The organism is Stutzerimonas sp. FeSN7, assembly GCF_030263795.1.
GTDB classification, from domain to species: Bacteria; Pseudomonadota; Gammaproteobacteria; order Pseudomonadales; family Pseudomonadaceae; genus Stutzerimonas; species Stutzerimonas stutzeri.
In genome coordinates this window covers 3,598,523-3,654,901 of record NZ_JARPMN010000001.1, presented here as the reverse complement: position 1 = coordinate 3,654,901, position 56,379 = coordinate 3,598,523, and the positions used below count along the sequence as shown (strand labels likewise).

Annotated in this window: 51 protein-coding genes and 1 pseudogene (2 of these 52 only partly in view); 27 read left to right on the top strand and 25 right to left on the bottom strand. The window is 63.7% G+C overall.

The features are described from left to right. Nucleotides 1-906 carry the 5' portion of a polyprenyl synthetase family protein gene (locus tag P5703_RS17405; protein WP_049339020.1) on the bottom strand. Its footprint begins 63 nt before the window's first position, so only the first 906 of its 969 coding nucleotides appear in the window; it begins with the start codon at nt 904-906; its stop codon lies beyond the left edge, outside the window. A 241-nt stretch (nt 907-1,147) separates the two neighbouring features. On the opposite strand from P5703_RS17405, the gene rplU reads away from it, so the two are divergent. From rplU to P5703_RS17380, 5 genes are all read left to right on the top strand, one after another. Next, nucleotides 1,148-1,459 carry a 50S ribosomal protein L21 gene (gene rplU / locus P5703_RS17400; protein ID WP_013981863.1) on the top strand — a complete coding sequence of 104 codons (312 nt, stop codon included), beginning with the start codon at nt 1,148-1,150 and terminating at the stop codon, nt 1,457-1,459. 35 nt (nt 1,460-1,494) lie between these two features. Further along, entirely contained in the window at nt 1,495-1,752 is a 258-nt protein-coding gene (gene rpmA / locus P5703_RS17395; RefSeq protein ID WP_011912146.1) for a 50S ribosomal protein L27, read from the top strand. 157 nt (nt 1,753-1,909) lie between these two features. After that, nucleotides 1,910-3,127, top strand: coding sequence for an Obg family GTPase CgtA (cgtA, locus tag P5703_RS17390; RefSeq protein WP_020306563.1), 1,218 nt, complete (start codon nt 1,910-1,912; stop codon nt 3,125-3,127). A 106-nt stretch (nt 3,128-3,233) separates the two neighbouring features. Then, nucleotides 3,234-4,352 (top strand): glutamate 5-kinase, encoded by a 1,119-nt coding sequence (gene proB, locus P5703_RS17385; protein WP_019406341.1) that lies wholly within the window; start codon nt 3,234-3,236, stop codon nt 4,350-4,352. An 8-nt stretch (nt 4,353-4,360) separates the two neighbouring features. Continuing rightward, nucleotides 4,361-4,825: a CreA family protein gene (locus tag P5703_RS17380; protein WP_014595902.1), complete on the top strand. Its 465-nt coding sequence runs from the start codon at nt 4,361-4,363 to the stop codon at nt 4,823-4,825. 90 nt (nt 4,826-4,915) lie between these two features. Here the strand turns inward: P5703_RS17380 and rpsT are convergent, their stop codons facing one another. After that, nucleotides 4,916-5,194 (bottom strand): 30S ribosomal protein S20, encoded by a 279-nt coding sequence (rpsT, locus tag P5703_RS17375; protein WP_003288018.1) that lies wholly within the window; start codon nt 5,192-5,194, stop codon nt 4,916-4,918. 221 nt (nt 5,195-5,415) lie between these two features. Here rpsT and murJ point away from each other — a divergent pair, with 221 nt between their 5' ends. The 6 genes from murJ to ispH all read left to right on the top strand — a co-directional run bounded on the left by murJ (nt 5,416) and on the right by ispH (nt 12,862). Further along, entirely contained in the window at nt 5,416-6,963 is a 1,548-nt protein-coding gene (gene murJ / locus P5703_RS17370) for a murein biosynthesis integral membrane protein MurJ (protein ID WP_053527278.1), read from the top strand. Between the two features lie 84 nt (nt 6,964-7,047). Then, complete coding sequence (gene ribF / locus P5703_RS17365) at nt 7,048-7,998, top strand: bifunctional riboflavin kinase/FAD synthetase (protein ID WP_053527277.1); 951 nt, start codon at nt 7,048-7,050, stop codon at nt 7,996-7,998. Nucleotide 7,999: 1 nt separating this feature from the next. Further along, complete coding sequence (gene ileS, locus P5703_RS17360) at nt 8,000-10,831, top strand: isoleucine--tRNA ligase (RefSeq protein ID WP_279642926.1); 2,832 nt, start codon at nt 8,000-8,002, stop codon at nt 10,829-10,831. A 39-nt stretch (nt 10,832-10,870) separates the two neighbouring features. Then, a complete protein-coding gene (gene lspA / locus P5703_RS17355) occupies nt 10,871-11,368 on the top strand; it encodes a signal peptidase II (RefSeq protein ID WP_020306556.1) in 498 nt (165 codons plus the stop codon). After that, complete coding sequence (gene fkpB, locus P5703_RS17350) at nt 11,365-11,802, top strand: FKBP-type peptidyl-prolyl cis-trans isomerase (protein ID WP_020306555.1); 438 nt, start codon at nt 11,365-11,367, stop codon at nt 11,800-11,802. Before lspA ends, fkpB begins: the two co-directional genes overlap by 4 nt. A gap of 115 nt (nt 11,803-11,917) precedes the next feature. After that, on the top strand, nt 11,918-12,862 hold the full coding sequence (gene ispH / locus P5703_RS17345; RefSeq protein WP_020306554.1) for a 4-hydroxy-3-methylbut-2-enyl diphosphate reductase: 945 nt from the start codon (nt 11,918-11,920) through the stop codon (nt 12,860-12,862). 112 nt (nt 12,863-12,974) lie between these two features. Here the strand turns inward: ispH and P5703_RS17340 are convergent, their stop codons facing one another. The 7 genes from P5703_RS17340 to P5703_RS17310 form a co-directional block, all read right to left on the bottom strand. Further along, nucleotides 12,975-13,403, bottom strand: a complete 429-nt coding sequence (locus P5703_RS17340; protein WP_020306553.1) for a type IV pilin protein — start codon at nt 13,401-13,403, stop codon at nt 12,975-12,977. Nucleotide 13,404: 1 nt separating this feature from the next. Beyond that, nucleotides 13,405-17,181, bottom strand: a complete 3,777-nt coding sequence (locus tag P5703_RS17335) for a pilus assembly protein (protein WP_239330116.1) — start codon at nt 17,179-17,181, stop codon at nt 13,405-13,407. An 11-nt stretch (nt 17,182-17,192) separates the two neighbouring features. Next, nucleotides 17,193-17,873, bottom strand: coding sequence for a pilus assembly PilX family protein (locus P5703_RS17330; protein ID WP_125920524.1), 681 nt, complete (start codon nt 17,871-17,873; stop codon nt 17,193-17,195). Further along, entirely contained in the window at nt 17,870-18,724 is an 855-nt protein-coding gene (locus P5703_RS17325) for a PilW family protein (RefSeq protein ID WP_125920525.1), read from the bottom strand. Before P5703_RS17325 ends, P5703_RS17330 begins: the two co-directional genes overlap by 4 nt. Next, the gene (pilV, locus tag P5703_RS17320) at nt 18,721-19,284 is read right to left on the bottom strand and encodes a type IV pilus modification protein PilV (protein WP_125920526.1); all 564 of its coding nucleotides are present in this window, start codon (nt 19,282-19,284) and stop codon (nt 18,721-18,723) included. Before pilV ends, P5703_RS17325 begins: the two co-directional genes overlap by 4 nt. An 8-nt stretch (nt 19,285-19,292) precedes the next feature. Beyond that, nucleotides 19,293-19,772: a GspH/FimT family pseudopilin gene (locus tag P5703_RS17315; RefSeq protein ID WP_125920527.1), complete on the bottom strand. Its 480-nt coding sequence runs from the start codon at nt 19,770-19,772 to the stop codon at nt 19,293-19,295. Nucleotides 19,773-19,957: 185 nt separating this feature from the next. Next, complete coding sequence (locus P5703_RS17310; protein ID WP_125920528.1) at nt 19,958-20,461, bottom strand: GspH/FimT family pseudopilin; 504 nt, start codon at nt 20,459-20,461, stop codon at nt 19,958-19,960. A 179-nt stretch (nt 20,462-20,640) separates the two neighbouring features. On the opposite strand from P5703_RS17310, the gene thiO reads away from it, so the two are divergent. The 3 genes from thiO to speA all read left to right on the top strand — a co-directional run bounded on the left by thiO (nt 20,641) and on the right by speA (nt 24,290). After that, complete coding sequence (gene thiO / locus P5703_RS17305) at nt 20,641-21,741, top strand: glycine oxidase ThiO (RefSeq protein ID WP_125919648.1); 1,101 nt, start codon at nt 20,641-20,643, stop codon at nt 21,739-21,741. A gap of 141 nt (nt 21,742-21,882) precedes the next feature. Next, on the top strand, nt 21,883-22,254 hold the full coding sequence (locus P5703_RS17300) for a translation initiation factor Sui1 (protein ID WP_285588385.1): 372 nt from the start codon (nt 21,883-21,885) through the stop codon (nt 22,252-22,254). Between the two features lie 122 nt (nt 22,255-22,376). Continuing rightward, nucleotides 22,377-24,290, top strand: a complete 1,914-nt coding sequence (gene speA, locus P5703_RS17295) for an arginine decarboxylase (protein ID WP_285588382.1) — start codon at nt 22,377-22,379, stop codon at nt 24,288-24,290. A gap of 13 nt (nt 24,291-24,303) precedes the next feature. On the opposite strand, the gene P5703_RS17290 is transcribed toward speA, so the two are convergent. The 3 genes from P5703_RS17290 to P5703_RS17280 all read right to left on the bottom strand — a co-directional run bounded on the left by P5703_RS17290 (nt 24,304) and on the right by P5703_RS17280 (nt 26,528). Continuing rightward, entirely contained in the window at nt 24,304-24,762 is a 459-nt protein-coding gene (locus tag P5703_RS17290; RefSeq protein ID WP_011912167.1) for a DUF2214 family protein, read from the bottom strand. A gap of 2 nt (nt 24,763-24,764) precedes the next feature. Further along, nucleotides 24,765-26,138, bottom strand: a complete 1,374-nt coding sequence (locus P5703_RS17285) for an MATE family efflux transporter (RefSeq protein ID WP_019406352.1) — start codon at nt 26,136-26,138, stop codon at nt 24,765-24,767. A 96-nt stretch (nt 26,139-26,234) separates the two neighbouring features. Then, on the bottom strand, nt 26,235-26,528 hold the full coding sequence (locus P5703_RS17280) for a hypothetical protein (protein ID WP_169917504.1): 294 nt from the start codon (nt 26,526-26,528) through the stop codon (nt 26,235-26,237). A gap of 224 nt (nt 26,529-26,752) precedes the next feature. On the opposite strand from P5703_RS17280, the pseudogene P5703_RS17275 reads away from it, so the two are divergent. Continuing rightward, a pseudogene (locus tag P5703_RS17275) lies at nt 26,753-27,674 on the top strand (SdiA-regulated domain-containing protein). A gap of 5 nt (nt 27,675-27,679) precedes the next feature. On the opposite strand, the gene P5703_RS17270 reads toward P5703_RS17275, so the two are convergent. The 6 genes from P5703_RS17270 to cra form a co-directional block, all read right to left on the bottom strand. Further along, a complete protein-coding gene (locus P5703_RS17270) occupies nt 27,680-28,129 on the bottom strand; it encodes a DMT family transporter (protein WP_013981882.1) in 450 nt (149 codons plus the stop codon). Nucleotides 28,130-28,214: 85 nt separating this feature from the next. Continuing rightward, a complete protein-coding gene (locus tag P5703_RS17265; RefSeq protein WP_011912172.1) occupies nt 28,215-28,772 on the bottom strand; it encodes a DUF4136 domain-containing protein in 558 nt (185 codons plus the stop codon). A gap of 73 nt (nt 28,773-28,845) precedes the next feature. Continuing rightward, nucleotides 28,846-29,454: a DUF4136 domain-containing protein gene (locus tag P5703_RS17260; RefSeq protein WP_285588367.1), complete on the bottom strand. Its 609-nt coding sequence runs from the start codon at nt 29,452-29,454 to the stop codon at nt 28,846-28,848. 18 nt (nt 29,455-29,472) lie between these two features. Then, entirely contained in the window at nt 29,473-30,222 is a 750-nt protein-coding gene (locus P5703_RS17255) for a methyltransferase domain-containing protein (protein WP_061374040.1), read from the bottom strand. Beyond that, nucleotides 30,219-30,524, bottom strand: a complete 306-nt coding sequence (locus tag P5703_RS17250) for a nucleotide pyrophosphohydrolase (protein WP_125883180.1) — start codon at nt 30,522-30,524, stop codon at nt 30,219-30,221. The genes P5703_RS17255 and P5703_RS17250 overlap by 4 nt, the downstream gene beginning before the upstream one ends. A gap of 66 nt (nt 30,525-30,590) precedes the next feature. Beyond that, nucleotides 30,591-31,580: a catabolite repressor/activator gene (gene cra, locus P5703_RS17245; protein ID WP_019406356.1), complete on the bottom strand. Its 990-nt coding sequence runs from the start codon at nt 31,578-31,580 to the stop codon at nt 30,591-30,593. A gap of 178 nt (nt 31,581-31,758) precedes the next feature. Between cra and ptsP the strand changes: the two genes are divergently transcribed. From ptsP to P5703_RS17225, 4 genes are all read left to right on the top strand, one after another. Beyond that, nucleotides 31,759-34,641: a phosphoenolpyruvate--protein phosphotransferase gene (ptsP, locus tag P5703_RS17240; RefSeq protein WP_285588361.1), complete on the top strand. Its 2,883-nt coding sequence runs from the start codon at nt 31,759-31,761 to the stop codon at nt 34,639-34,641. Then, entirely contained in the window at nt 34,641-35,576 is a 936-nt protein-coding gene (gene pfkB / locus P5703_RS17235; protein ID WP_011912177.1) for a 1-phosphofructokinase, read from the top strand. Before ptsP ends, pfkB begins: the two co-directional genes overlap by 1 nt. A 17-nt stretch (nt 35,577-35,593) precedes the next feature. Further along, entirely contained in the window at nt 35,594-37,333 is a 1,740-nt protein-coding gene (locus tag P5703_RS17230; protein WP_218650753.1) for a PTS fructose-like transporter subunit IIB, read from the top strand. Between the two features lie 121 nt (nt 37,334-37,454). Then, nucleotides 37,455-39,845, top strand: a complete 2,391-nt coding sequence (locus P5703_RS17225) for a membrane-bound PQQ-dependent dehydrogenase, glucose/quinate/shikimate family (protein ID WP_279641280.1) — start codon at nt 37,455-37,457, stop codon at nt 39,843-39,845. A gap of 433 nt (nt 39,846-40,278) precedes the next feature. On the opposite strand, the gene P5703_RS17220 is transcribed toward P5703_RS17225, so the two are convergent. Further along, nucleotides 40,279-40,686 (bottom strand): endonuclease domain-containing protein, encoded by a 408-nt coding sequence (locus P5703_RS17220; RefSeq protein ID WP_125912616.1) that lies wholly within the window; start codon nt 40,684-40,686, stop codon nt 40,279-40,281. Between the two features lie 77 nt (nt 40,687-40,763). Then, nucleotides 40,764-42,347 (bottom strand): peptide chain release factor 3, encoded by a 1,584-nt coding sequence (locus P5703_RS17215; RefSeq protein ID WP_013981893.1) that lies wholly within the window; start codon nt 42,345-42,347, stop codon nt 40,764-40,766. A gap of 405 nt (nt 42,348-42,752) precedes the next feature. Between P5703_RS17215 and P5703_RS17210 the strand changes: the two genes are divergently transcribed. Both P5703_RS17210 and P5703_RS17205 read left to right on the top strand, forming a co-directional pair. Further along, nucleotides 42,753-43,916 (top strand): type III PLP-dependent enzyme, encoded by a 1,164-nt coding sequence (locus tag P5703_RS17210; RefSeq protein ID WP_011912182.1) that lies wholly within the window; start codon nt 42,753-42,755, stop codon nt 43,914-43,916. A gap of 287 nt (nt 43,917-44,203) precedes the next feature. Next, a complete protein-coding gene (locus P5703_RS17205; protein ID WP_228481831.1) occupies nt 44,204-46,306 on the top strand; it encodes a TonB-dependent receptor in 2,103 nt (700 codons plus the stop codon). A 90-nt stretch (nt 46,307-46,396) separates the two neighbouring features. On the opposite strand, the gene P5703_RS17200 is transcribed toward P5703_RS17205, so the two are convergent. After that, nucleotides 46,397-47,101: an SIMPL domain-containing protein gene (locus P5703_RS17200; protein ID WP_169917509.1), complete on the bottom strand. Its 705-nt coding sequence runs from the start codon at nt 47,099-47,101 to the stop codon at nt 46,397-46,399. Between the two features lie 153 nt (nt 47,102-47,254). On the opposite strand from P5703_RS17200, the gene P5703_RS17195 reads away from it, so the two are divergent. The 6 genes from P5703_RS17195 to P5703_RS17170 all read left to right on the top strand — a co-directional run bounded on the left by P5703_RS17195 (nt 47,255) and on the right by P5703_RS17170 (nt 52,122). Continuing rightward, entirely contained in the window at nt 47,255-48,508 is a 1,254-nt protein-coding gene (locus tag P5703_RS17195) for an ATP-binding protein (RefSeq protein WP_285588340.1), read from the top strand. A gap of 33 nt (nt 48,509-48,541) precedes the next feature. Beyond that, nucleotides 48,542-49,102 (top strand): response regulator transcription factor, encoded by a 561-nt coding sequence (locus tag P5703_RS17190; RefSeq protein WP_011912192.1) that lies wholly within the window; start codon nt 48,542-48,544, stop codon nt 49,100-49,102. Nucleotides 49,103-49,229: 127 nt separating this feature from the next. Next, nucleotides 49,230-50,171: an AEC family transporter gene (locus P5703_RS17185; protein WP_013981904.1), complete on the top strand. Its 942-nt coding sequence runs from the start codon at nt 49,230-49,232 to the stop codon at nt 50,169-50,171. Between the two features lie 197 nt (nt 50,172-50,368). Continuing rightward, complete coding sequence (locus tag P5703_RS17180; protein WP_014595933.1) at nt 50,369-51,343, top strand: M23 family metallopeptidase; 975 nt, start codon at nt 50,369-50,371, stop codon at nt 51,341-51,343. Continuing rightward, entirely contained in the window at nt 51,324-51,680 is a 357-nt protein-coding gene (locus P5703_RS17175; RefSeq protein ID WP_011912195.1) for a hypothetical protein, read from the top strand. The genes P5703_RS17180 and P5703_RS17175 overlap by 20 nt, the downstream gene beginning before the upstream one ends. Before the next feature lie 16 nt (nt 51,681-51,696). Further along, entirely contained in the window at nt 51,697-52,122 is a 426-nt protein-coding gene (locus tag P5703_RS17170; RefSeq protein WP_014595935.1) for a bactofilin family protein, read from the top strand. A gap of 39 nt (nt 52,123-52,161) precedes the next feature. Here the strand turns inward: P5703_RS17170 and P5703_RS17165 are convergent, their stop codons facing one another. From P5703_RS17165 to gatB, 4 genes are all read right to left on the bottom strand, one after another. Beyond that, entirely contained in the window at nt 52,162-53,247 is a 1,086-nt protein-coding gene (locus P5703_RS17165) for a calcium/sodium antiporter (RefSeq protein ID WP_013981908.1), read from the bottom strand. A gap of 34 nt (nt 53,248-53,281) precedes the next feature. Then, entirely contained in the window at nt 53,282-54,367 is a 1,086-nt protein-coding gene (locus P5703_RS17160) for a calcium/sodium antiporter (protein ID WP_011912198.1), read from the bottom strand. A 70-nt stretch (nt 54,368-54,437) separates the two neighbouring features. Further along, complete coding sequence (locus P5703_RS17155; protein ID WP_013981909.1) at nt 54,438-54,839, bottom strand: septal ring lytic transglycosylase RlpA family protein; 402 nt, start codon at nt 54,837-54,839, stop codon at nt 54,438-54,440. Between the two features lie 138 nt (nt 54,840-54,977). Further along, a protein-coding gene (gatB, locus tag P5703_RS17150) for an Asp-tRNA(Asn)/Glu-tRNA(Gln) amidotransferase subunit GatB (RefSeq protein WP_011912200.1) crosses the window boundary here: on the bottom strand, nt 54,978-56,379 show its 3' portion. 44 nt of this gene lie beyond the right edge of the window; 1,402 of the gene's 1,446 nt are visible here — the last part of the coding sequence; its start codon lies beyond the right edge, outside the window; its stop codon occupies nt 54,978-54,980.

Here is a 56,379-nt window from a genome sequence, read left to right as displayed (position 1 = left end):
CGGAACGACTTCGAGGCAGGCGATGGCACGTTCGGCATAGTCGCGGGCGAGCCTGGCGGTGTAGTCCAGGGCTCCCGAGGCTTCGACCGCAGCGCGGATGCTCTCCAGATCTTCCAACCCGCCTTTCTGGATGGCCTTGCGCACCAGGGCGGCCTGTTCGGCAGTGCCTTCGCGCATGGTGTAGATCAGCGGCAGCGTGGGTTTGCCTTCGGCGAGGTCGTCGCCGACGTTCTTGCCGAGGGTTTCGGCATCGCCCTGGTAGTCGAGCAGATCATCCACCAGCTGGAATGCGATGCCGAGGTGGTCGCCGAAGGTACGCAGCGCCTCGCGCTGCTGCTCGCTGGCGCCGGCCAGGGTGGCGGCACTGTGCGTCGAGGCCTCGAAGAGCATCGCGGTCTTGCCACGGATGACTTCCATGTAGATCTCTTCGGTGGTGCTGGCGTCGCGAACCTTCGACAACTGCAGCACTTCGCCTTCGGCGATGACCCGGGTCGCTTGGGAAATGATGCGCATGACGGGCATCGAATCCAGCTCGACCATCATCTCGAACGAGCGCGCATATAGAAAGTCGCCAACCAGCACGCTGGGCGCGTTGCCCCATAGCGCATTGGCGGTGGAGCGGCCACGACGCATGCCGGACATATCGACGACGTCGTCATGCAGCAGCGTGGAGGTGTGGAGGAATTCGATGATGGCGGCGAGCAGGCGCAATTGCTCACCCTGATGGCCCAGCGCGCTGCCGCTCAGCAGCACCAGCAGCGGGCGCAGGCGTTTGCCGCCGGCCGAAGTGATGTAATCCCCGATCTTTTCCACCAGAGGAACGCGCGAAGTCAGCTGCTTGCGGATGATGCCGTCGACAGCGGCAAAATCGTCCGCCACAACTTGATAGAAAGGCTGGGGTTGCATCGGGGACTCCTCGCAGATTGCGCGGCATGCTAGGGGGCGGGTCTGGCACTGTCAAGGCAACGCCCTTTGGCTATTGCGCGGGGTGTGGTGCATGCGTACAATCGCGGACCCTGAACTTCCCCCTGGGCATTTCCCTGCCTTACGCAATTGCACGGGCGTCACCTTCCGGCCCCATGCAGCCATGCCAGCCACTAATCATTCTTTCAAAGCGCTGGGTGAGCAGGATCAACGGAGATACAAGATGTACGCAGTTATCGTAACCGGCGGCAAGCAATACAAGGTTGCCGAAGGCGAATACCTCAAGATTGAAAAACTCGAAGTTCCGACTGGCGAAGCTGTCACCTTTGACCGCGTTCTGCTGATCGGCAACGGCGACGATGTGAAGATCGGCGCTCCGGTGGTCGATGGCGCCAAAGTCACCGCTGAAGTGGTTGCCCAGGGCCGCCACGACAAAGTGACCATCATCAAGTTCCGCCGTCGTAAGCACCACATGAAGCGTCAGGGCCACCGTCAGTGGTTCACTGAGGTCAAAATCACCGGTATTCAGGGCTAATCGGGCCTGAATCCCCATATAGGAGTATTGAACTCATGGCACACAAAAAAGCTGGCGGTTCTACCCGCAACGGTCGCGACTCAGAAGCCAAACGACTTGGCGTGAAGATGTACGGCGGCCAGGCCATCAAGGCCGGCAACATCATCGTGCGTCAGCGCGGCACCCAGTTCCACGCCGGTTATGGCGTTGGCATGGGCAAGGACCACACCCTCTTCGCCAAGGTCGAAGGTGTGGTCAAGTTCGAAGTGAAGGGTGCTTTTGGCCGTCGCTACGTGAGCGTCGTCGCAGCCTAACTGCGGCGTTGCTGGAAAAGCCCTGTCATGCGACGGGGCTTTTTTGTTTCTGTATCCTGTGAGGCTCTTGCCGAGAACCGCTTGGCGATCGTCCGGTTTTTCGCAAGATCCTTACGTTCTTGTTTCTTAAGCCCGTCCTGCGACGGGAGGCGTTCCCATGAAATTCGTCGATGAAGTATCGATTTTTGTAAAGGCCGGCGACGGCGGTAACGGCATGATGAGCTTCCGTCGCGAGAAGTTCATCGAAAAGGGTGGCCCTAACGGCGGTGATGGTGGTGACGGCGGCTCGGTGTATCTCGAGGCTGACGAGAACCTCAATACGCTGGTGGACTATCGCTATACCCGGCGCTTCCAAGCGCAGAACGGGCAGAAGGGCGGCAGCACCGATTGCACTGGCGCCAAAGGCGAAGACCTTATCCTACCGGTGCCGGTAGGTACCACGGTCATCGATGCAGCGACCCAGGAAATCATGGGCGACCTGACCAAGGCCGGTCAGCGACTGCTGGTGGCGCAGGGTGGCTGGCACGGGCTCGGCAATACGCGTTTCAAGTCCAGCACCAACCGCGCGCCGCGGCAGACAACGCCAGGCAAGCCGGGCGATGCGCGCGACCTCAAGCTGGAGCTGAAGGTGCTGGCAGACGTCGGTCTGCTCGGATTGCCGAATGCCGGCAAGAGTACCTTCATTCGCTCGGTGTCGGCGGCCAAGCCGAAGGTGGCTGAATATCCGTTCACCACGCTGGTGCCGAACCTCGGCGTGGTCAGCGTGGGTCGCTACAAGAGCTTCGTGATTGCCGATATTCCGGGGCTGATCGAGGGTGCCTCGGAAGGTGCCGGGCTCGGCATTCGCTTCCTCAAGCATCTGGCGCGTACCCGTCTGCTGCTGCATCTGGTCGATATGGCGCCGCTGGACGGCAGTGACCCTGCCGATGCTGCTGAGGTGATCCTGCACGAGCTGGAGAAGTTCAGTCCGGCGTTGACGCAGCGTGATCGCTGGCTGGTGCTGAACAAGGCCGATCAGCTGCTTGAAGAAGAGCGCGAAGAGCGCGTCCGGCAGGTGGTCGAGCGGCTGGACTGGAAAGGACCGGTGTTCGTCATCTCCGCGCTGGAGAGCGAGGGTACCGAGGCGCTCAGTCAGGCGATCATGCGTTACCTGGACGAGCGCGCCGTGCGTATCGCCGAGGAGCCGGAGTATGCCGAGGCGCTTGCCGAGCTGGATCGGCAGATCGAGGACGAGGCGCGGGCTCGGCTGCAGGAGCTCGATGATCAGCGGGCGCTGCGTCGTGCTGGCGTCAAGTCGGTCGAGGAGGCGGATGATGACGACTTCGACGACGATGATGATGACGAGGGCGGTGCCGAGATCATCTACGTTCGCTGAGGCGAGCGTCGGGCCGCTGTGAGGCCTGGTTCAGGCGGGTGGTCGGCGGGCTGGCTCGTGCGCAGCCCGATCCGGAAGTGTTTTGGCCGAATGGAAGGCGGGAACGATGCGGGACAAGGTGAGCGGCGCGCGGCGCTGGGTGGTGAAGATTGGCAGTGCGCTGCTGACCGCAGACGGTCGAGGGCTCGATCAGGCGGCGATGGCTGTCTGGGTCGACCAGATGGTGGCGCTGCGAGCGGCGGGCGTCGAGCTGGTGCTGGTCTCGTCCGGTGCGGTGGCTGCCGGCATGAGTCGTCTCGGCTGGGCTTCGCGCCCCAAGGCGGTGCACGAACTTCAGGCTGCCGCTGCGGTGGGCCAGATGGGGTTGATTCGTGCCTGGGAGTCGAGCTTTGCGCGCTGCGATCAGCAGACCGCGCAGATTCTGGTCACCCATGACGATCTGTCCGATCGCAAGCGCTACCTCAATGCGCGCAGCACGTTGCGCACGCTCATCGATCTCGGCGTGGTGCCGGTCATCAACGAGAACGACACGGTGGTCACCGACGAGATCCGCTTCGGTGACAACGATACCCTGGCCGCACTGGTTGCCAACCTGGTCGAGGCCGACCTGCTGGTGATCCTCACCGATCGCGATGGCATGTTCGATGCCGATCCGCGTCATAACCCCGAAGCCAATCTGATCAGCGAGGCGCGTGCCGACGACCCAGCGCTGGATGCGGTCGCAGGCGGCACCGGTGGCGCCCTGGGTCGCGGCGGCATGCAGACGAAGCTCAGGGCGGCGCGCCTCGCCGCGCGTTCCGGTGCGCACACGGTGATCGTCGGTGGGCGCATCGAGCAGGTGCTGTCGCGCCTCAAGGCGGGCGAGCGGCTGGGTACCCTGCTGGCGCCTGAATGCAATCGGCATGCGGCGCGCAAGCAATGGCTGGCCGGGCATCTGCAGACGCGTGGCACGCTGACCCTGGATGAAGGGGCGGTGCTGGCCTTGCGTCAGGGCAACCGCAGCCTGCTGCCGGTCGGCGTGCGTGCGGTGCAGGGCGCGTTCCGCCGTGGCGAGATGGTGGTCTGCGTCGGTCCGCAGGGCGCCGAGGTGGCGCGCGGGCTGGTGAATTACAGTGCGGCTGAGGCGCAGCGCATTCTCGGGCGGTCATCCGACGAGATCGAAAAGCTGCTGGGCTATGTCGATGAGCCCGAGTTGATCCATCGCGACAACATGATTCTGGTCTGAGCTGTTCCATGCGCTTGGCGATTGCGGCACTGATGGTGGGATTGGCCCTGCCGGGCCTGGCGGCTGCCGAGGAGATCGGCGCGGTCGACACGGTGTTCAAGTGGCTCGGGCCGAATCACAAGATCGTCGTCGAGGCATTCGATGATCCCATGGTCGATGGCGTAACCTGCTATCTGTCGCGGGCCAAGACTGGTGGAATCAAAGGTGGTCTGGGGCTGGCGGAGGATCGCGCGGAGGCCTCCATCGCCTGTCGTCAGGTCGGCCCGATTCGCATCAAGGGCAAGCTCAAGGATGGCGATGTGGTGTTCAAGGAGCGCACGTCGCTGGTGTTCAAGACCATGCAGGTGGTGCGTTTCTTCGACGAGTCGCGCAATGCGCTGGTCTATCTGGTGTACAGCGACCGGGTCATCGAGGGTAGTCCGCAGAATGCGGTGACGGCGATTCCGATTCTGCCCTGGCCGGTGACGCAATAATTGCAGTCGTCTGGATCCGTCGGGGTGAGGCAGAAAAAGCAGACACAAAAAAACCGGCGCTAGGCCGGTTTTTTTTACAAGAACCTGCAGTTAGGCTGCAGCAGCTTCGCCGAGGGCCTTGATGTGGCCGTTCAGGCGGCTCTTGTGACGAGCGGCTTTGTTCTTGTGGATGATGCCTTTGTCGGCCATGCGGTCGATGACCGGCACGGCGGCGGTGTAGGCTGCGCGGGCCTTGTCCAGGTCCTTGGCGTCGATGGCCTTGACCACATTCTTGATGTAGGTGCGAACCATGGAGCGCAAGCTGGCGTTGTGGCTGCGACGCTTCTCAGCCTGAATTGCGCGTTTTTTGGCGGAAGGGCTGTTGGCCACCGTCGAACTCCTCGAAAACGTGGGGATTGCAAAGCAAATAAGGCCGCGAATCATGCCGATGCGAAGGGCGCTTGTCAAGCCTGGTCGAATGGCTTGAGAAGCTGGCCGGACAGATGGGCTGAGGCTAAACTCGCCGCCTCATTTCGTGTCGTAACTGGCCATCGATCAGGCCGGCGCAGGGCGCCCGGTCGATCACTCTCGCTGCAACTCTAGGAAGACAAATGTCCGAAAAAATCGGCAAGGGCGGATTGTTGCGCTCCAGCGCCGTGGTCAGTGTCATGACCCTGCTGTCGCGCGTGCTGGGCATGGTACGCGATATGGTGGTCGCCAGCTACTTCGGCTCCGGTGCGGCGGCGGATGCGTTCTTCATCGCGTTCAAGATCCCCAACTTCCTCCGCCGGTTGTTCGCCGAGGGGGCCTTCGCCCAGGCCTTCGTGCCGGTGTTGTCGGAGTACCGCACCAAGCGCACGCTGGCGGACGTCAAGCAGCTGGTGGATCGTACGGCTGGCATGCTGGGGCTCATTCTGGCGGGGCTGACCGCGCTGGGCGTGCTGTTCGCGCCCTATGTGGTGATGGTCTTCGCGCCGGGCTTTCACGACGATCCGGCGAAAATGCAGCTGGCCGGCGAGTTGCTGCGCATCACCTTTCCCTATCTGATGCTGATCTCGCTGACGGCCTTCACCTCCGGGGTGCTGAACAGCTATGGCTATTTCGCGGTGCCCGGTTTCACGCCTGTGCTGCTCAACGTCTGCATGATCATGTCGGCGGTGTTCCTGACCCCCTATTTCGATCAGCCGATCATGGCGCTGGCCTGGGGCGTGTTCATCGCCGGGTTTGCCCAGCTGGCGTTCCAGCTGCCGTATGTCGCCAAGCTGGGGCTGCTGCCCAGGCCACGAGTCAAGCGGGGTGACGAGGGGGTGCGGCGCATCATGCTGCTGATGGTGCCGGCGCTGTTCGGGGTTTCGGTAAGCCAGATCAATCTGCTGCTGGATACCGTGCTAGCGTCCTTCCTGCAAACCGGCAGCGTCTCATGGCTCTATTACGCCGACCGGCTGTCCGAATTGCCGCTGGGTGCGTTCGGCATCGCCATCGGCACGGTAATTCTACCGAGCCTGTCGCGCCAGCATGCCGGCGAGGATCCCAAGGCGTTCTCGGCGACTCTGGACTGGGCGCTGCGCATGGTGCTGCTGGTGGGCGTACCGGCGGCACTGGCGCTGGGCATTCTCGCCGAGCCGATGATCGCCAGCCTGTTCTACTACGGGGCCATGAGCGAGGAGGCGGTAGTGCAGTCGGCGCGGGCGCTGCAGGCGTACTCGCTGGGCGTGCTGGCGTTCATGCTTATCAAGGTGCTGGCGCCGGGCTTCTTCGCGCGTCAGGACCTGAAGACGCCGGTGCGTGTCGCCGTGATCTGCATGGTGGCGAACATGGTGATGAACCTGATTCTGATCTGGCCGCTGCAGCACGTCGGCCTGGCGCTGGCGACTTCGCTGTCATCCATGCTCAACGCCGTGCTGCTGTTCTGGGGGCTGTACAAGATCGGCGTCTATCGGCCGGCACCCGGCTGGTGGCTGTTCGGCCTGCGCCTGGCAGCGGCCTGTGCGGCGATGGTGGCGGTGGTCTGGTGGCTGAACGTGCCGGCCCAGGAGTGGTTCCAGTGGGGTTGGCAGCAGCGCGCGCTGCAGCTGGGCCTGTTGGTCTGCGCCGGCCTGGCGGCATTTGTCGCTGGGCTGTTGCTGATGGGGTTGCGACCGCGACATTTGCGGCATTGATCGCCACTGTCCGGCCGATGCAAACCTGTCCGCTGACCATGTCACATGCGTATAATCGGCCACTTTTCAAGCAAGAAGTGCGGTATGCAGCTGGTTCGAGGTCTTCACAACCTGCGCCCCCGACATCGGGGCTGCGTCGCCACCATCGGCAATTTCGACGGCGTGCACCGGGGGCATCAGGCCATCCTGGCGCGCTTGCGCGAACGTGCGGCCGAGCTGGGGCTGCCGAGCTGCGTGGTGATCTTCGAGCCGCAACCGCGTGAGTTCTTCTCGCCGGACAAGGCGCCGGCGCGGCTCACCCGCTTGCGTGAAAAGCTGCAGCTGTTGAGCGAGCAGGGCGTCGATCTGGTGCTGTGCCTGGCGTTCAATCGCCGCCTGCGAGAGCTGAGTGCCGCGGAGTTCGTCCACGCCACGCTGGTTGAAGGCCTCGGCGTGCGGCATCTTGAAGTGGGCGACGATTTCCGTTTCGGCTGTGACCGCGCCGGCGACTTCGACTTCCTGCTCAAGGCTGGCGCCGCCGAAGGCTTCAGTGTCGAGGCGGCCACCACCATCGAGGTGGATGGCGAGCGTGTCAGCAGCACGCGGCTGCGCCAGGTACTGGCCGACGGTGACCTGGGTTGTGCCGAGGCATTGCTCGGCAGGCCCTTCGCGATCACCGGGCGGGTCATGCATGGGCAGAAACTCGGTCGCCAGCTGGGCGCGCCGACTGCCAACGTGCAGCTCAAGCGTCGCAACACGCCGCTCAGCGGCGTGTTCGTCGTGACACTCGAGGTAGAGGGCAATGTGTTCGCCGGCGTGGCCAACATCGGCATGCGGCCTACGGTCGAAAGCGACGGCCAGCCCCATCTGGAGGTCCATCTGCTCGATTACCAGGGTGACCTGTATGGCCGTCTGGTGCAGGTGACCTTTCATCGCAAGCTGCGCGACGAGCAGCGCTTTGCCTCGCTTGAGGCGCTCAAGACGGCGATCGATGCGGACATCGCCGCTGCCCGTGATTACTGGCGGGCTTCATCCCTTATGACGAGTCAGGACTGAAATGACCGATTACAAAGCGACCCTCAATCTGCCGTCCACGGCATTTCCGATGAAGGCCGGTCTGCCACAGCGCGAGCCGGAGATTCTGCAGCGCTGGAACAGCATCGACCTGTACCGGAAGCTGCGGCAGATCGGCGAGGGACGCCCGAAGTTCATCCTGCATGATGGCCCGCCGTACGCCAACGGCAACATCCACATCGGCCATGCGGTGAACAAGGTCATCAAGGACATGATCGTCCGCTCGCGTACCCTCGCCGGGTTCGACGCACCTTACGTGCCGGGCTGGGACTGCCACGGTCTGCCAATCGAGCACAAGGTCGAGACCACCTTCGGCAAGAACCAGCCAGCGGATCTGACCCGCGAGCGGTGCCGCGCCTACGCCGCCGAGCAGATCGAAGGGCAGAAGGGCGACTTCATTCGTCTCGGCGTTCTGGGTGACTGGGACAACCCCTACAAGACCATGGACTTCGCCAATGAGGCCGGTGAAATCCGGGCGCTGGCCAAGATGGTCGAGGGTGGCTTTGTCTTCAAGGGGCTGAAGCCGGTCAACTGGTGCTTCGACTGCGGTTCGGCGCTGGCAGAGGCCGAGGTGGAGTATCAGGACAAGAAATCCGATGCCATCGACGTCGCCTTCGATGTCGAGGACGCCGACAAGCTGGCCGCCGCGTTCGGCCTGGCCAGTCTGGCCAAGCGCGCCAGCATCGTCATCTGGACCACCACGCCCTGGACCATTCCGGCCAACCAGGCGCTGAACGTGCATCCCGAGTTCGTCTATGCGCTGGTCGACACCGGCGAGCGTCTGCTGGTGCTGGCCGAAGAACTGGTCGAGTCCTGTCTGCAGCGCTATGGCCTGGCCGGTGAAATCATTGCCCGTTGCGAGGGCAAGGCGCTGGAGCTGATCCGCTTCCGCCATCCGTTCTACGAGCGCTTTGCCCCGGTCTACCTGGCCGACTATGTGGAAACCGGCGCTGGCACCGGTATCGTCCATTCGGCGCCCGCATACGGCGAGGACGACTTCCGCTCCTGCAAGCACTACGGGATGGAGAATGACGACATTCTCGGCCCGGTGCAGAGCAACGGCGTCTATGTCTCGGATCTGCCGTTCTTTGGCGGCCAGTTCATCTGGAAGGCTAATCCGGCGATCGTCGAAAAGCTCGCCGAGGTGGGTGCGCTGCTCAAGCACGAGTCGATCCAGCACAGCTACATGCATTGCTGGCGGCACAAGACACCGCTGATCTACCGCGCCACGGCACAGTGGTTCGTCGGCATGGACAAGGTTGCCCATGACGGCAGTTCGCTGCGTCGTCGTGCACTGGACGCCATCGAGCAGACCGAGTTCGTCCCGGCCTGGGGGCAGGCGCGTTTGCACGGCATGATCGCTGGGCGTCCTGACTGGTGCATCTCGCGCCAGCGCAACTGGGGCGTGCCGATCCCGTTCTTTCTGCACAAGGAAAGCGGCGAGCTGCACCCACGCACCGTCGAGCTCATGGAACAGGTCGCCCAGCGCGTCGAGCGCGAGGGCATCGAAGCCTGGTTCAAACTCGACCCGGTCGATCTGCTTGGCGACGAGGCGGCGCAATACGAGAAGACCAACGACACCCTCGATGTCTGGTTCGACTCCGGTACCACCCACTGGCACGTGATGCGCGGCTCGCATCCCATGGGCCACGAGCAGGGGCCGCGTGCCGATCTCTATCTGGAAGGCTCCGACCAGCATCGCGGCTGGTTCCATTCCTCGCTGCTGACCGGCGCCGCCATCGATGGCCACGCGCCGTACCGCGGCTTGCTCACCCATGGCTTCACCGTGGATGAGAACGGCCGCAAGATGTCCAAGTCCCTCGGCAACGTGATCGCTCCACAGGAAATCACCGACAGTATGGGCGCCGATATCCTGCGTCTGTGGGTTTCGGCCACCGACTATTCCGGCGAGATGGCGGTTTCCAAGCAGATCCTGCAGCGCAGCGCCGATGCCTACCGGCGTATCCGCAACACCGCGCGCTTCCTGCTCTCGAATCTCGACGGCTTCGACCCGGCGCAGCACATGGCGCCGAACGATCAGCTGATCGCGCTGGACCGCTGGGCCATCGACCGTGCGCTGTTGCTGCAGCGCGAGATCGAAGAGGCCTACACGACCTACAAGTTCTGGAATGTCTATCAGAAAGTGCACAACTTCTGCGTGCAGGAGCTGGGCGGCTTCTATCTGGATATCATCAAGGACCGTCAGTACACCACGGGCGCCGACAGTCTACCGCGGCGTTCCTGCCAGACTGCGCTGTACCACATCGCTGAGGCACTGGTGCGCTGGATCGCGCCGATCCTGGCATTCACCGCCGAAGAGATCTGGCAGTACCTGCCGGGCGAGCGCAACGAGTCAGTGATGCTCAATACCTGGTACGAAGGGCTTGCCGAACTGCCGGAAGGCTTCGAGCTGGGCCGCCCGTTCTGGGACAAGGTCATGGCGGTCAAGGCGGCGGTGAACAAGGAGCTGGAAAACCAGCGTAATGCCAAGGTCATCGGCGGCAACCTGCAGGCCGAAGTCACCCTGTATGCCGAGGACGCCCTGGTTACCGAACTGGCCAAGCTGGGCAACGAGCTGCGCTTCGTGCTGATCACTTCGGCCGTCGCGGTCGCGCCGCTGGCGCAGGCGCCTGCCGCGGCGGTGGAGAGCGAGTTGGCCGGCCTCAAGCTGTTGGTGAAGAAGACCGAGCACGCCAAGTGCGGTCGCTGCTGGCACCACCTGCCGGATGTCGGTAGCCACGCCGAGCACCCGGAAATCTGCGGGCGCTGCGTGGAAAACATCGAAGGTGCCGGCGAGGTGCGTCACTATGCGTGACGGCCTCGCCATCGGCGCAAGCGGCACTGGAGCCAGGCGATGAGCGCACGCTTCGGCAAGCTCACCTGGCTATGGCTCAGCGTGCTGGTGATCGCCTTCGATCAGGTGAGCAAGCACTGGTTCGAGGCCAATTTCAGCCTGTACCAGAAGGTCGAGGTCATTCCCGGCTACTTCGCCTGGACGCTGGCCTACAACACCGGCGCGGCCTTCAGCTTCCTCGCCGATCACAGCGGCTGGCAGCGCTGGCTGTTCGCGCTGATCGCCATTGGCGTGAGCGCCGTGCTGGTGGTCTGGCTCAAGCGGCTGAAGGCCGACGAGACCTGGCTGGCCGTGGCGCTGGCGCTGGTGCTGGGCGGCGCGCTGGGCAATCTCTACGACCGCATCGTGCTGGGCCATGTGGTCGACTTCATCCTGGTGCATTGGCAGAACCGCTGGTATTTCCCGGCGTTCAACATCGCCGACAGCGCCATCACCGTCGGCGCCGTGATGCTGGCGCTGGACATGTTCAAGAGCGACAAAACCGGAGAATCCGCATGACTGAACAGCGCATTGGGCCGGACAAGGAAGTCACCCTGCATTTCGCGCTTAGCCTGGAAAACGGCGATGTGGTCGACAGCACCTTCGACAAGAAGCCGGCGACCTTCAAGGTCGGCGACGGCAACCTGCTGCCGGGTTTCGAGCAGCAACTGTACGGGCTCAAGGCGGGCGACAAGCGCACCCTGCAGGTCGCACCGGAGCAGGGCTTCGGCCAGCCCAACCCACAGAACGTACAGGTCATGCCGCGTAGCCAGTTCGAAGGCATGGAGCTATCCGAAGGCCTGCTGGTGATCTTCAACGATGCCGCCAAGACTGAGCTGCCGGGTGTGGTCAAGACCTTCAACGACCGACAAGTCACCGTGGATTTCAATCATCCGCTGGCAGGCAAGGTCCTGGCCTTCGAAGTCGAGATCATCGACGTTAAAGCGCTCTGATTGTAGGGTGGATCACGCTTCACCGATCCACCGCAGGCCGCCATGGTTGAGGTAAGAAGCGCCTCCACCCTAACTGTCATCCAACCCGCGTGCCACGCGCATCGAGAGACACGCCATGCAAATCAAACTCGCCAACCCCCGGGGCTTCTGTGCCGGCGTCGATCGTGCCATCGAGATCGTCAACCGCGCCCTGGAAGTCTTCGGTCCGCCGATCTATGTGCGTCACGAAGTGGTGCACAACAAGTTCGTGGTGGAAGACCTGCGCGAGCGCGGCGCGATCTTCGTCGATGAGCTGGACCAGGTGCCGGATGGCTTCATCGTTATCTTCAGCGCCCACGGTGTGTCCCAGGCAGTACGGATGGAAGCGGACAAACGCGGCCTGAAGGTGTTCGACGCGACCTGTCCGCTGGTGACCAAGGTTCATCTGGAAGTCACCAAGTACAGCCGCGAAGGCCGCGAGTGCATCCTGATCGGCCATCATGGACACCCGGAAGTCGAAGGCACCATGGGGCAGTACGATACCGCCAATGGCGGCTCGATCTACCTGGTCGAGGACGAGGATGACGTCGCCCAGTTGCAGGTGCGCAATCCCGAGTCGCTGGCCTTCGTGACTCAGACCACGCTGTCCATGGACGACACCAGCCGCGTGATCGACGCCCTGCGCACGCGCTTCCCCAGCATTGGCGGCCCGCGCAAGGACGACATCTGCTACGCCACCCAGAACCGCCAGGACGCGGTCAAGCAACTGGCCGGCGAGTGCGACGTGGTGCTGGTGGTCGGCAGTCCCAACAGCTCCAACTCCAACCGCCTGCGTGAACTGGCCGAGCGCATGGACACCCCCGCCTACTTGATCGACGGCGCCGAAGACCTCAAGCGCGAGTGGTTCGCCGAAGACTCTCGCATCGGCATCACCGCCGGCGCCTCGGCCCCTGAAGTGCTGGTGCGTGGAGTGATCGATCAGTTGCGCGAGTGGGGCGCCAAAGGAATGGATGAACTGGAAGGGCGGCCGGAGAACGTGACGTTTTCGATGCCGAAGGAGCTGCGGGTGAGGCAGGTATAATTGCCCGATTCAGCAGCCACGGTTGCATATGCGTTGATCGTATTGCTGGCTTTTCGGCCATCAAACGAAGAAGCCCGGCATTGCTGCCGGGCTTCTTCGCTTCATTTATCGGTTATTTCCAACACTGTTCCACAGTTTTTCCGCTGCCGGTACGGCCTTTGACGCCGAGCGCATTTAGCGTGAGATTGCCACAGGTAGCGTCGCCAAAATGCTGCGTCGCGGTGAGCGTGTAGCCGCCATCGTTTGCGCTAGTTCCCACAGTCAATGTGTATTTCCGGGTATCCGACGTGACAGTGGTACCGCTGGTTCCTCGCATTCCCAGCTTCGCGATATCTGCCGCGGTGGTTACATAGCTGTTGTTCTGCGCAAAGAATCGCTCCTGACTCGCTGCAGCATCCTGAAGTAACGCCTGTCCCTCGCTCCGGTTGCTGCGTTGTATGTACTCCATATAGTTGGGGTAGGCGATCGCGGCGAGAATCCCGAGGATGCCTACCACGATCATCAGTTCGATCAGGGTAAAGCCTTGGTTCGTATTCTTCATACTAATTACCGCCTACTATTCGCCAGGTTTGGCGACCAATACTTGCCGGATCGGGAAAGACTTTCTCGCAGTCCAGACCGGTACAGGCTTCGTATGTGCCGTCCGGGTTTTGGGTAATGGTAATGCCGCCTTCGCCGTCCTGTTTGATACCGCTCACGATTGATACTGCGCCCGTGTCGCTTACCTGGCGCAAATCGAACGCATGGAATAGTGTCTTTCCACCGGTGAAGGGGTTGAGGGCATAGGTCCAATTGCTAGCACCATCCGCGCATGGATCGTCATTGGGTACCAGGGTCTGGAAGAATAACGTCTGACCAAGGGTCGATATCTTTTCGATCACCATTTCGCCTTCGAAGTTATTTGCGCCTACTGTGAGATCGAGGTGCCACCCGGGATGGGTGATGGTGACGTTGCCGTCCTTGTCAGTGGCTGTCCATTCCACCGGATTGTTCGAAATAACGCGCGCCGGGTTGGTCCCGCCCTGGGTATAGGTACCAGTCACTTCTTGGGTGATCTTCTGCTCAACCAGATCTTTCCGCCCAATCGTGATTTCGCTGGTTGGCTCTGCGCGGGTCTTGGTATCCCAGATGCCATAGACGCTTTGCGCATGGGTCTTGACTCCTTCCTTGTCCTCGGTCTCGAAAAACTTGCCGGTACCGAACACCACCAGATTGCCTATGCGGCTCGGATGGCGGATCAAGGTGGGCGCGGCGGTGATAGGCTGAGCAGCGGCGTTGTCAGCGTTGCCTGCTTTGGCCTGGAACATGGGTTTACCGCCGTAGCCCACTTTGAAGCTCTCTGCGGAGACAGTGCCTAGCGTCTCTCGCGACAGGGGCGCGGATTGATCGGGATTGCCGTCACCATCGTTGTCCGAATTGTTCGTAGGCAGCAGGTCGAAGCGCCACAGGTTTCCCTGCAGATCGCCAGCGTACGCGTAATCGGCAATACCGTCGGCGTTGTAGTCGGCCAATACCGGGCTGGACAAGCCATTGGCGCCCTGATCACCGGAAACTTCCAGGCTTCTGATCAGTTCGCCGGTCGCGGCGTCGATGATATAAAGCGCAGCTTTGCCGTCAATGGCGCCGTTTTCATAGCCGTTCCCGGTAACCACTGCCCAGCGGCCATTATGCAGGCGCGCTATGGTGGGGTTCGGGAAACTGTAGCCCGGCTTGACGCTGTTTTCGTCCATATCGGACGCGTCGAATTCCCACAGCAATGCTTCACTGCCGGGAATGGTTACGTCCAAGGCAAAGAGCGATTTCCCGCCGGCGCGAAGAGTGCCCACCAGAATGGTGCGCCATTGATTACCGTCGTAGATGTCGGCGACCGTCGGGGAGCCGTCGACATAAAACTCGTGGCTGTAGTTTTTGCCGGTCAGCTTGTGGAGTTTCGGGAATACCGCTGTGGGCACAAAAGCAAACTCCTCGACGCCGGTTTCGGCATTGAAGCCATGCAGCATGCCGTCATTGCCGCCCACATAGACGCGGGTTTTACGTGGGGTCGCCTGGTCGCCGGTTCCATTAATCCTCTGAATAAAGTTGCTATAGGAGCCTGCTTCAACGGTCCCATTGGCGTTCAGGTGCCCCTCCAGTCGGTTGGCGAAACCTTCCAGGTAGCGTGGGCCAGCCACAACGGCTGGGCTTGAACCATAGAAATCGCCGAGGACACTCACCCGCTCGCGAAAGTCCGTGCTGCCGCCGCCTTCTTCGCTCCGGTCGCCGCGTAGGTAACTTAGTCGGTCCCTCCAGCGGTCGTCAGAGCGGTCATCCTTCGCTTCTGGGTTCCTGTTCAACAGGTTTGCAAGCGTACCGTTGGTAGCCGAGTTGCCTGCGTTGGACGCCTCGAAATCCATCAGCTTGCTAGTACTGGCGCCATTAGGGTTGGCTATCTTGATGTTTCGTGATCCGGCAGTCGGCAAGCGATCACGCGCACTCCAGTCCTGGGAATGCACCAGTTCGAATGCGCCGTCGTCGTTCTGAATATACTTCTTGGAGAAGCGCTTCAGATCGCCTGACCAGGCTTCATCGCTGGCGTACGAAGTCTGGTAGGAAACACTATTGATAGTGTCACCGATAACGAGACCAGAGCTGATCGCGGGTCGTGCAGCACTGGACTTTCGCTCGGCAATACGCGTCAGAATGTCGGCAAAGGCCTGCACCATGGCGTCGGGACTGTCGACGCTGAAGAACTCGCCGCGGGAATTGAGTGCCGTATGCCATAGGTCATAAACGTTGTTGTCCGAGCTGTCGGAAGCCGCAGGCCAGTTTGTGCCACTCATCAGGTTTGAATAACCCCTTCCGGAGAAGGTATTGCCTTCCCATGGTAGGTTGGGATTCGTCATCGCCTGGGTCAGTCCAAGCCCCATGGTGAAGTTGACCATATGCTGCCAGGTGGCGGGGTTGTTCCGCGGGTCCCAATAGGCTGCTTCTTCATTGCCGTCGTGGCTGAAGGGCATGTACGGCTTGAGCTGGTTAGCATTGCCGTTCCGTCCAGGACGCAGGTCCGTCGCCCAATAATGCATGGCCAGATCCGCCAGGGTATTCGGCGTGCTGTCGGCATACGGTCGGATGGTGTTGGTGTAGGTTTTGCCGTCGGGCAGCGTAATGCTCTTGTTGTCGTGGTTGAAGGTGCCGCTGGGGGTACCGTTATTGCCGTTCCACATACCGTCGGTCATGAGAACGTGGTAGCTGGGACGGCAGGCGTAGACATTTGCCTCGACGTTCTGCTTTTTCTTCTGCGGATCAGTTTCGTTGGGATATTTTTCCCAAGCAGTGTCCTGCTGTAAAAATTTCCCGGCCTTGTCCAGCGCTTGCCGCAATGGAGTGGACTGGTCGAATTTGACCATCCGCAGCCAGTCGATGAAATTCTTTTTCTGAGCGTTACTGTATTCGCGGAGGTAGTTGTTGTTGCAGTTGCTTCCACCGTTCAGCTCGCTACAGGTGCCAAGGCTTTGCCATGTCAGACGAGTCGCAGGGGAGAGATCGCTGAATGCCAGGTTGGCCGCGCTAATGGTTGCTAGCGCACGGGTACGGTAGAACGAGTACCACACTGCGAAATTTTGCTTTTCAGCATTGGTCGATGGCTGTTTCAGCTCATAACAGTCTTCGTTTGTCTTGATATTTGTCTCGGTTTTGCAGTTTTCGGTATTTTTTAGCGCATAGTAATACGCATGCACGCCCGACTGCGTCTGGTCGGAATATTTAGTGCACTGATTCTGCCAGTTGTACGAGGTGCAGGACTTGAAGTCGCTGGCCGGGTTCTCTGCGAGGTTGTATATGTAGCCGGTGGGGTTGGCGTAGTTTACGCGGTCGCTGTATTTGTAACTCTGCTTTGCATCGGTTTCATAGTTCCACGAGACCTTATAGTTGTTGCTCAGGTTAACGGTATCGTTTCTTTCAGGATAAAAGCCGTTCTGATGGGCCGCGGTAAAGGATGTGGTGTATCGAGTTAGATTGCCGTCCTTGTCCGTTTTGAAGGGCAGGATGTAGGCAATGTCCGGGTTGTAATACATCGGGTTGGTATGGTGCGACTTGCCTCTGCGTGTATTCCGCAGATTGCCGCTGCCACTGTTTTCACGGCCCGCGCTGTCTGGCACAAACGCCCAGCGCATACTGCCTGAGTTATCCAGCGTAAAAATAAGGTTGGGTGCGACGCCAACTGTCAGGCTGATGGGTGCTTGCGATACCGCGGCCTGTGCATTGGCTGCGGTCAGCGCAGCAATACCGAACAGGGCGCTCGACAACATCTGGATGGAGCTGTTGAGCAGTCTTCCTTTCATTTCTTCAACTCTCAGTTATTCAGGCCGACGTAGATGTTGGCAGTTGTCGATTGCACGGCCAGTGTGTCCGCTGCCTGGCCATTTACGAGATAGAAATAAGTTCCTTTGCCTTCCATCACGGAGCCGTACTCGGGGTTCAGCGAAGACTCGTCTTCTGAAGCGGCGATCAAATAAGAATTCCAGTAAGCACGGGGATCGCTTTGGGTTTCGTCGTTCGGATCGAGGCCACGATAGGGCATCCACGCCACGAACGTACTGGCTCCTGCTGCAACGGTCGCGGCGCCATCGGCTTGCAGGGCATCCATCGGGTTCAGCATGAAACGCTTCAGCCGGTCGCTTGAGGTCTCCTCGTCGGAGTCGGGCGCAATGACGTCCGTCCAAACCTGGATATTCAACAGGCATGGCTTGTTGGCGCCATTCAGGTTAAGCGTGTTGTTCTTCTGGCAGTTCACGCGATTAGGCTCGAGCTTGTCGCGAAGATAGCCGGGGCCAAAGAAACGAAACTCGCCTTCCTTGAGTGCTGCATCGGCCGCCGTTTGCAGCCGCAGGTTTTCCGCCCGGTTACCGGTAATCCGGGATTCGAGCACCACACCGCGCATGCTGGACACGGCGAGGACGGTAAGGATGAGCAGCATGACCAGGGCGACCAGCAAGGTCGCGCCCTGTTGCCGCTTGTGATTGAGCGAAGTCATGGCATCAGGTTCCTTAATGTCTGGGTACTGCTGGCGATCTGGTAGATGCGGTTCTGGTCTCCGGCCTCGAGACGCGCCTTGGCGGTCGCGTCCGCTTTTTCCAGCCAGGACGAGAGCACCGCTGATTCGCCCTCACGTTGCTGGGTGCGGCTTGCGAGCAGGATCGAGTAGCGCACGGCGCGGATCGGGCCGGTGTCCTCGTTGGAGGTCCAGGAACCCGCCTCGACGAAACGCTCACTGCCGTCGACCAGCTTTTTCTCATGCATCGCCTTGGTCCCTATCCCGTACTCGATACGGAAGTCAGCGATGCCTGCAAGCAGCTCCGATGGAGCGGAGCTGCCGTCGATGTTCTTGCATGTCAGCGTGCCTTCATGCAGGTCATTGCCAGGCGTATAGGTCAACGCCACGGTAACCAGACTGGCGGTGGGCGCTGGCTGGAACGGTTTGCTGTCGTCGAATGATGGTGTTGCATCTCCCTGGCAATCCATTTCGCCGCTTACCATGGGTTGGTAGCGCAGGCACAGGCCAAGGCCTGTTGAGGTAGCCGTCACGGCGCTGCCCTTGGTGAACGCCTTGCAGGCGCCCTTGGCCGTTTTGGCTGGAAAGGCATCATCGAACCCTTGGTCCGGTGCCCGGCGATAAGCGGCCTTGCCTAGCAAATCATTGAGAACAAGGGTCACGAATCGACTGGCTTCCGAATTCGTGGACTGGCTTTGCTGGAAGAGGTGGTTGCGCTGGTTGTCCAGATAGATTTGCGAGATGCCCAGTAGCAGGAAGCTGCTGATTGCCAGCGCTACGAGCAGTTCGATCATGGAGATGCCCTTCTGGCGGGCTGTGCAGGCAGTTCTCATAGCTCCACCCGGGTTCTATAGATACAGGTTGTAGGATCGGGCGCGCGGGTGTCGGCACAGGCGCCATCCTTGACGGTCCAGGCCAGCTGAATCTCGAGCATCGAGCCCTTGTCGTCACATACGGGGGCGTTCGTGTTACTAGGCGTGGAGCTACGGCAGATATGGAATGCCGACTGGAGGAGACCCTCCGCTCCAGGTAGCGAGGCTTCCGCCCGTTCGATCCAGCAGTCGCGCATCTCTTTTGCGGTGTTCGGATTTGCTACGCAGGCAGCAGGGTTTGAATCGAAATCGCTGCCTTGTTTCTTATAAAACAGTGAGCTGCCCTTTATTCCGCTGTACACCGGATCGACTGGAGGCGCTTTTTCAAAGATTTCGCCCGGATTGGCACGCATGATCTCGACCAGGTCGCTGGCCAGCATGATTGCCGTGTTTCGCTGTACAGAGTCCTGGGTGTACTGAATGCTGCGCCCCTGCATGGCGACCATGCCGAGGATGCCGATGGTGGTCAGCACCAGCGTGACCATCACCTCAATCAGGCTGAAGCCTTGGCTGTGTCTCATATCGATCCTCATCGAGTGCAACTGGTCAGAGCGCTTCCATCAGCGTTCTTGCCGCGTGGATGAATCGTTGGAGAGCCGCTCGGGCGGACCGCGACGACGTATGCTTTTTCAAATTCATCGTTGCGGCAGATGGTGACCAAGGCAGCGGTCGCCGTGCCATTCGGGCGGTAAATAATGGAGGTGACGTCCGCGTCCATCTGCGCGAGAGCAGGGTTGTGATTCAGCTCCCGCAAGGACTCGCCACCGACGCGTACCACCCAAGGTCCGGTATCGCTCACGATGATTTCTGCTGTGGTTCTGCGGGTAACCGCTTCCCCGCGCGCATAGAGCAGCGTGGCGACCAGGTCATCAGCCTGCCCCTGCAGCTGGGTTTTCTGAATAAATGCGGTAAAATTCGGCACCGCGATGCCCGCGACTATCGTCAGCAGGGCAAGGGTGATCAACAGCTCAATCAGGGTGAATCCATGCATGTCGCTGCGGCGTGACATGGTGCGCTCCGTTTAAATTCTTGAGCAGATAATGGTGCGGCTCTGAAGCTTTGTCCTTTTTGCCAAGATAACCGGTGCGTTTATAACGACGACCGGCTGTCGGCGCGATTATTAGGCTTATTGCTTCGTCTCGGCGTGACTGGGGCCATGCTTTGACGAAGCTGAAGCACACCTGTCGTTTCGGTTCAGGAGCTGCAAAGCGACGCCTTGCTTGCATTGTCGGCAGCGGTGCCGAGTTTGAGCCTGCCCTGCCGGCTGAGTATCAGTTGCCAGGCGACTCGCTGCTTGTGGCACTGGTAGAACCGGCCGTTGTTGCGGGTGGTGCCGTTCTCGATAAAGAGGACGCGTTGATCACCGAAGCCACTCCAGCGCAGCTCATCAGCGAGCGGTATTTGAGTGGCGTTAAGAATTTGCTGGTTGCCTTCGACGAGTGTCAGCCATCCGCGGCTCCAGTCCCGACTGCAGGTAGCGGAATCGCTGGTACCGCAAAGTGCGATCGCGCGGCGTCGCATGACGGCTTCGGTTCGGGCTTTCTGAATAGCGTCCTGAACCTGCGTGAGCAATGCTTGCTGCCGGTTGTAGGCGATGAGGTTGTCCAGAGCCGGTACGGCAATCGAGCAGACGATTGCAATCAGCGAGATGGTGATCAGCAATTCAACAAGCGTAAAGCCTTGATCCTTGTTCGGCATGGTGCGGTTCCTTTGCACTTATCATGTGTCGCCATCCTGACGAATGAGCCTTTCGTTCTGCTGCGGTGACTGTTGGGCCTGTAATGAACGAAAGATTGGTTGTAGAGCAACGAGTCGACAAGTCAATACTGAATGCATGGATATGTGATCCAGCTGGCGAGGGGAATGTGGCGAGAGAGATGACGGTAGTGGTGGGCGGCGGAGTGATAGGCCTGCTGACGGCTTACAAGCTGGCTGCTGCAGGCACGTCGGTGACGTTGGTAGAGGCGTCCGGAACAGGCACCGAAGCCTCCTGGGCCGGTGGCGGGATCGTTTCGCCGCTTTATCCGTGGCGCTACAGCCCAGCGGTTACTGCGCTCGCGCATTGGTCGCAGGATTTCTATCCGCAGCTTGGCGAGCGGTTGCTGGCGGAGACCGGGGTAGATCCGGAGGTGCATGTCACCGGTCTTTACTGGCTGGATCTGCATGACGAGGCGGAGGCGCTGAGTTGGGCTGAGCGTTATGGCCGGCCTCTCACTTCGGTGTCGATGGAGACCGTGCACCAGGCAGTGCCTTCGCTGGGTGAGGGTTACGAGCGTGCCGTCTACATGGAGGGTGTCGCCAACATTCGCAATCCCCGTCTGCTCCGTGCCTTGCGCGAAGCGCTGCGGCAGTTGCCGAATGTGGATGTGATCGAGCAGTGCCCGGTCGAGGGTTTCCTCCGCGACGGTTCGCGCATCGTGGGCGTGCAGACGGCGCAGGGCGAGATGCGGGCGGATCAGGTTGTAGTGGCGGCGGGCGCCTGGAGCGCACAGTTGCTGGCGACGCTGGGGCTGGAGATTCCGGTCAAGCCGATGAAAGGACAGATGATTCTCTTCAAGTGCGCCGAGGACTTCCTGCCGAGCATGGTGCTGGCCAAGCGGCGCTATGCGATTCCGCGGCGCGACGGCCATATCCTTATTGGCAGCACGCTGGAAGATGTCGGCTTCGACAAGACGCCGACCGAAGATGCGCTGGAAAGCCTCAGGGCAACCGCGATCGAGCTGTTGCCGGCGTTGGCCGACGCGCAAGTGGTCAAGCACTGGGCAGGCTTGCGACCCGGCTCGCCGGATGGCGTGCCTTATATAGGACCGGTGAGCGGTTTCGATGGGCTGTGGCTGAACTGCGGGCACTTCCGCAATGGGCTGGTGCTGGCACCGGCGTCCTGTCAGCTGCTGGTCGATCTGATGCTCGGGCAGTCGCCGATCGTGGATCCGTCGCCTTATGCGCCGACCGGGCGTATCGCCGATCAGAAGAGCTGATCGGCCGTACTCCGGCTTCACGAGTAGTCCGGGTTTCATCTGCGTCGCCCGGACTCTGTCCTGCTACCAACTCGCATTGCTGGTAAATTAGCCGGCACTTCGGCTCTGCCAGGCAGAGCCAGATTGGCGAGTGAGGTATGTGTGGCGAAGAAAACCACTTCCCTGGCCGGCCTGAGCGGGCTGGTCTATTCCACCGATGGCGGTCGGCATTGTCCTGAGTGCAGCCAACCGCTGGGTAGTTGCGCCTGCAAACAGAGCGTTCTGCCCGAAGGCGACGGCATTGCGCGGGTGCGCCGTGAGAGCAAGGGCCGGGGCGGCAAGACGGTGACCACCATCAGTGGCGTGCCCCTGCCGGAAAGCGAACTCAAGGAACTGGCCAGCGCGCTGAAGCGCCGCTGCGGTACCGGCGGGGCGCTGAAGGACGGCGTCATCGAGATCCAGGGCGATCACGTTCAGCTGCTGATCGACGAGCTGACCAAGCGTGGCTTTAAGGCCAAGAAGTCCGGTGGCTGAGTGCCGATGTGACACCGCCACCAATTTTCACCATTTTCCGCATATCGGCTGTCGAAGCCGCATAGCCTTCGCTGCGCGCTTCTGTTCGCGGCGAAACACTCAATTTCTTCCGGGAGGCCTTGATGCCTGTACGACGCACACGTAAAGACGACGGTAGCCAGTGGACCGCTGCCGACAGCCGCAGCATCTACGGTATCCGCCACTGGGGCGCTGGGTATTTCGCGATCAACGATCAGGGCAATGTCGAAGTGCGCCCGCAGGGGCCGAGCGGCGAGCCGATCGAGTTCAACGGGCTGATCGAACAATTGCGCGAGGCGGGTCTGTCGCTGCCGTTGCTGGTGCGCTTCCCCGGCATCCTGCAGGACCGCGTGCGGCGTCTGACCGGTGCATTCGATGCCAACATCGAGCGCATGGAGTACGCCGGCAAGTACACCGCGCTGTACCCGATCAAGGTCAACCAGCAGGAAGCGGTGGTGGAGAACATCATCGCCACGCAGAACGTTTCCATCGGCCTGGAGGCGGGCTCCAAGCCGGAGCTGATGGCCGTGCTGGCGCTGGCGCCGAAGGGCGGCACCATCGTCTGCAATGGTTACAAGGATCGCGAGTTCATTCGGCTGGCGCTGATGGGGCAGAAGCTCGGCCACAAGGTGTTCATCGTCATCGAGAAGGAGTCCGAGGTCGGTCTGGTGATCGAGGAGGCCAACGAGCTCAAGCTGACCCCGCAGGTCGGTCTGCGTGTGCGGCTGTCGTCGCTGGCCTCGTCGAAGTGGGCCGATACCGGTGGCGAGCGCTCCAAGTTCGGCCTGTCCGCCGCGCAGCTGCTCTCGGTGATCGAGCGTTTCCGCGCGGTGAAGATGGACCAGGGCATCCGCCTGCTGCATTTTCACATGGGCTCGCAGATCGCCAATCTGGCCGACTACCGCCAGGGCTTCCGCGAAGCGATTCGTTATTACGCCGAACTGCGTGCCCTCGGGCTGCCGGTGGATTACATCGACGTGGGCGGCGGACTGGGGGTCGACTACGACGGCACCCACTCGCGCAATGCCAGCTCGATCAACTACGACATCGACGAATACGCCGGTACCGTGGTCGGCATGCTCAAGGAGTTCTGCGAGGCGCAGGGCCTGCCACATCCGAACATCTTCTCCGAGAGCGGCCGTGCGATGACCGCGCACCATGCGGTGCTGGTCATGCAGGTCACCGACGTCGAGCGGCACAACGACGAAATACCGCAGATCGACAACTACGACGAGCTGCCGGACATCGTCCAGTCGCTGGCCGATCTGCTCGGGCCGACCGACCCGGAAATGGTCACCGAGACCTACTGGCGTGCTACCCATTACATGAGCGAGTCCAGCGCGCAGTACGCGTCCGGCAAGCTGACGCTGGCGCAGAAGGCGCTGGCCGAGCAGAGCTATTTCGCCATCTGCCGCCGCCTGTACAACCAGCTCAAGGCTCGTCAGCGCTCGCACCGCGCAGTGCTCGACGAGCTCAACGACAAGCTGGCGGACAAGTACATCTGTAATTTCTCGGTGTTCCAGAGCCTGCCCGATACCTGGGCGATCGACCAGATCCTGCCGATCGTGCCGCTGCAGCGGCTGACCGAGGAGCCGGTGCGGCGCGCCGTGCTGCAGGACCTGACCTGCGACTCGGACGGCAAGATCAAGCACTACGTCGACGAGCAGAGCATCGAGAGCAGCATGCCGGTGCACGAGGTCGCGCCTGGCGAGGAGTATTTCCTCGGGGTGTTCCTCGTGGGGGCCTATCAGGAAATTCTCGGCGACATGCACAACCTGTTCGGCGATACCGATTCGGTGAACGTCTATCAGCGCGAGGACGGTAGCTACTACCACGCCGGCATCGAGACCCATGACACCATCGAGGACATGCTGCGCTACGTGCACCTTTCGCCCGAGGAGCTGATGACCTACTACCGCGACAAGGTGGCCGGGGCCAGGTTGAGCGCCAAGGAACGCACGCAGTACATCGACGCGCTGCGCCTGGGACTGACGCGTTCGTCCTACCTGACGCCCTGAAGGGTGCCCGGCGTCAGCCGGGCATGACGCCGAAGCCCCGTGCCATCAGCGCCGCCAGCAGGGGAATCATCGCGAGCAGCAGCAGCTCCAGGCGGATGGTCAGCTTGACCCATCTGGCGCTGCCGCTCGAGATGGTCGGTGCCTGGCCTGCCGCGAGAGCGGGGCGCCAGCGCAGAAAGGTCAGCGTCGGGTAGATGGACAGGACGGCGACGACTACGAACAAACCGACCTTGGCGTGAAAGAAGCTGTTCTTCAGATAGTAGTCCAGACCCTTGCCATAGAAGACCGCCCGGGCGATGCCGCTCGCCAGCACGGCCGCGGCCGTGATGCCAAAGGCTATGTCGATGCGGAACAGGCTGCGCGCGCGCTCCAGCGTCAGCGGCTGGCGGAACAGCTGATGCTCCAGTAGCAACAGGGCAAAGAGCAGGAAGATCGCCAGAAAGTGCAGGTAGGCGGCAATGGCATAGGCCATGTTCAGCGTCCTTCGGAATGGGTGGTGCCAGGCGTGCTCATGGTAAACCAGGCGCCGCGGCGCTGCAGACGCAAGGCGAGCACGCCCAGGCAGATGCCACGCGTCAGCATGAAGGCGAGAAACGCCAGCCACAAGCCGTGATTGCCCAGCCCCTGCAGCAGCCAGCCCAGCGGCAACGTCAGCGCCACTGCCAGCAGCATGCTGTTGCGCATCTCCCGCGCGCGGGTGGCACCGATGAACAGGCCATCGAGCAGATAGCTCCAGACCGCGATCAGCGGCAATGCCGCCAGATAGGGCAAGTAGGTCAGCGCGGTCTGGCGCACCTCGGGTATGTCGGTCTGCAACTGGATGAACAGCTGGCCGCCGAACAGAAAGAACAGGCCGAAGGCGATGCTGGCCAGCAATGACCAACCCCCGGCAACCACCATCACCCGTTGCAGTGCGTTGCGGTCGCCTGCACCGATGGCATGCCCGCTCAAGGCTTCCACCGCATGGGCCAGTCCGTCGAGGGCATGCGCGGTCAGCAGCAGGCCGTTGAGCAGCAGGGCGTTGGCGGCGACTGTGGCATCGCCCAGGCGGGTGCCCTGCACCGTGACCAGGAAGAACACCAGCTGCAGTGCCAGCGAGCGCAGGAAAATGTCGCGGTTGACCGCCATCAGCGGGCGCCAGCTTGTCCAGTGCCGCAGCGCGCGAGTGTCGAGTCGGCCGGGATAACGCGCCAGGGCCTTGCGAGTAAGGGCCAGGCCAAGCAGCGCGCCGCTCCATTCGGCGATCACCGAGGCGCGAGCGGCCCCGGCCACGCCCCAGTCGAGGCCGAGCACGAACCACAGGTCCAGCGCGACATTGATGAGGTTGGTCGTCAGCAGAATGGCCAGCGGCGCGCGGGCGTTCTGCGTGCCGAGAAACCAGCCGATCAGTGCATAGCTGGCCAGCGCGGCGGGCAGGCCGAACAGGCGCGTGTGAAAATAGTCGCGGGTCAGGTCGTTCAGTTCCGCCGAGGGCTGCATCAGCTGCAGCGCGGCGCCCTTGAGTGGCACCCCGAGCGTGCCCAGCAGCAGGGCGAAGCCGACGGCCAGCAACAGTCCCTGCAACAGTATCTGGCGCAGCGCGCCGCCATCCTGGCGGCCGGCTGCCTGTGCGGCGAAGCCGGTGGTACCCATGCGCAGGAAGCCCATCACCCACACCAGCAGCGTGTACAGGCTGCCGCCAACCGCTACCGCGCCCAGCTGGTGAGCGTGCGGCAGATGGCCGATCACGCTGCTGTCCACCAGCGCCACCAGCGGCACGGACAGGTTCGACAGGATCATCGGCGCCGCCAGCGCCCACACCTTCTGATGCGTGGGCGCGTGGCGCCAGGCGGCAAGCATGCGGGACATTACGGGCCTCCGGGACGGCCCGGCACTATACGTGGCCTGTGGGAAAAGAGGAAAAACCGCAGTGCCCGGGGCACACCGGGCGATGTATCGGCGCGATCAGTGAATCAGCCAGCTCAGCAGCCACAAGCCGAGGAACAGCCAGACCAGTCCGCCGATGATCGAGCCGCGGAAGAATGAGCGAACGGCCGCGACCAGCAACAGCAGGCCGATGACCAGCGCGACCAGGCTCAGCAGCGAGCGGTCCATCCCCAGCGTGCGTGACAACCCCTCGAGAAAGTTGTGCCCGGCGCGGGCAAACAGGCCGAAGAAGTCGGCCAGCCCTTCGACGATGAAACGTATGACGGTGCCGAGTGCCTGACCCAGCCACTCGAAGAATCCTTCTACCGGCATCTATCACTCTCCCAGATCGTTCGATTGCGGTGCGCAAGCGCAGCCCTGGGCATTGGGCTGCTGGCCGGGGCCGAGAGTTCAATGGCAGAGGGGGGAACAAGCGCGGCGGATGAGGGTCGGAATGTCCCTGCGTAGTGCGTGACGCATCCGTCGCGATTCCTGCCTTCATTCAACTGCAACAAGTCCCGGGCAGCCTGCCCACACGACTTCAACGAGTAGACACCATGCGAGCCCTCGCCATCGCGCAGCTGGGACGACTAGCGACGCTGCGCCCCTTGAGCTGGGCCTGTGGCCTGCTGCTGTTCTGCCTGCTGTACCTTGCCGTCACGCTGCATCTGGATGAGCGGCTGTTCTACACACTGAAAACCACCTGGCATGAGAACAGCTGGGAGCGTCGCAGCCTGTGGCTGCCGGAATACCGGGCGAGAATCGATGCGTTGCCCGTGGCAACGGTGAAGGACAACCTTTCCGGGCTGACCTACGACGAGCGTCGTGGTCACCTGTGGGCCGTGGTCAACAACCCCGAGGAGCTGTTGGCGCTGGGCCGTGATGGTGAGTTCATCGCCCGCTATCCGCTGCAGGGCTTCGAAGACGTCGAGGGCGTGACCTATCTGGGTGACGACCTGCTGGTGCTGACCGAGGAACGCCAGCAGGCGCTGGTGGTACCTGGCCGGCCCGCTGCGCCGCGCCGATGCACGCTCCATCACGCTGGCGCTGAACGAGGCGGACAACACCGGTTTCGAAGGCGTCGGTTACGACCGAGCGGGCGATCGTCTGTTCGTGGTCAAGGAGCATTCGCCGCGCAAGCTCTATGAAATCCACGGCATCAAGCGCAGCCTGGCCGGCGACATGGACATCAAGATCATCGACCGCCAGGCCTGGATCGACAAGCTGGACATGGCCAGCGACCTGTCGTCGGTGCATTTCGACGAGCAGACCGGTCATCTGGTGCTGCTCAGCGACGAGGCGAAGATGATGCTGGAGCTGGATGCCGAGGGCGAGCTGGTCAGCTTCCGCTCGCTATGGCGCGGTTTCGCCGGGCTCGAGCGCAGCGTGCCGCAGGCCGAGGGCATGACGTTCGACGCTCAGGGCAATCTCTATCTGGTCAGCGAGCCCAATCTGTTCTACGCCTTCGAGCACGAGTGACCAGGTTAGCCACGCTGGATCAGCCAGACACCGCCGAAGATCAGCAACAGGCCGGCCACCTTGCCGAGGCTGATGGGCGACTGGCGGAAACCGGCCCAGCCGAAGTGGTCCAGCAGCAGCGCGACGAACAGCTGCCCGGCCAGCAGCAACGCCATGAACAGCAGTGCGCCGGTACGCGGTGCGGCGAAGGCGGCGGTGGCGATAAAGAAGGCGCCCAGCAGGCCGCCGGTCCATTGCCACCAGCTCAGTGCCTTGAGGGACTGCAGCGCCGGCAGGTCGCGCTGGGTCAGCACAATGAGGAACAGGGCCAGAGTGCCGACAGCGAAGGAAAGCAGCGCCGCGCCCATGACGTTGCCGAGCTGGCGAGCCACCTGACCGTTGATTCCGGCCTGCAAAGGCAGCATGGCTCCGGCAATGAACGGCAGGGTGAGCAACCACCAGGCAACAGCAGGCATTTCAGGTCTCCAAGGATCAGCGGCGCGACAGTATGGCGAGCGCGGCAGTCGCTCGCCAGCACCGCGGCAGGTTCAGGCGCTTGGCTCAGTGCGGTGGGTATTGCGACAGCACCCGCGCCACCAGCTCGCGCATGCTGCCAGCGCGCTCGTCGGGCGTGCCCTGGCGGCTGCGCAGTACCTGTTCGGCACTGCCACGCCAGACCAGCTTGCCGTCGGCGGCGTCATACAGATCGATCTGCAAGGTGCCGACCTGATAGTCGATGGTGCGGGTATCGGTGAACATCGGTCCGCCCCAGTAGCCGTACCAGGGGTTGCCCCAGGCGCCGGAAGTGGTCGTGTATTGCTGGGTGCGCTGGTCGACGATGTACCAGGCCTGCACCTGCACGCCGGCCGCGGCACTCGCCGTGGCGGGCCGCAGTCCGCGCTGGTCCAGTTGCTCGGCAATGGCGTCGCGGATGCGCTGCTCGGTGAGGTCGCTCTGTATGCGCGGGTCATCCGGCCGGTACTGCAAGGCCGGCTCTTTCCAGCTCCAGGCGCGATAGGCGGAGAAGTCCCGTGTCGGATCGAAATCGCGCTGCACCTGCGGGCCCTGGCAGGCGACGAGGGCGAGGAGTAGGGGAATCAGCAACAGACGGCGGAACATGATCGTTCTCCAGGGAAGGGTCTGCTCAGTCTAGGCCCGGCGCCTTCGTTCGGCGCGTAGCCACTTGCCGCACTCAGCGCGGCGGATAATCGGCCAGCGCCCGCTCGACGGCCTGGCGCACCGCATCTTGCTGCTTGGCCCGGCTGCCGCTCAGGCGCGCTTCGGCACGGTTGCTCCAGACCGCCTGGCCGGAAGCCGCGTCGAACATCTCGATGCGCACCGAGATCACGTCTTCCTCGTAATTGCGCACGATGGGCACGCTGGTGCCGATGCCATACCCGGTGCCGTAGCCACCGCCGTAACGACCTACGCCGACATGCGGGCCGTAGCCGTAGTTGTCGTAGGTCTGGCGGACTCGGGTTTCCTTGCTGGCGCTGGCGCTGACCCGTACATCGCCCGGAGCATTGCCCGGTGCCGGCCGCAGGCCATGTTGATCGAGGGCGCCGGCGACCATTTCCTGCAGTTCTTCGCCGCTGATCGAAGCCGTACCCGCTGGCGGGCTGCGCCAGCTCCAGTGCTGGTAGCTGGAGAAGTCCCGGGGCGCGGCCGGGTAGGTGGGCGCCTGGATCTGTTCCACCGGAGGGGCGGGCGGTATCGGCGCCGATTCATCGGTGTATGGGTTCTGGCTCTGGCAGGCCGCGAGGGTAAGGCAGAGCAAGGGTAAAAACGCGCGGGTCGACATGGAAACCTCCGGGCCGGCTCAGCGTGGCCGGCACAACCAGTGCAGATAGCGCCCGAGGCCGGCGAAGGTGGGATGGCGGCGGTAGGCCAGTTCCATCTCGATGAGGTCGGCCGGCTCGGTGCGGGCCTGGAAATCGGCGGGCATGTAGTCATGGAAAACGCGCACGCCACTGCTGGATTCGACCTGCCAGTGCGGCGCGAGTTGCGCAGCCAGTTCGCGTGGGTCCAGCGGTTGCTGCGGGGTCAGGCTCTGTCGTTCGCCGGCATAGGTCTGGCTGCGCAGCTTCTTGAAGTGGCCCTTGAGCAGGTTGCGGTAGATCAGCGCATCGCGGTTGTAGAAGGCCAGCGACAGCCAGCCATCGGCCGCGGTCAGGCGGTGCAGCACCGGCAGGATCGCCTGGGGCTCGGCGAGCCACTCCAGCACGGCGTGGCAGATGACCAGATCGAAGCGGCCGTCGACATGCGCTTCCACCTCCTGCCAGGGCGCCTGGATGAAGGTGGCCTGCTGACCGGCGTCGGCGAACTGCTGGCGGGCGCCTTGCAGCATCGGTTCGGCGGGCTCGGCGAGGGTGACCGCATGGCCCTGCTGCGCCAGCCAGAGGCTCATATGGCCGAGCCCGGCGCCGATGTCCAGCACCCGCAGCGGGCGCGGCGGCAGGATCTCGGCCAGGTCGGCCTGCAGCACGGCCAGGCGGATCGCGCCCTTGGCGCCGCCGTAGATCTTCTCGGCGAAACGCGTCGCCAGCTCGTCGAAATGGCGGTCGCTCATCGGACGAAGCGCCGCTCGTTGTCGGCCAGCTTGTCCAGCAGCGCCTGTTCCATGTCGATCCCCAGCTCGCTGCACATCAGCAGCAGGTACATGAGGATGTCGCCGACCTCCTGGCCCGCGTGCTCGAGCTTGTCGACCGATAGCTGGCGCGACTCGTCCTCGGTCTGCCACTGGAAGATTTCCACCAGCTCGGCCATTTCCACACTGGCGGCCATGGCGAGGTTCTTCGGGCTGTGAAAGCGCTGCCAGTCGTTGCGATCGCGGATCGCATGCAGGCGCTGGGTGATCTGTTCGATGTTCATCAGGGGAGGCGGGCTGTTCGAAAGACGACAAGCTTCCGCCAGTGCGTCGGCGCCCGCAAGAGGGCGTCAGCCGCGGCGGACCTTCAGCTCGCGCTCGATGGCGATCACGCCGGGGCGGTAGTCGCCCTGTTCGATGGCGCGAATGGCCTGCTCCAGCACCTGCTCGGCGATCTGTGCGTGCTGCTGGGAAATCGCGTTGACCCGGATCGGCAGGAAATCCAGCAACTGCGCATCACCGAAGGTGCCCAGCCGCAGCTGTTCGGGCCAGAGCAGGTTGCGCTCGCGCAGCGCGTCGAACACGCCTTCCAGCAGCACGTAGGCGGTGGTGATCAGCGCATCGGGCAGCGCGCCGCGGTCGAGCAGGGCGAGCATCTGCGCGCGGCCGCAGGCGCGGCTGAACTGCTCGGCACGCAGGATGCTGACCGGCCCGCGGTGCTGCGCCAGTGCCTGCTGGAAACCTTCCTCGCGCTGCTGGCTGATGCGCAGCGCCGGGCGCGCGCTGATCAGGGCGACATGCGCCTCGGGCGGCACGTCCAGCGAGCGGGTCAGCTGCGCGCCGGCTTCGCGGTCGTCGCTGACCACCGAACAGAAGTGCTCGGCATCCAGCGCACGGTCCAGTGCGATCACCGGCGTGCCGGTCGCCTGGACCTTGCGGTACCCGGCATCGTCCGCCGGCAGGCAGCTGGCGACGATCAGCGCATCGCAGCGTCGCGAGCGCAGCACCTGGATGACCTGGCGCTCGGTGTCCGGCTCGTCGTCGGTCCCGGCGATCAGCAACTGGTAACCGCGCTGTCGCGCACGCTGCTCGAGCAGCTTGGCCAGGCGTGCATAGCTGGGGTTTTCCAGGTCCGGCACGATGAAACCGAGGGTCCGGGACTGGCCGCGGCGCAGCCCGGCGGCCTGCTGGTCGAGCTGAAAACCCTGCTGCTCGGCGACCGCCAGCACGCGCTCGACCGTGGCTGGACTGATCCGTCGCTGCGCGGCCTTGCCGTTGAGCACGTAGCTGGCGGTGGTTACCGAAACGTTGGCGAGGCGGGCGATGTCGGTCAGTTTCAACTGGGGGCCTAAGACGGGTGGTATGAACTCGGGCTTCTAGAATTACCCAATATTGCGTAATGTGCCAGCTTTGGCTGAAACGTTTCAGCAGCTCTCAGGTCTGAAGCGCCAGCCCAGGATTCGGGCAATGCCGGCGCATCGTCGGCCACAACAATCGCGAGCCCCGCAGGAGTTCTTCATGCTTGAGTTGAATGCGCAGCACATCCACATGCATCAGGTCGCGGCGGACAAACCGGCCGCGCTGGCCCGGCTCGGCGAGGTGCTGGTCGCCGACGGGCTGGTGGCGCCCGGCTACCTGGACGGCTTGCGCGCACGCGAAGCCCAGGGCTCGACCTTTCTCGGCCAGGGCATCGCGATTCCCCATGGCACCCCGGAAACCCGCGATCAGGTGTTCACCACGGGCGTGCGGCTGCTGCATTTTCCGGAGGGCGTCGACTGGGGCAACGGCCAGCAGGTCCACCTCGCCATCGGCATCGCCGCGCGTTCCGACGAGCATCTGCGTCTGCTGCAGCTGCTGACCCGCGCCCTCGGCGAGGGCGACCTCAGTGAGGCGCTGCAGAAGGCCGAAAGCCCCGAGGCGATCATCGCGCTGCTGCAGGGCGCGCCGCAGGAACTGGCGCTCGATGGCGAGCTGGTGGGGCTGGGCGTCGCCGCCGAGGACTTCGATGAGCTGGCCTGGCAGGGCGTCAAGCTGCTCAAGCGCGCCGAATGCGTGGTCTCTGGCTTCAATGCCGGGCTCGCGCTCGACCAAGCCTTGCCGCTGGGCGAGGGCCTCTGGTGGCTGAGCAGCGAGCAGTCGGTGCAGCGACCGGGGCTGGCGTTCGTCACACCCGCCGTGTCGCTGGATCATCACGGCCAGCCGCTCAACGGCCTGTTCGTGCTGGCCAGTCTCGGTGAAGCGCACCGGGCGATGCTCGAGCGCCTGTGCAACCTGCTGATCGAGGGGCGCGGCGCGGAGCTGAGCCAGGCGACTTCCAGTCGCACAGTGCTCGAAGCCCTGGGCGGCGACGTGCCGGCGGACTGGCCGAGTGCCCGGGTGCCGCTGGCCAATGCCCACGGCCTGCACGCACGGCCCGCCAAGGTGCTGACCGAGGTCGCACAGGCCTTTGCCGGCGAGATCCGCGTGCGCCTGGCCGGCAGCCAGAGCGCGGGGGTGTCGGCCAAGAGCCTGAGCAAGCTGCTGGCGCTGGGCTCGCATCGTGGGCAGGTGCTGGAGTTCATCGCCGAGCCCTCGATCGCCGACGATGCCTTGCCGGCGTTGGTGCGCGCGGTGGAGGAAGGGCTCGGCGAGGAAATCGAGCCGCTGCCAGCCGGCGGTGAGTCGGCGGAGCAGCCAGCCGCCACCGTGCAACTGCATGAAGCCGCCCAGGATGTGCTCGCCTTGCGGGCCGGCGAGCAGGTGATCGGCATCGCCGCCTCGCCCGGCATCGCCATCGGCCCGGTGCTGGTGCGCAAGCCGCAGGCGATCGACTATCCGCGGCGCGGCGAATCGCCCGCCGTCGAGCTGCAGCGGCTCGACGCGGCGCTGGACAAGGTGTTCGCGGAAATCGGCACGCTGATCGCGCAGAGCCAGGTCGCCAGCATCCGCGACATCTTCACCACCCACCAGGCCATGCTCAGGGATCCCGCCCTGCGCGAAGAGGTGCAGGTGCGCCTGCAGAAAGGCCTCAGCGCCGAAGCGGCCTGGATGGAGGAAATCGAAAGCGCGGCGCAGCAGCAGGAGGCGCTGCATGACCAGCTGCTCGCCGAGCGTGCGGCCGACCTGCGCGACGTGGGCCGCCGCGTGCTGGCCTGCCTGGCCGGTGTCGAAGCCGAGCAGGCCCCGGATGAGCCCTACATTCTGGTGATGGATGAGGTGGCGCCGTCGGACGTCGCCACCCTCAATGCCCAGCGCGTCGCCGGCATTCTCACCGCCGGCGGCGGCGCCACCTCGCACAGCGCCATCATTGCGCGGGCGCTGGGTATTCCGGCCATCGTCGGCGCCGGGCCCGGTGTGCTCGGCCTGGCGCCCAACACCCTGCTGCTGCTCGATGGCGAGCGCGGTGAGCTGCTGGTGGCGCCGAGCGATACGCAGCTCGAACAGGCCCGGGGCGAGCGCGCCGCGCGGGAGGAACGCAAGCGCCTGGCCCATGAGCGACGTCTGGAGCCGGCGATCACCCGTGACGGCCATCCGGTGGAGATCGTTGCCAACATCGGCGCCGCCGGCGAGACGCCCGAGGCGGTGGCGCTCGGTGCCGAGGGCATCGGCCTGCTGCGCACCGAGCTGGTGTTCATGAACCACGCTCAGGCGCCGGATCAGGCGACCCAGGAAGCCGAATACCGCCGTGTGCTGGAAGCCCTCGAAGGCCGGCCCCTGGTGGTGCGCACGCTCGATGTCGGCGGCGACAAGCCGCTGCCGTACTGGCCGATGCCCGCCGAGGAGAACCCCTTCCTCGGTGTGCGCGGCATTCGCCTGAGCCTGCAGCGGCCGGACATCCTCGAAACCCAGCTGCGTGCCTTGCTCGCCTCCGCCGACGGCCGGCCGCTGCGGATCATGTTTCCCATGGTCGGCAATATCGAGGAATGGCGCACCGCCAAGGCGCTGGTCGACCGCCTGCGCGTCGAACTGCCGGTGGCCGACCTGCAGGTGGGCATCATGATCGAGATCCCGTCCGCCGCGCTGATCGCGCCGGTGCTGGCGCAGGAAGTCGATTTCTTCAGCATCGGCACCAACGATCTGACCCAGTACACGCTGGCCATCGACCGCGGCCACCCGACGCTGTCCGGCCAGGCCGACGGGCTGCACCCGGCCGTGTTGCGCCTGATCGGCATGACGGTGGAAGCCGCCCACGCGCAGGGCAAATGGGTCGGCGTCTGCGGCGAGCTGGCCGCCGATGCGCTGGCGATACCGATGCTGGTGGGGCTGGGCGTTGACGAGTTGAGCGTGTCGGCGCGCAGCATCGCGCTGGTCAAGGCGCGGGTGCGCGAGCTGGACTTCGCCGCCTGCCAGAGGCTGGCTCAGCAGGCCCTGATGTTGCCCGGCGCCCATGAAGTGCGCGCCTTCGTCGGGGAGCACTGCTGATGGCGCGCGTACTAACCGTCACCCTCAATCCCGCGCTGGATCTCACCGTGCAGCTGCCCGCGCTGCACCTGGGCGAAGTCAATCGCAGCGATAACCTGCAGGTGCACGCCGCGGGCAAGGGACTCAACGTCGCCCAGGTCCTGGCCGATCTTGGCCATCAGCTGACCGTGACCGGCTTTCTCGGCGAAGCCAATGCGCAGCCTTTCGAGCAGCTGTTCGCCGCGCGGGGCTTTGCCGACGAATTCGTCCGCGTGGCGGGTGAGACCCGCAGCAACATCAAGCTGGCCGAGGCGGATGGGCGGATTACCGATATCAATGGCCCGGGGCTGGAGGTCGGCGCCGCCCAGCGCGACGAGCTGCTAGCCCGCCTCGAACGCCTGGTGCCTGGCCATGAGCTGGTCGTGGTGGCCGGCAGCCTGCCGCGCGGCGTCGAGGTGCCGTGGTTCGTCGAGCTGCTGCAGCGGCTCGCGCGGCTCGGTGCGCGTGTTGCGCTGGACACCAGTGGCGCGGCGCTGCGCGAAGGGCTGGCCCTGTCACCCTGGCTGATCAAGCCCAACGAAGAGGAGCTGGCCCAGGCCCGCGGCCTCGATCCGGCCAACGCGCAGGCCCTTGCCGACGAGGCGCGCCGCCTGAATGCCCGCATCGCGCATGTCGTGATGTCCCAGGGCGCCGCAGGGGTCAGCTGGTTTTCGCCGGCTGCCGCCTGGCGTGCCCTCCCGCCGAAGGTGCGGGTGGTCAGCACCGTGGGCGCCGGGGATTCGCTGCTGGCCGGCATGCTCCACGGCTTGCTGGCCGGTTGGCCGGCCGAGCGCACCCTGGCGCATGCCACGGCGATTGCCGCTCAGGCCGTCGGCCAAATCGGCTTCGGCATCACTGATCGGGCGCAACTGGCCGAGCTTGAAGCGGCCGTGCGGCTGCAGCCGCTCAGCCAATAATTACAAGAGGTGAAGGAATGAATCTGCTCATCATCACGGCCTGCCCCAACGGAATGGTCACCAGCGTGCTGACCTCGCGCCTGCTCGAGGCCGCGGCTCATCGCCTGGGCTGGTCGACCGCCGTGGAAGTCCACGACCCCAAGGCCATCGGTTCGCCGCTCACGGCCGCGCAGATCGCCAACGCCGATCTGGTGGTGGTGGTGAAAACCGGGCCGTTGTCGCTGCAACGCTTCGTCGGCAAGCGTGTCGTGCAGTCGACCCCGTCCGAGGCCCTGCTCGACCCGGAAGGCTTCCTGCGCAGCGCCGCCGATACCGCGACCGAATTGCAGCCGGTCGACGAAGCGGACGCCATGCCTTCCACCGGCAAACCCAAGCTGGTGGCCATCACCGCATGCCCGACCGGCGTGGCACACACCTTCATGGCCGCCGAGGCGCTGCGGCAGGCCGCCGCGCGCAAGGGCTACGACCTGCAGGTGGAGACGCGTGGCTCGGTGGGCGCGCGCAACGTGCTGGACCCCCAGGCCATCGAGGCGGCCGACGCAGTGCTGCTGGCGACCGATATCGAGGTGGATGTCACCCGTTTCGCCGGCAAGCGCGTGTTCCGCTGCGGCACCGGTGTCGCACTGAAGCAACCGGAGGCGACGCTGGATCGCGCGCTGCAGGAAGCGGCCGTGCTCGGCGGTGGCGTCACGGCAAGTGCCGCTACGGGGGAACAGAAGGCGGAGAAGACCGGTGTCTACAAGCACCTGCTGACCGGGGTGTCCTACATGCTGCCGATGGTGGTGGCGGGCGGTCTGTTGATCGCCCTCTCGTTCGTCTTCGGCATCGAGGCGTTCAAGGAGGAGGGCACGCTAGCCGCTGCCTTGATGAAGATCGGCGGCGAAACCGCTTTCCAGCTGATGGTGCCGCTGCTGGCCGGCTACATCGCCTATTCCATCGCCGACCGCCCGGGCCTGGCGCCCGGCATGATCGGCGGCTTGCTGGCCGGCACGCTCGGCGCGGGCTTCATTGGCGGCATCATCGCCGGTTTCGTCGCCGGCTATGCGGCCAAGGCGGTGAGTCGCTGGATTCCACTGCCGGCCAGCATCGAGTCGCTGAAGCCGATCCTGATCATTCCGCTGCTGGCCAGCTTGGTCACGGGCCTGGTGATGATCTACATCGTCGGCACGCCGGTGGCGAAGCTGCTCGCCGGGCTCACCGAGTTCCTCGACACCATGGGCACCTCCAACGCCATCCTGCTCGGGCTGCTGCTGGGCACCATGATGTGCGTCGATCTCGGCGGGCCGGTGAACAAGGCGGCCTATGCCTTCTCCGTCGGGCTGCTTGCCTCGCAAAGCTACGCGCCGATGGCCGCGACCATGGCTGCCGGCATGGTGCCGCCGATCGGCATGGGCATCGCCACGCTGATCGCCCGGCGCAAGTTCGCCCAGACCGAGCGCGAAGCCGGCAAGGCCGCGCTGGTGCTGGGTTGCTGCTTCATCTCCGAGGGCGCGATTCCCTTCGCTGCCAAGGACCCGCTGCGGGTGATTCCCGCCAGCATCGCCGGCGGTGCGCTGACCGGTGCGCTGTCCATGGCGTTCGGTGCCAAGCTGCTGGCGCCCCATGGCGGCCTCTTCGTGCTGCTGATCCCCAACGCGATCAACCATGCATTGCTCTACCTGGTCGCGATCCTGGCCGGGAGCCTGCTGACCGGGGTGGTCTATGCGCTGATCAAGCGGCCCGAGACTCAGCCGCTTGCGGTCGGTGCTGCCGCCTGACGGCAGGCCAAAAGGGCTGAACTAAAGGGCTCCGTGCCGCATCCACTACAAGCTGGCGAAGACTTTGTGTCAGAAGGTTTCGCCAGCTTTTTGCTTTGCATCGATCTGGCTGGAGACTGCGATGAGTATCGACTACGGGGCGCGGCCCCTGCGTATCACCCTGACCGCCCTGGTGGTACTGGTGCTGGGTGCGCTCATGACCATCGGCGGCGGCTACCTCGCGACGCTGGGCGGTTCCTGGTACTACCTGGTCGCCGGTGTCGGTCTGCTGGTGGTGGCCGGCCTGCTGTTTACCCGGCGGCGCGCGGCGATCTGGCTGTACGCGACGTTGCTGCTGGGCACGCTGGCCTGGACGTTCTACGAAGTGCGCTTCGACTGGTGGCAGCTGGCACCGCGGATCGACCTCTGGTGCATCCTCGGGCTCTGGCTGATCCTGCCCTTCGTCAATCGCCATGTCAGCGATCGGCAGATCTGGCGCGACGGTGCGAGCGGTTTGCTCGGGATCGGCCTGCTGGCCGGTGCGCTGATGGCAGGCTATTCGCTGACGCAGGACTACCACTCGATCACCGGTGAGTTCAGCGACGCGCAGATGCAGGGTCTGGCCCCGGAAGGTCAGGCCGGACGCCGGGCCAGCGAGTGGACGGCCTATGGCGGCTCCGACCGGGGCGACCGCTATGCACCGGCGGACCTGATCACACCGGCCAATGTCGGCAAGCTGAAGAAGGCCTGGGAGTTTCACACCGGCGATCTGCCGGGCGAGGGCGACCCTGGTGAGATCACCTATCAGGTCACACCGCTGAAGGTCGGCGACAACCTGTTCATCTGCACCCCGCACAGCATCGCCATCGCGGTGGATGCCGACACCGGCGAGGAGCGCTGGCGCTTCGATCCGAGCATCAATCGCGATGCCGAGTACTACCAGCACATGACCTGCCGCGGTCTGGCCTACCACGACGCCACGGCCTACAGCCAGGCGCCGGCCTCTGCGGCCGAGCCGGCTGCGCGTTGCGAGCGCCGATTGTTCCTGCCGACCAATGACGGCACGCTGATCGCCCTGGACGTTGCCGACGGCAAGCCCTGCGAGGACTTCGGTGATGCCGGCACGGTGGACCTCAAGGCCGGGCTGGGCGAGGGCGCGCTGGGCGTCTACCTGCCGACTTCGCCGCCCGTGGTGACCGAGAAGCTGGTCATCGTCGGTGGCTCGATCACCGACAACGGTGCGGTGGATTCCCCCGGCGGGGTGATCCGCGCCTATGACGTGCGCAGCGGCGAGCTGGTATGGAATTTCGACCCGGGCAATCCGGACGCCACCGAGCCCCTGGCCCCCGGCGAAACCTACGTGCGCAGCACGCCGAACTCCTGGACGATCGCCACCGCCGACGAGTCGCTGGGGCTGCTCTACATCCCCACCGGCAACCAGACGCCGGACCAGTGGGCGCAACCGCGCACGCCGGAATCCGAGCGCTTCACCGACACCCTGGTGGCGCTGGACCTGGCGAGCGGCCAGGTGCGCTGGGAATTCCAGACGGTGCACCACGATCTCTGGGACCGCGACCTGCCCTCGCAGCCCACGCTGGTGGATATCGACGGGCCGCAGGGCAAGGTCCCGGCCATCATCCAGCCGACCAAGCGCGGCGACCTGTACATCCTCGACCGGCGCACCGGCGAGCCCATCGTGCCGGTCGACGAGATGCCCGTGCCGCAAGGCACCGACTACGGCGAGTTCACCGCGCCCACGCAGCCCTATTCGGCCGTGAGCTACGCGCCGGACGAGCCGCTGCGCGAGCGCGACATGTGGGGTGGCACGCCGCTGGACCAGATGATGTGCCGCATCCAGTTCCGCCAGCTGCGCTACGAGGGCGATTTCACGCCGCCGTCGGAGCAGGGCTCGCTGATCTATCCGGGCAACGTGGGGACCTTCAACTGGCCGTCCGTGGCCGTCGATCCGAGCCGCCAGCTGCTGTTCGGCGCACCGAACTACCTGGCCTTCGTCTCGACCATGGTCAAGCGCAGCGACGTCGACCCGAACGAGCGCTCCGGTGGCGGCGAGACCGGTCTGCAGCCGAACCTCGGCGCGCCGTACATGGTGCGGCTGGAGCCCTTCCTGTCGGTGCTCGGCCTGCCTTGCCAGACGCCACCCTGGGGTTACGTCACCGCGCTGGACCTGCGCAGCATGAAGAAGGTCTGGATGCACAAGAACGGCACCAGCCGCGACAGCGCGCCCTTGGGCATCCCGCTGCCGGTGGGTACGCCAGCGCTGGGTGGGCCGATCGTCACTGCCGGTGGCGTGGCCTTCATGAGCGGCACCCTGGATTACTACCTGCGCGCCTACGACCTGCAAAACGGCAAGGAACTGTGGAAAGGCCGCCTGCCCGCCGGTGGCCAGGCGACGCCGATGACCTACGTGTCCGAGAAGACCGGCAAGCAGTACGTGGTGCAGATGGCCGGCGGGCATGGTTCGTTCGGCACCAAGCTGGGTGATTCCTTGATCGCCTGGACACTTGAGGAGTAGCTGATAGGGGTGGGGGGGTTAGTTGCGACGCTAGGCATGGCCGCCAGCCCCTCACCCTAGCCCTCTCCCCGGAGGGGCGAGGGGACTGGGCCGAGTTGGGTTGCCGGTCCGGTGTAGGGCGAAGCGCATGATGTTCCTGCCATCTAAGGATGGTTCGGTGGCTTCACTCAGGCCATCGTTCCCCTTGGGGGAGGAAGGGGCGAGGCCGGGCTTCGACCCATGCCGGCATAACTCGCTCGGTCATTGATTGCCTGGACGCTTGAGGAGTAACTGATAGGGGTGTGGGTTTTAGTTGCGACGCTAGGCATGGCCTCCAGCCCCTCACCCTAGCCCTCTCCCCGGAGGGGCGAGGGGACGAGACCGAGTTGGGTTGCCGGTCCGGTGTAGGGCGGAATGCATGATGTGCCCGCCAAGTACGGATGATTCGGTGGCTTCATTCAGGCTCCCTCTCCCCGCTGGGGAGCGGGCTGGGGTGGGGGGCGCGGCCTTCGATCCAGCGCAACAGCTCCGTCAGAACGCCGTCCAGATTCTGCAATACGTCCAGATTACTGAAACGCAGCACCTCCAGCCCCTGGCGCTCCAGATGCGCTGTCCGCAGCTGATCCCGTGCAAGCCCGGCGGCGTCATGGTGTTGCCCGCCATCGAGCTCGATCACCAGCCGCAGCTCGGCACAGTAGAAATCCAGCACATAAGGCGGCCACGGGTGCTGCCGCCGGAACTTGAATCCCGCTAAGCCGCGATTGCGCAGCCGCCGCCATAGAAGGCGCTCGCAATCGGTGAGCTGGCTGCGAAGCGCTCTGGCGAAGTGACGTTGTTCGGGCGATGGGCGTTCGGTAGGCATCGCACATCCTTGTGTCGGTATAGGCCTCTCGCATCCGTGCGAGAGCTTGCTCGATCAGCGCGAGGCGGTCGGTTGCCTCAATGATGCTCGCGCGTCGCCCGGAACTTCACCTCCGGCCAGCGCTCTTCCATCAGGCTGAGGTTGACGCGGGTTGGGGCCAGGTAGGTGAGGTGGCCGCCGCCGTCGACAGCGAGGTTTTCGTAGGCCTTGTCCTTGAATTCCTTGAGCTTCTTCTCGTCGCTGCACTCGATCCAGCGCGCCGACCAGACGTTGATTGCCTCGTAGGCGCATTCAACCTTGTATTCCTCCTTCAGGCGGCTGGCGACCACGTCGAACTGCAGCACGCCCACCGCGCCGAGGATGATGTCGTTGTTGCGCTCCGGGAAGAACACCTGGGTGGCGCCTTCCTCGGCCAACTCCTGCAGGCCCTGGCGCAGCTGCTTGGATTTGAGCGGATCCTTCAGGCGCACGCGGCGGAACAGTTCCGGGGCGAAGTGCGGGATGCCGGTGAAGCCCAGCACTTCGCCTTCGGTGAAGGTATCGCCGATCTGGATGGTGCCGTGGTTGTGCAGGCCGATGATGTCGCCGGCCCAGGCTTCCTCCAGCATCTCCCGCTCGCTGGAGAAGAAGGTCAGCGCGTCGGCGATCTTCAGGTCCTTCTTGATGCGCACGTGGCGCATCTTCATGCCTTTCTCGTACTTGCCCGAGCAGATGCGCATGAAGGCGATGCGGTCGCGGTGCTTGGGGTCCATGTTCGCCTGGATCTTGAACACGAAGCCTGTGAATTTTTCCTCGACCGGCTCCACGGTGCGCTCGTTGGCGACGCGCGCCAGCGGCTTCGGTGCCCAGTCGACGACGGCGTCCAGCACATGGTCGACGCCGAAGTTGCCGAGCGCGGTGCCGAAGAAGACCGGGGTCATCTCGCCGCGCAGGAAGGCGTCCTTGTCGAATTCGTGGCAGGCGCCCTGGACCAGCTCCAGCTGCTCGACGAAATCGTCGTACATGTCGCCCAGGTGCGCGCGGGCCTCGTCGGAATCAAGCTTGTCGATGACCCGTGTCTCGATGCGTTCGTGGCCATGGCCGGGCACGAATACGATGATGCGGTCCTCGGCCAGGTGGTAGACGCCCTTGAAGTCGCGGTAGCAACCGATCGGCCAGGTGATGGGCGCGGCCTTGATCTTCAGCACAGCCTCGATCTCGTCGAGCAGTTCGATGGGGTCGCGGATATCGCGGTCGAGCTTGTTGATAAAGCTCACGATTGGCGTATCCCGCAGGCGGCACACGTCCATCAGGGCGATGGTGCGCGGCTCGACGCCTTTACCACCATCGAGCACCATCAGTGCCGAGTCCACCGCGGTCAGGGTGCGGTAGGTGTCTTCGGAGAAGTCCTCGTGGCCGGGGGTGTCGAGCAGGTTGATCATGTGCTCGCGGTAGGGGAACTGCATCACCGAGGTGGTGATGGAGATGCCGCGCTGCTTTTCCATCTCCATCCAGTCGGAGGTGGCGTGGCGGTCCGACTTGCGCGATTTCACCGTGCCGGCGACGGCAATCGCCTTGCCCATCAGCAGCAGCTTTTCGGTGATGGTGGTCTTGCCCGCATCGGGGTGCGAGATGATGGCGAAGGTACGGCGCTTCGCGACTTCGGCGGCCTGAGTGGTCATCGGAATTAAGGAACCCGTCGACGAGTAGTCGGTCTGTCAAAAAAGGCGGCGATTATAGCGGCAAATGGATTTCCCTGCGGCCCGCACGGCAGCGGAAATCGGCCGTTTTGTGCAGTTTCCATGACGCTTTGTTTTGAATCGACAACAACTCGAAACGGATGCGCAATCGGGACGTTTTTTTGATTGATCTATGCCTCCCTTGGTCCTAAAGTTCGCGCCCGAACGTCCATGCTGGCAACGATCCATCCGGCTCAAGTACTGACGACGAGAGATCCACGTGATACTCGGCGACATGCCTTGGGAAGTAGGCGAACCAAAGTGGGGAAACTGATCAGGCGTTCTTGTCAGGGCTGACGCCCTTCACCCCTCATCCGACTTTTGTTTCCCGTTTTTGGAGTCCCACGCATGACGGTCAAGATCGAAGACTATTTCCCGCGCGCCACCTTCCAGAAGATGAAGGCCTTCGCCGACCAGCACGAAACCCCGTTCGTAGTGATCGACACCGAAACCATCAGCAAGGCCTACGACGACCTGCGCGCCGGTTTCGAATTCGCCAAGGTGTACTACGCCGTCAAGGCCAACCCCGCGGTGGAAATCATCGACCTGCTGCGTGACAAGGGCTCGAGCTTCGATATCGCCTCGATCTACGAGCTGGACAAGGTCATGTCCCGCGGCGTCGGTCCGGAGCGCATCAGCTACGGCAACACCATCAAGAAGTCCCGGGATATCCGCTACTTCTTCGAGAAGGGCGTGCGCATGTTCGCCACCGACTCCGAAGCCGACCTGCGCAACATCGCCAAGGCCGCGCCGGGCGCGAAGGTCTATGTGCGCATCCTTACCGAAGGCTCGACCACGGCCGACTGGCCGCTGTCGCGCAAGTTCGGCTGCCAGACCGACATGGCCATGGATCTGCTGATTCTTGCCCGCCAGCTGGGCCTGGAACCGTACGGCATTTCCTTCCACGTCGGCTCGCAGCAGCGCGACATCTCCGTCTGGGACGCCGCCATCGCCAAGGTCAAGGTGATCTTCGAGCGCCTGAAGGAAGAAGACGGCATCGAGCTGAAGATGATCAACATGGGTGGCGGCTTCCCGGCCAACTACATCACCCGCACCAACAGCCTGGAAACCTACGCCGAGGAGATCATCCGCTTCCTCAAGGAAGACTTCGGCGACGACCTGCCGGAAATCATCCTGGAGCCGGGCCGCTCGCTGATCGCCAATGCCGGCATCCTGGTGAGCGAAGTGGTGCTGGTGGCACGCAAGTCGCGCACCGCCGTGGAGCGCTGGGTGTACGTCGATGTGGGCAAGTTCAGCGGTCTGATCGAAACCATGGACGAGTCCATCAAGTTCCCGATCTACACCGAGAAGAAGGGTGAGGTGGAGGAAGTGGTGATCGCCGGTCCGACCTGCGACAGCGCGGACATCATGTACGAGAACTACAAGTACGGCCTGCCGCTGAATCTGGCCATCGGTGATCGCCTGTACTGGCTGTCCACCGGTGCCTACACCACCAGCTACAGCGCCGTCGAATTCAACGGCTTTCCGCCGCTGAAGGCCTACTACATCTGATCTGTCCGCCCTGACCGAAAACGCCCCGCACCGCGGGGCGTTTTCTTTTCTGCGCCGCGCCCGCAGGCGCCGCTGCCGTCTCCCCTCTCTGCGCCGCCCGGGCGCTCCTGTGGCGCCTCCTGCGCCCGGTCCCATCGCCGTCTCGACTGCGCCCGGTCCCATCGCCGTCTCGACTGCGCCAGCCTGCCGCATGCCGAAACGCTGGACTTGCCGCGCGCACGTATTTATCATCTAGTAATTAATACAAACAATTCGCATTTAGATATGAATTTCACAGGGGAACCTAGATGTCTCGGCAGCCACGCTTCAAGAAAACCCGGATGGCCAACGTGATCCGCATGGCCGTGTATGGCCTGCCCTTGCTTGCCTCGGCACAACTGGTTCATGCGGCGGACGGCAGCGTCACGCTGGACTCCATGGAAGTCGTCGAGCAGCGCGACTCCTACAAGATCGAGCGGACCAAGGTCGCCACCAAGACCGACACCCCGCTGCGCAACATCCCGCAGTCGATCAGCGTGGTGACCGACCAGCAGATCAAGGATCAGAACATGCAGAGCATGGCCGACGTGGTGCGCTACGTGCCGGGCGTGCAGATGGCCCAGGGCGAAGGCCATCGCGATGCGCCGATCCTGCGTGGCAACACTTCCACCGCGGATTTCTTCGTCGATGGCATGCGGGATGACACCCAGTACTACCGCGATCTCTACAACAGCGAGCGCATCGAGATCCTCAAGGGGCCGAGCGGGATGATCTTCGGTCGTGGCGGCACCGGTGGCCTGATCAACCGCGTGACCAAGCAGGCCAACTGGCTGGATCGCAACGAGATCGGCCTGAGCTACGGTTCGTGGGACAAGCGTCGCATCACCACCGACCTGAACCAGGGCGTGAACGAGAACGTCGCGGTGCGCCTGACGGCGATGTACGAAGACTCCAACAGCTTCCGTGACTACGGCGAGCTGGAGCGCTGGGCGATCAATCCGACCGCCACCTTCCGGCTGAGCGATGCCACCAGCATCGAAGTGGGCTATGAGCACTTCGAAGACGATCGCATCGTCGATCGCGGCGTGCCCTCGTTCAACGGCAAGCCGCTCAGGCTCAATGAGACGACGTTCATCGGCAACCCTGCGCTGAGCGACTCGACGGCAGAGGTCGACGCACTGACCGCCCGCATCCGCCATGAATTCGCCAATGGTTCGACCCTGACCAACCAGACCCGCTATGCCGAATACGAGAAGTTCTACGGCAACGTGTTCCCTGGGGCTTACGATAGCGCTACCAACCGAATCGGCATTGCCGCCTACACTTCGGCGACCGATCGCAAGAACCTGATCAACCAGACCGACTACGTGTTCAACGTCGATACCTTCGGCATCGGCCATACCTTCCTGACCGGCATGGAGTTCAGCCGCCAGGTCACCGACAACTATCGCCAGTCGGGTGTCTTTGCCAGCAGCAATCGTTCGGTCGGTCTCGACGACACCATCTACCGCCTGCCGATTTCCTTCGCCAACAACGGAACCACAGACGCCAACAACCGCAGTGTCGCGAAAACCGCCGCGCTCTATGTGCAGGACCAGATCGAGCTGAGCCCCCAGTGGGAGGCGATCGTTGGCGTGCGCTACGACAATTTCAAGATCGACCTGGACAACAAGAACAACAATTCCGAGCTGTCGAGCTCCGATGACCTGTTCTCGCCGCGCGCCGGCCTGATCTACAAGCCGCTCGACAACCTGTCCTTCTATACCAGCTACACCATCGCACATGTCCCGCGTGCCGGTGAGCAGCTGTCTTCCCTGTCGCTGAGCAACCGGGCGCTGGATCCGGAGAAGTTCATCAACAAGGAAATCGGCGTCAAGTGGGACGTCACCGAGCGCATGGCAGCCACTGCCGCGCTCTATCGTCTGGATCGAACCGATGCGGTCGTTTCGCATCCGACGCTGCCGGGCGTGTCGATCCTCGCCGATCAGCGCGTCAAGGGCGTCGAGCTGGGGATCTCCGGCAATCTGACCGATGCCTGGCAGATCACCGGTGGCTACGCCTACCAGGAAAGCGAGATCCTTGGCGGCAACCAGAAGGGCAACAAGCTCGGCCAGGTGCCGCGTAACTCGCTGTCCCTGTGGAACCGTTATGACTTCAACGAGCAGTGGGGCGTAGGCCTCGGCGCCGTCTATCAGAGCTACGCTTACGCGACCAGCTCCAATGCGGTGACTCTGCCGAGCTTCACCCGCGTGGATGCGGCGGTGTACTACACCGTCAACCCGGACCTGCGCCTGCAGCTGAACGTGGAGAACCTGTTCGACGAGGAGTACTACGCCTCGGCGCATAGCGACAACAACATCATGCCGGGCTCGCCGCTGGCCTTCGGAGTCAGCGCCAACCTCACGTTCTGAGCAAGCCTCTCCAGCGCGGCAGCGGCCGCGTCAGTCGAACGATCGACCCGCCCCGCCTTTTGGCGGGGCGGGTCTTTGCACGTTGGATCTTCAGGGCATCTGTACCTCGATCACGCCATCGGCATTGACCGATACCTGCCGGCTGCCGGCCTCGATTTCCGGAATCGGCGCCGCTTCCAGACGGTCCATCTTCATCGCGCTGCTACGCATGACCGGCTGAAAGCCGCCGCCGTTGAGGTTGAGGCTCACCAGCTTGTAGCCGCTGCCGCCGAGGGCTTCGGTCGCCAGCTGGGCGCGGGCCTGGAACGCGGCTACGGCATCCTTGAGCAGAGCATCCTCGTTCTGCTTGCGGATCGGGTCGGAGACGCTGAAATACATGCCGCCCATCTTCAGGCTCTTCATCAGTTCGGCAGTCAGTTTCGACAGACTGGCGAAATCGCCGCTTTCCAGGCGCAGCTCGGCACGCTCTCGCCAGCCGGTGATCTGCTGACCCTTGTCGTCGTAGACCGGATAGCTGTTGCGGCTGCCCTGGCTGACGATCACGTCCTTGTTCTGGCGAGCGGTCTGCAGCGCCTGGTTCAACGCGCGAGTCGTCTGCGCCGCGAGCTCGGCGGGGTCGCTGTGCTGTGCTTCGCTGTAGAGCGTGACGTGCATACGGTCATGGGCCACTTCGCTGCTGACTTCGGCGCGCAGGGCGACCTGGTTGTAGCGGGCCTCTTCGGCCATGGCGGGCAGGCTGGTAGCGCTCGCGAGCACGGCGACGAAGGCTGCGCGGCGGAGGAGGGATGGGTGCATAACGGGTCCTTGGCATGGGCACCGGTGCGGTGCGGTAGCTCAAGACTCTAACTCCGCCAGCGAATGTGTGCAGCAGTCCGTGCGTCGAGTTGCCGCATTTTGGGCTGGCTTGCGAACGGCTTGGTTATACTCCGCCGAATTGTTGGAGACTCCATGTACGCATCCGTCCCGCTGCTGTCCGCCAGCCGGCAGAACCTTCGGCTTCTGACCCTAATTCGCATCGTGGTGCTGGCCGCACAGTCCGGTGCCGTGGGTGTGGCCTACGCAACCCAGCTGCTGACGCTGCCCTGGCTGGCGCTGGGAATCACCCTGGCGGTGTCCGCTGTGCTTTGCCTGGGAACGGCGCTGCGCTTGCGCGGGCCCTGGCCGGTCACCGAGCTCGAATATGCGGTGCATCTGGGCTGCGACCTGCTGATCCACAGCGCCCTGCTTTACTACTCCGGTGGTTCGACCAACCCCTTCGTCTCCTATTACCTGGTTCCGCTGACCATCGCCGCGGCGACACTGCCCTGGCTGTATTCCATCGTGCTTTCCGGGCTGGCGCTGCTGGGCTACACGCTGATGCTGGTGTGGTACGACCCGCTCACCCTGCCGCCGTTCGAGCGCGCCACGCTGCAGGTCTACGGCATGTGGCTGAGCTTCGCCCTGGCGGCGGCGCTGATCACCTTCTTCGTCGCGCGCATGGCCGAGCAACTGCGTCGTCAGGAGCAGCAGCAGGCCCAGCGACGTGAGGAGAGCATGCGTGACCAGCAGCTGCTGGCCGTGGCGACCCAGGCCGCCGGTGCCGCCCATGAGCTGGGCACGCCGCTGGCGACCATGAGCGTGCTGCTCAAGGAGTTGCGCCAGGAATACAGCGACCCGCAATTGAACGAGGATCTCGGCCTGCTGCAGTCGCAGGTCCAGCTCTGCAAGGAAAGCCTGCGCCAGCTGGTTCGCGCCGCCGAGGCGGACCGGCGGCAGGCCGTGGTCGAGCAGACGGCGCGCGAGTGGGTCGAATCGGTGCTGCAGCGCTGGCACCTCATGCGTCCCGAGGCCACCTACCGCTTCCACTGCGTGGGCCTTGGCAGCGCGCCCAAGCTGATGCCACCGGCGGACCTCAGCCAGTCGTTGCTCAACCTGTTGAACAACGCCACCGATGCCAGTCCGGAAGATCTCGAGATTCGTCTGGACTGGGATGCGCAGTGGATCCGGCTGACCATTCGCGACCATGGCGCCGGCGTGCCGCTGGCCATTGCCGAGCAGATTGGCCGCCCCTTCATCACGACCAAGGGCAAGGGTTTCGGCCTTGGTCTGTTTCTCAGTCAGGCCAGCGTCACCCGCGCTGGCGGCACGGTGAAGCTCTACAATCACGAAGAAGGTGGCACACTGACCGAGCTGCGCCTGCCGCACGGCTCGGTACGCGCGTGAACCTGATCGTGACCAATGCGAGGAAATGCACAGATGACCGACGAGTTGCAGCAAGAGGGTGAGGAACAGCCTCATCTGCTCCTGGTGGATGACGACCCCACGTTCACCCGGGTAATGGCGCGCGCCATGAGCCGTCGCGGACTGCAGGTCAGTATCGCCGGTTCGGCCGAAGAGGGCCTGGCGCTGGCCAAGCAGGACGTTCCCGATTACGCGGTCCTCGACCTGAAGATGGAGGGTGATTCGGGCCTGGTGCTGTTGCCCAAGCTGCTCGAGCTCGACCCGGAGATGCGGGTGCTGATCCTGACCGGCTACTCCAGCATCGCCACGGCGGTGGAAGCCATCAAGCGCGGTGCCTGCAACTACCTGTGCAAGCCCGCCGATGCGGATGATGTGCTGGCCGCGCTGCTGTCGCAGCATGCCGACCTCGACAGTCTGGTGCCGGAAAACCCGATGTCGGTCGATCGCCTGCAGTGGGAGCATATCCAGCGCGTGCTGAGCGAGCACGACGGCAACATCTCCGCCACTGCGCGTGCGCTGGGGATGCATCGGCGGACCTTGCAACGCAAGCTGCAGAAGCGACCGGTTCGTCGCTGAGCCAACGCACCAGCGCCAGGCACGTCCGCCTGGCGAGCGTCAGGGGCTGACCGTCCACTCTGCGGCGGTTGGGCCCGGGCGGCGCTCATGCTTTATGCTTGCGCTTCCGTAGTCGCAGGCGTCATCCATGCTTCCCCTCATCCTGCAGACCCTGAGCGTTACCGCTCCGGTGTTTGCCATGCTGTTTCTCGGCGTCGCGCTCAAGCGCCTCGGCTGGATCGACTCAGCATTCGTCTATACCGCGTCGGCGCTGGTGTTCAAGGGCACCATGCCGACCCTGCTGTTCATCTCCATCATCAAGGCCGACCTGAATGCGGCGCTGCAGCCTGCGCTATTGCTGTACTTCGTCGTCGCCACGATAGCCACCTTCTTCGTCGCCTGGCTCTGGGCGCTGTGGCGCTGCCCCGTGTCCGACCGGGGTGTGTACGTTCAGGGCGCCTTTCGCGGCAACAACGGCATCGTCGGGCTAGCTTTGGCCAGCAGCCTCTACGGCGACTACGGGCTCTCGGTCGGCGGAGTGCTGGCCGGTGTGGTGATCCTGGTCTACAACAGCCTTTCGGCGATGGTCCTGGCCATCTACAGTCCGAACGGCCAGGTCGGGGCGAAGGACATCCTGCTCAGCATCCTGCGCAATCCCTTGATCATCGGTGTTGTCGCCGCGGTGCCGTTCGCCCTTTGGCAGATCGCCTTGCCGGGCTGGCTGATGACGTCCGGGCAGTACTTCGCCCAGATGACGCTGCCGCTGGCGCTGATCTGCATTGGTGCCACGCTGTCGCTCGACGCGCTGCGTACCAGCAGCGGCAGCGCGCTGAGCTCGAGCCTGATGAAAATGGTGTGGCTGCCGGCGCTGGCAACGCTCGGTGCCTGGGCCTGCGGGTTCCGCAATGCCGAACTGGGCATCCTGTTTCTCTATTTCGCCAGCCCTACGGCCGCGGCGAGCTTCGTCATGGCGCGTGCCGTCAACTCCAATCACCAGCTTGCCGCCACCATCATCGTCATCACCACACTGATGGCGGCCCTTAGCATCAATGCCGGGTTGTTCGTGCTGGGATGGCTGGGCTGGACCTGAGTCGTCCATCAGTACGGTGCGACGGCTACCGTTCATCGTCAATGTGATCGATATCGGCTTTATGGCTTAAGAATCGCTGCGCCATGGTCGTAATCGGTCATCAGACCTCAGAAAAAAAACCGCGTTTCCGTCAAATTGCCCGGAACGTTCGACGGCATGCCAGCAAGGCAGCCGGTTTGTGTTCCAGGAAATCTTTCATGGCATTTTTCACACCTTCGAACCGGTCGCTGACGCGTGACGATATCCGCGTGGTGAATCTGCGGCGGCTGGCAGTGCCGGGCCTTGTTCTGGTGCTGGGCCTGAGTCTGGGCAGCTTCGCCGGCGGCGTCTGGGTTGGCAGCGACCTGCGCCCGCAGAAGAGCGTCCAGCTGGACGAGCCTGCTCTCGCCGATGAGGGCCGCTTCGCCATTGCGCGTGTCGGCGAGGTGGTCGGCCGGTTGAAATCCCTCGAGTCCGATCTGCTCGCCTTGCAGCAGATGCTGGACCAGCAGCGTGAGCTGCACGGTCAGCTGTCAGCGCTGGATCCGACATTGCTGCCGGTGCTGGCGCCGGAACGTCCCGTCGGCGCAGGGCAGGGCGGTGTGCTGTTGCCGCCCCGCGGCTGCGCCGGCGAGCTGTCGCAGGATGGCGAGACGCTGACCCTGGCCGATCTGCGGCGCAGCGAGACCTCGGCGCGCTGCATGCGCGTGCTGCTCGATGGCCTGATGCAGCGGGTGGCCGAGCGCAATGCGGCACTGATGGCGATCCCATCCCGGCGGCCGGTGGGCGAGGCGCGCCTGGGCTCTGCCTTTGGCAATCGCATCGATCCCTTCCGCAAGACCCTGGCCTTTCATTCTGGCGTGGACTTCGCGCTGAAGAGCGGCTCCGATGTGGTTGCGGCCGCCGGCGGTCGGGTGCGCTTCGCCGGCTACCGTGGCGCATACGGCAAGCTGGTGGAGATCGATCATGGCAACCGCCTGGTCACGCGATACGCTCATCTGTCGCGGCTGGATGTACGCAAGGGCGACGTGGTCACGCCGGCGCAGCGCATCGGGGCGGTGGGGTCGACGGGGCGTTCGACCGGCCCGCATCTGCACTTCGAAGTGCTGCACAAGGGGCGCTTCGTCGATCCACAGCGTTTTCTGGCACTGGGCGATCTGGAGCGCGCCAGCGATGGCCTGGCTGAAGACTAGGCGGCCGTCCACGCGCGAGCTGGTACGTGCCGAACATCGGCTGCAGGCAGCACGCGGCGCTCGCGCGGGGCGCCTGATCATCCTCGCCTTGCTTTGCGTTATTGGCGCACTGTTGTACTTGCGGCTCGACGAGCAGGCGGCCCAGGCGCGGCAGATCGAAGTGCTGCACCAGCAAAACCTGACGCTCAGCACCGAACTGGAGCATGCCCGGCTGCAGCGGCAGGAAGCCCAGGCCACCGAGGAGCAGCTGTTACGGCGTATCGCCACCCTTTCCGCGCAGGTCGAGCGCTTGCAGACCGACCTGGCCTTCTTCCGGCAACAGAAGAAGGCTCGTTAACTTTCTGGAGTGAGTGATGTTCAACAAGAAGAAGCCGGTGGCGCGCGTCACCATTGACCAGTTTTCCAGCCTGATCTCCGGCAACCTGTCGCTCGTCGGCGACGTGACGTTCGAAGAAGGGCTGAAGGTAAGTGGCGAGGTGCGAGGCAATGTTCGCCACAAGGCCGGCACCCACAGCCTGCTCGCCCTCAGCGCCGAGGGCCGGATCGAGGGCAATGTCAGCAGCTACGATGCGCTGATCGACGGCACCATCGTTGGCGATCTTGTTGTCGAGCATCTGCTGGAGCTGCATTCCAATGCGCGGGTTCGCGGCAATATCCGCTATCGCCAGCTGAGCATGGAAAATGGCGCCGTGGTCGAAGGCACCCTCAGCCGTATGGGGGAGGAAGAGGAAACGGCGCAGGTGCTCGAACTGCCTCGGCCGCAGGTGCGCGAAGGCTGAACGGGCGGGCCGCTCCGGCCCGCCCAGGCGTCCTCTGCGTTAGCGCTGGACCTTCCAGGCGCGGGCGGCGATGACCAGCAGGGTGATGGCGGTCAGCGGCAGGGCATAGCCGATCATCGCATCGCCGAAGGTCTCGGCGAACGGTCGACCGGTGCTGGTCAGTACCAGGTACAGCGTGTACGCCACGTAGTAGGCGAGGAACAGCGCGCCTTCCCAGCGCTTGATGCAGTAGCCGGCGAAGAAGATCGGCAGGCAGGCCACGGCGACCGCGATCATTACCGGGAAGTCGAACGCCAGTGCGTTGGACGACACGCCGATCGCCTGCGGCGAAACCAGCGAGGCCAGGCCTAGCACGCAGAGCAGGTTGAAGATGTTGCTGCCGACGATGTTGCCCACCGCGATATCACGCTCGCCGCGGAAGGCCGCCATGATCGATGTGGCCAGTTCCGGCAGCGAAGTGCCGACCGCGATCACGGTGAGGCCGATGACCAGTTCCGACAGGCCGAGCGCGCGTGCCAGCGCGACGGCACCCTCGACCAGGAAGTTGGACCCGACGACCAGCAGTACCAGCCCAGCGAGCACCAGGCCGGCATTGATCAGGCCGGCATGGGGTTTGGCCGGTTCGTCGAGACCGAACTCCTTGGCGAACTCGTCATCGGCAGCGGCCGCGCTCTCGCGACGGCTGCTGATCACCAGGAACAGGGTGTAGATCACCACGGCGCTGAACAGGATGGCGCCGTCGATGCGGCTGAGCTGGCCATCCCAGGCCAGGCCGAAGGTGACTAGGCTGGCGCCGATCATGATCGGCACGTCGAGGCGGATCAACTGGCGCGACACCACCAGCGGCGCAACCAGCGCCGTCATGCCGAGGATCAGCAGCACGTTGGCGATGTTGCTGCCGACCACGTTGCCAATGGCGATATCGCCACTGCCATTGAGCGAAGCCTGCACGCTGACCGCCGTTTCCGGTGCGCTGGTGCCGAAGGCGACCACGGTCAGACCGATGACCAGCGGCGAAATGCCGAACTGCGCGGCGAGCCTGGCTGCGCCGCGTACCAGTACCTCCGCGCCGGCAACGAGCAGCACCAGGCCGGCAATGAGATAGACGAAGGTCATCAGGGTCACGATAGAGGGCTCCACTAAGGAAAAGGATCGGGGTTCAGCGCTGGTGGCGCCAAGCGCGCAGGAAGATCACCAAAAGCGTGACGGCCGTCAAGGGGAAGGCGAACCAGAGCATTGCATCACGTAACAGGTCGATGGCGCCGAGCCCGGTGGCGAACATGACCAGATAGAGCGTGTAGGCGACGTAATAGGCAAAGAACAGCAGCCCCTCCCAGCGACGGATGCAGTAACCGGAGAAGAAGATCGGCAGGCAGGCGACGAATACCGCCAGCATCACCGGAAAGTCGAACGACTGTGCGTTGGGCGAAATCGACAGGCCGCCTGGCGCGACCGCCGCACCTGCCCCGAGCACCAGCAGCAGGTTGAAGATGCAGCTGCCCACCACATTGCCCACCGCGATGTCGCGCTCACCCTTGATCACCGCGAGCACCGAGGTTGCCAGCTCCGGCATCGAAGTGCCGACCGCTACCACCGTAAGGCCGATGACCAGCTCCGAAAGGCCCAGCGCCCGCGCCAGGCCGACCGCGCCTTCGATCAGCAGATTCGAGCCGCCGACCAGCAGGCCGAGGCCGAGCAGGATCAGCAACAGCTGGAACACCCAGGCGAAGGGCTTGTCGCTCTCGTCCGGGCCGAACTCCGTGGCGAACTCGTCGTCTCCGGCCGGCGCCTTCTCGCGCTTGCTGGCGGCCACCAGAAACAGTGTGTAGCCGATCAGGCTGATCAGCAGCAGGGCACCATCCAGGCGGCTGATGCTGCCGTTCCAGGCCAGCGCGTAGCAGAGCAGGCCGGCGCCGATCATCACTGGCACGTCAAGCCGGATGAGTTGGCGGGACACCACCAGCGGAGCGATGAGCGCCGAGAGGCCGAGGATCAACAGGATATTGGCGATATTGCTGCCGATCACGTTGCCCACGGCGATGTCGCCGCTGCCGCCCAGGGAGGCCTGCACACTGACCGCCGTTTCCGGTGCGCTGGTGCCGAAGGCGACCACGGTCAGCCCGATGATCAGCGGTGGAATGCCAAAGCGGCTGGCCAGTCGGGCGGCGCCGCGGACCAGCGCTTCGGCGCCGACAACGAGCAGCACCAGGCCGCCGATGAGGTAGGCGAAGGTGATCAGCGACATGCATGCGCTCCGGTGGGGGCAAAAATGGATTCTGTGGTCGTCATCGGGTTCAGGGGCGAAATCGGCTCATTCATGGAAGGGTTTCGATACGTACGCGGACCACGCCGCGGTCCAGCATGTCCAGTTGCGCAGCCGCGGCGCGGGAGACATCGATGATGCGGCCACGACGGAACGGTCCGCGGTCGTTGATGCGCACGACTACCTGCTTGCCGTTCTGCTGGTTGGTCACTCGCACGCGCGTGCCGAACGGCAGGCTGCGATGGGCGGCGACCAGTGCATTCTGATCATGGGTCTCGCCATTGGCCGTGCGCTGCCCATGATGCATGCGCGCGTAATAGGAGGCCTTGCCGCTCTGGGTGAAGCGTTCCTGTGTCGGGGGTGATGCCTGCGGTGGCTGCGTCGGTTGACGCTCGGCGCAGCCGCTGGCCAGCAGGGCCAGAACCAGCAGGGCGGTGAAGCGAGTCAGTCGCATGGGGAATCCTTCCGTTGGGTCGATCGCTCGAGCGGCGAAAGCCCGCGGCAGGCATGGCGAAGTTCGGGCAGCGCCGAGGGCTCGATGCGGCGACGCCACGGCTGCAGGGGCTGCAACCGTGGCGTCGCTTCGCTCAGCTTAGCCTTCGAGTTTCTTCTTCAGCAGTTGGTTCACCTGGCCGGGGTTGGCCTTGCCCTTGGAAGCCTTCATCGCCTGGCCGACGAAGAAGCCGAACATCTTGCCGCGCTTGGCTTCGTCGCTGGCGCGGTACTGTTCGACCTGCTCGGCGTTGGCCGCCAGCACTTCGTCCAGCATGGCTTCGATGGCGCCGGAGTCGGTGACCTGCTTGAGGCCCTTCTTCTCGATGATCTCGTCTGCCGAGCCTTCGCCGGCGGCCATGGCTTCGAAGACCATCTTGGCGATCTTGCCGCTGATGGTGTCGTCCTTGATGCGCAGGATCATGCCGCCCAGCTGTTCGGCTGTTACCGGCGACTGCTCGATGTCCAGGCCTTCCTTGTTGAGCAGGCTGGACAGCTCGCCCATCACCCAGTTGGCGGCGAGCTTGGCATCGCCGCAGGTGGCGTTGACCTGTTCGAAGTAGTCGGCCATCTCGCGGCTGGCCGAGAGCACGCTGGCATCATAGGTGGACAGACCGAACTCGCGCTCGAAGCGCTCGCGCTTCTGGCCAGGCAGCTCGGGCAGGCTGGCGCGCACTTCATCGAGGAAGCTCTGCTCGATCACCACCGGGAGCAGGTCTGGGCAGGGGAAGTAGCGGTAGTCGTTGGCTTCTTCCTTGCTGCGCATGGAGCGCGTCTCGTCCTTGTTCGGGTCGTACAGGCGGGTCTCCTGCACCACCTTGCCGCCGTCCTCGATCAGCTCGATCTGACGCTGCACCTCGTGGTTGATCGCCTTTTCGATGAAGCGAAAGGAGTTGACGTTCTTGATCTCGGCGCGGGTGCCGAACTCCGCCTGGCCCTTTGGTCGCACGGAAACGTTGCAGTCGCAGCGCAGCGAACCTTCGGCCATGTTGCCGTCGCAGATGCCCAGGTAGCGCACCAGCGCATGGATCGCCTTGACGTAGGCGACGGCCTCCTTGGCGCTGCGGATGTCCGGCTCCGAGACGATCTCCAGGAGCGGTGTGCCGGCACGGTTCAGGTCGATGCCGCTCATGCCATGGAAGTCTTCATGCAGGCTCTTGCCTGCATCCTCTTCCAGGTGGGCACGGGTGATGCCGATGCGGCGTGTGCTGCCGTCTTCCAGGGTAATGTCCAGGTGGCCCTTGCCAACGATGGGATGATCCATCTGGCTGGTCTGGTAGCCCTTGGGCAGGTCGGGGTAGAAGTAGTTCTTGCGGGCGAAGACGTTCTTCTCGGCGATCTCGGCATCGATGGCCAGACCGAACTTGCAGGCCATGCGCACGGCTTCGGCGTTGAGCACCGGCAGGGTGCCGGGCATGCCGAGGTCGACCAGGCTGGCCTGGGTGTTGGGCTCGGCGCCGAAGGTGGTGGCGCTGCCGGAAAAGATCTTCGACTGGGTGCTG

What these genes read in the sequence shown, in the direction of transcription:
- rplU (WP_013981863.1), top strand. Translation starts at nt 1,148, where the DNA reads ATGTACGCAGTTATCGTAACCGGCGGCAAGCAATACAAGGTTGCCGAA.
- rpmA (WP_011912146.1), top strand. Translation starts at nt 1,495, where the DNA reads ATGGCACACAAAAAAGCTGGCGGTTCTACCCGCAACGGTCGCGACTCA.
- cgtA (WP_020306563.1), top strand. Translation starts at nt 1,910, where the DNA reads ATGAAATTCGTCGATGAAGTATCGATTTTTGTAAAGGCCGGCGACGGC.
- proB (WP_019406341.1), top strand. Translation starts at nt 3,234, where the DNA reads ATGCGGGACAAGGTGAGCGGCGCGCGGCGCTGGGTGGTGAAGATTGGC.
- P5703_RS17380 (WP_014595902.1), top strand. Translation starts at nt 4,361, where the DNA reads ATGCGCTTGGCGATTGCGGCACTGATGGTGGGATTGGCCCTGCCGGGC.
- murJ (WP_053527278.1), top strand. Translation starts at nt 5,416, where the DNA reads ATGTCCGAAAAAATCGGCAAGGGCGGATTGTTGCGCTCCAGCGCCGTG.
- ribF (WP_053527277.1), top strand. Translation starts at nt 7,048, where the DNA reads ATGCAGCTGGTTCGAGGTCTTCACAACCTGCGCCCCCGACATCGGGGC.
- ileS (WP_279642926.1), top strand. Translation starts at nt 8,000, where the DNA reads ATGACCGATTACAAAGCGACCCTCAATCTGCCGTCCACGGCATTTCCG.
- lspA (WP_020306556.1), top strand. Translation starts at nt 10,871, where the DNA reads ATGAGCGCACGCTTCGGCAAGCTCACCTGGCTATGGCTCAGCGTGCTG.
- fkpB (WP_020306555.1), top strand. Translation starts at nt 11,365, where the DNA reads ATGACTGAACAGCGCATTGGGCCGGACAAGGAAGTCACCCTGCATTTC.
- ispH (WP_020306554.1), top strand. Translation starts at nt 11,918, where the DNA reads ATGCAAATCAAACTCGCCAACCCCCGGGGCTTCTGTGCCGGCGTCGAT.
- P5703_RS17340 (WP_020306553.1), bottom strand. Translation starts at nt 13,403, where the DNA reads ATGAAGAATACGAACCAAGGCTTTACCCTGATCGAACTGATGATCGTG.
- P5703_RS17335 (WP_239330116.1), bottom strand. Translation starts at nt 17,181, where the DNA reads ATGAAAGGAAGACTGCTCAACAGCTCCATCCAGATGTTGTCGAGCGCC.
- P5703_RS17330 (WP_125920524.1), bottom strand. Translation starts at nt 17,873, where the DNA reads ATGACTTCGCTCAATCACAAGCGGCAACAGGGCGCGACCTTGCTGGTC.
- P5703_RS17325 (WP_125920525.1), bottom strand. Translation starts at nt 18,724, where the DNA reads ATGAGAACTGCCTGCACAGCCCGCCAGAAGGGCATCTCCATGATCGAA.
- pilV (WP_125920526.1), bottom strand. Translation starts at nt 19,284, where the DNA reads ATGAGACACAGCCAAGGCTTCAGCCTGATTGAGGTGATGGTCACGCTG.
- P5703_RS17315 (WP_125920527.1), bottom strand. Translation starts at nt 19,772, where the DNA reads ATGTCACGCCGCAGCGACATGCATGGATTCACCCTGATTGAGCTGTTG.
- P5703_RS17310 (WP_125920528.1), bottom strand. Translation starts at nt 20,461, where the DNA reads ATGCCGAACAAGGATCAAGGCTTTACGCTTGTTGAATTGCTGATCACC.
- thiO (WP_125919648.1), top strand. Translation starts at nt 20,641, where the DNA reads ATGACGGTAGTGGTGGGCGGCGGAGTGATAGGCCTGCTGACGGCTTAC.
- speA (WP_285588382.1), top strand. Translation starts at nt 22,377, where the DNA reads ATGCCTGTACGACGCACACGTAAAGACGACGGTAGCCAGTGGACCGCT.
- P5703_RS17290 (WP_011912167.1), bottom strand. Translation starts at nt 24,762, where the DNA reads ATGGCCTATGCCATTGCCGCCTACCTGCACTTTCTGGCGATCTTCCTG.
- P5703_RS17285 (WP_019406352.1), bottom strand. Translation starts at nt 26,138, where the DNA reads ATGTCCCGCATGCTTGCCGCCTGGCGCCACGCGCCCACGCATCAGAAG.
- P5703_RS17280 (WP_169917504.1), bottom strand. Translation starts at nt 26,528, where the DNA reads ATGCCGGTAGAAGGATTCTTCGAGTGGCTGGGTCAGGCACTCGGCACC.
- P5703_RS17270 (WP_013981882.1), bottom strand. Translation starts at nt 28,129, where the DNA reads ATGCCTGCTGTTGCCTGGTGGTTGCTCACCCTGCCGTTCATTGCCGGA.
- P5703_RS17265 (WP_011912172.1), bottom strand. Translation starts at nt 28,772, where the DNA reads ATGTTCCGCCGTCTGTTGCTGATTCCCCTACTCCTCGCCCTCGTCGCC.
- P5703_RS17260 (WP_285588367.1), bottom strand. Translation starts at nt 29,454, where the DNA reads ATGTCGACCCGCGCGTTTTTACCCTTGCTCTGCCTTACCCTCGCGGCC.
- P5703_RS17255 (WP_061374040.1), bottom strand. Translation starts at nt 30,222, where the DNA reads ATGAGCGACCGCCATTTCGACGAGCTGGCGACGCGTTTCGCCGAGAAG.
- P5703_RS17250 (WP_125883180.1), bottom strand. Translation starts at nt 30,524, where the DNA reads ATGAACATCGAACAGATCACCCAGCGCCTGCATGCGATCCGCGATCGC.
- ptsP (WP_285588361.1), top strand. Translation starts at nt 31,759, where the DNA reads ATGCTTGAGTTGAATGCGCAGCACATCCACATGCATCAGGTCGCGGCG.
- pfkB (WP_011912177.1), top strand. Translation starts at nt 34,641, where the DNA reads ATGGCGCGCGTACTAACCGTCACCCTCAATCCCGCGCTGGATCTCACC.
- P5703_RS17230 (WP_218650753.1), top strand. Translation starts at nt 35,594, where the DNA reads ATGAATCTGCTCATCATCACGGCCTGCCCCAACGGAATGGTCACCAGC.
- P5703_RS17225 (WP_279641280.1), top strand. Translation starts at nt 37,455, where the DNA reads ATGAGTATCGACTACGGGGCGCGGCCCCTGCGTATCACCCTGACCGCC.
- P5703_RS17220 (WP_125912616.1), bottom strand. Translation starts at nt 40,686, where the DNA reads ATGCCTACCGAACGCCCATCGCCCGAACAACGTCACTTCGCCAGAGCG.
- P5703_RS17215 (WP_013981893.1), bottom strand. Translation starts at nt 42,347, where the DNA reads ATGACCACTCAGGCCGCCGAAGTCGCGAAGCGCCGTACCTTCGCCATC.
- P5703_RS17210 (WP_011912182.1), top strand. Translation starts at nt 42,753, where the DNA reads ATGACGGTCAAGATCGAAGACTATTTCCCGCGCGCCACCTTCCAGAAG.
- P5703_RS17205 (WP_228481831.1), top strand. Translation starts at nt 44,204, where the DNA reads ATGTCTCGGCAGCCACGCTTCAAGAAAACCCGGATGGCCAACGTGATC.
- P5703_RS17200 (WP_169917509.1), bottom strand. Translation starts at nt 47,101, where the DNA reads ATGCACCCATCCCTCCTCCGCCGCGCAGCCTTCGTCGCCGTGCTCGCG.
- P5703_RS17195 (WP_285588340.1), top strand. Translation starts at nt 47,255, where the DNA reads ATGTACGCATCCGTCCCGCTGCTGTCCGCCAGCCGGCAGAACCTTCGG.
- P5703_RS17190 (WP_011912192.1), top strand. Translation starts at nt 48,542, where the DNA reads ATGACCGACGAGTTGCAGCAAGAGGGTGAGGAACAGCCTCATCTGCTC.
- P5703_RS17185 (WP_013981904.1), top strand. Translation starts at nt 49,230, where the DNA reads ATGCTTCCCCTCATCCTGCAGACCCTGAGCGTTACCGCTCCGGTGTTT.
- P5703_RS17180 (WP_014595933.1), top strand. Translation starts at nt 50,369, where the DNA reads ATGGCATTTTTCACACCTTCGAACCGGTCGCTGACGCGTGACGATATC.
- P5703_RS17175 (WP_011912195.1), top strand. Translation starts at nt 51,324, where the DNA reads ATGGCCTGGCTGAAGACTAGGCGGCCGTCCACGCGCGAGCTGGTACGT.
- P5703_RS17170 (WP_014595935.1), top strand. Translation starts at nt 51,697, where the DNA reads ATGTTCAACAAGAAGAAGCCGGTGGCGCGCGTCACCATTGACCAGTTT.
- P5703_RS17160 (WP_011912198.1), bottom strand. Translation starts at nt 54,367, where the DNA reads ATGTCGCTGATCACCTTCGCCTACCTCATCGGCGGCCTGGTGCTGCTC.
- P5703_RS17155 (WP_013981909.1), bottom strand. Translation starts at nt 54,839, where the DNA reads ATGCGACTGACTCGCTTCACCGCCCTGCTGGTTCTGGCCCTGCTGGCC.